Origin of the sequence: Mycolicibacterium sediminis, assembly GCF_010731735.1 — a bacterium.
GTDB classification, from domain to species: domain Bacteria; phylum Actinomycetota; class Actinomycetes; order Mycobacteriales; family Mycobacteriaceae; genus Mycobacterium; species Mycobacterium sediminis.
Genome location: NZ_AP022588.1, coordinates 795,300 through 851,079, shown reverse-complemented (window position 1 = coordinate 851,079; position 55,780 = coordinate 795,300). Strand labels below are relative to the sequence as shown.

Sequence of the window (55,780 nt, the reverse complement as noted above, 5' to 3'; positions counted from 1 at the left end):
GCTGGCGCAGATCGGTCTGTTCGTGCTGCTGGGACTGCTGGTGGATCCCAGCGAGCTGGCGGCCGACGTCGTCCCCGCGATCATCATCGGCACGGTGCTGCTCCTGGTCGCCCGACCACTGTCGGTGGTCGGCTCGCTGTTCTGGTTCCGCATACCGTGGCGAGAACAACTGTTCCTGTCCTGGGCCGGACTGCGCGGCGCGGTGCCCATCGTGCTGGCGACGTTCCCGATCGTCGCGGGCGTGCCCGACAGCCCACGGCTGCTCAACATCGTCTTCATCCTGGTGGTGGTATTCACGCTGGTACAGGGCCCGAGCCTGCGTCCCATCGCGCGGGCGCTGGGCCTCATCACCCGGGAGTCGACCCGCGAGATCCAGGTCGAGGCGGCCCCGCTCGACGTGCTCGATGCCGAGCTGCTGACCATGACCGTGCAACCGCACTCCCGGCTGCACAACGTCACGATCCTCGAACTCCGCCTGCCCGACCCGGCGGTGATCACGCTGATCATCCGCGACGGGCACACCTTCGTCCCGCTGCCCGACACGCGCATCGAGGCCGGTGACGAGCTGCTCATCGTCACGACCAGCAAGACCCGCGCCGCGGCGGAGTCCCGGCTGCGCGCGGTCAGCAGGCGCGGCAAGCTGGCGTACTGGTTCGACGAGTACGGACTGCCGGACTGAGTCCCCGACGAGCGAAATGGGTCGGGCGGGGGAAATGGGTGGGTAATGGGTACTAGAGCGGACATGCTGGGTCTCCCCGACGACGTCCGTGCGTGTCTCTTCGACCTCGATGGCGTGCTCACCGACACCGCGAGCGTGCACCGCAAGGCCTGGAAGGCGATGTTCGACGACTTCCTGAAGACCCGGACCGACCAGCCGTTCCGCGAGTTCGACGTCGACGCCGACTACGGGACGTACGTCGACGGCAAGCGACGCGAGGACGGCGTGCGCTCGTTCCTCGCGAGCCGCGGCATCACCCTGCCCGAGGGATCCCCCGACGACGGGCCCGACGCCGAGACGGTGAGCGGGCTGGGCAACCGCAAGAACGCCCTCTTCCAGGACGTCCTGAAGCGCGACGGCGTCACGGTGTTCGAGGGTTCGCGACGGTACGTCGAGGCTGCGCACGAGGCCGGGCTGCGGATCGCCGTCGTGTCGTCGAGCGCCAACACCGCGGAGGTCCTGCGGATCACCGGATTGGAGAAGTACGTGGCACAGCGCGTGGACGCGATCACGATGCGCGACGAGAGCATCCCGGGAAAACCCGCCCCGGACTCGTTCCTGCGCGGCGCGGAACTGCTCGAGGTGACGGCAGGCGAGTCGGCGGTGTTCGAGGACGCGATCGCCGGCGTGCAGGCGGGCCACGCCGGGCACTTCGCGATCGTCGTGGGCGTGAACCGGGTGAACCACGCCGACGCGCTGAAGAGCAACGGTGCCGACGTCGTGGTCGACGACCTCGCCGACCTGATGCCGGCCGCCACGTGATCCACGAGGGCGCCTACCCCGTCGAACCGTGGCACGTGCGCGAGATCGAGCTGGACCTCGACACCATCGCGCAGTCGGAGTCGGTGTTCGCGCTGTCCAACGGACACGTCGGGCTGCGCGGCAACCTCGACGAGGGCGAGCCGCACGGCCTGCCCGGCACCTACCTGAACTCGTTCTACGAGACCCGGCCGCTGCCGTACGCGGAGTCCGGCTTCGGCTACCCGGAGGACGGGCAGTCGCTGATCGACGTCACCAACGGCAAGATCCTGCGCCTGCTGGTCGACGACGAACCGTTCGACGTCCGCTACGGCGACCTCGTCGAGCACGAGCGGGTCCTCGACCTGCGGGCCGGCACGCTGACCCGGACCGCCCGGTGGCGCTCACCGGCGGGCAAGCAGATCCTGCTGACCTCCGTGCGGCTGGTGTCGCTGACCCAGCGCAGCGTCGTCGCGATCGAGTACACCGTCGAGGCCGTCGACGAGTTCACCCGGGTGACCGTGCAGTCCGAACTCGTCGCGAACGAGGACCAGCCCGAGCAGTCGGACGACCCCAGGGTGTCGGCCGTGCTGCGGAGCCCGCTGCAGTCCGTCGCGTCCGAGGTCGCCGACCAGGGTGCGCTGCTCATGCACCGCACCAAGTCCAGCGACCTGATGATGGCCGCGGCGATGGACCACCTCGTCGAGGTGCCGGGCCGCGTCGAGGTCGACACCGACGCAGGCGACGACTGGGCGCGCACGACCGTGATCTGCGGGCTGCGGCCCGGCCAGAAGCTGCGGATCGTGAAGTACGTGGCCTACGGCTGGTCGAGCCTGAGGTCGCGGCCGGCGTTGAAGGACCAGGTGTCGGCGGCGATCGCCGGTGCCCGGTACACCGGGTGGGACGGGCTGCTGGAGGCGCAACGCGACTACCTCGACGACTTCTGGGATGCCGCCGACGTCGAGATCGACGGTGACCCGGTCTCGCAGCAGGCCGTGCGCTTCGGCATCTTCCACGTGCTGCAGGCCAGCGCGCGGGCGGAGCGACGGGCCATCGCGGGCAAGGGGCTGACGGGCACCGGATACGACGGGCACGCCTTCTGGGACACCGAGGGTTACGTGCTGCCGCTGCTCACCTACACCATGCCCGAGGCGGCTGCTGACGCACTGCGTTGGCGCGCAACGACTCTCGACCTCGCCCGCGAGCGTGCCGCCGAGCTGGACCTCAAGGGTGCGAGCTTCCCCTGGCGGACCATCCGCGGGCAGGAGTGCTCGGCGTACTGGCCCGCGGGGACCGCCGCCTGGCACGTCAACGCCGACATCGCCATGGCCGTCGACCGTTACCGGCTGGTGACGGGCGACGACTCGCTGGAGGCGGACTGCGGGCTGGAGATGCTGATCGAGACCGCGCGACTCTGGATGTCGCTGGGCCACTACGACCGGCACGGCGTGTGGCACCTCGCCGGCGTGACCGGCCCCGACGAGTACACCGCCGTCGTCCGCGACAACGTCTTCACCAATCTGATGGCGGCCCACAACCTCCGGATCGCGGTCGACGCGTGCGCACGCCGCCCCGCCGAGGCCGGCGCGTTCGGTGCGTCGACCGAGGAGACGGCCGCGTGGCGAAATGCTGCTGCGGCGGTGCACATCCCGTACGACGACGAGCTGGGCGTGCACGAACAGTGCGACGGGTTCACGACGCTGCGGGAGTGGGACTTCGACGACAACACCGAGTACCCGCTGCTACTGAACGAGCCGTACGTACGGCTGTACCCGTCGCAGGTGATCAAGCAGGCCGACCTGGTGCTGGCGATGCACTGGCAGGGCCACGCGTTCACGCCGGAGCAGAAGGCGCGCAACGTCGACTACTACGAGCGCCGCACCACCAGGGACTCGTCGCTCTCGGCGTGCACCCAGGCGGTGATGTGCGCGGAGGTGGGTCACCTGGAACTCGCCCACGACTACGCCAGCGAGGCCGCCCTCATCGACCTGCGGGACCTGCACGGCAACAGCCGCGACGGACTGCACATGGCGTCGCTGGCCGGTGGCTGGATCGCCTGGGTGTCGGGCTTCGGCGGGCTGCGCGACGACGAGGGCGAACTGTCCTTCGCGCCGCAGCTGCCCAGCGGGATCACGCACCTGCGATTCCGGTTGCGGTGGCGCAACTTCCGGCTCATCGTCGACGTCGCCCACGAGCAGGCCACCTACACGCTGCGCGACGGTCCCGACGGCTCGCTGACGATCCAGCATTCGGGTGAACACGTCGAGCTGACCACCCAGGAACCCACGACCATGCCGGTGGTGGCGCGCGAGGCGCTCCTACCGCCGCCGCCGCAACCGCCCGGGCGGGAACCGCTTCGCCGGAACTGACGCGCTCAGATGCTGAGCCGCCGGTGGCGCTGCAGGCGCCGCACGCCCGCGGCGGGAGCGGGGCCGTCGACGGGCCGCAGCGCCGCGTCGAGCCGGGTGCGTGCGTCGTCGACGTCGAACCCGGTGCCGATCGCGACGAGGTGGTTGGCGTGCGCGGTCCGCGACGCGGTCGCCACGTGCACCGACGCGCCGACCACGTTCACGACGTAGCGGCGCACCTGGGCGCGGTAGCGCACGGCGACGGTGCCCTTCATCCGGTACACCCCGGCCGGTGGCCGTTCGAGCAGGTCGACGACCGCGCCGGGGTCGACGCACCCGTCGGAGAGCGCGGTGACCGAGGCGGCGTGCACGTGGTCGTGGTCGTCCTCGTGGTCGCCGGAGATGAGCAGTTCGCGGAACGACAGCTGGCCGGGTTCCTCGGAGACCTCCGCGACGTCGTAGAGCAGCCGCGGATCGACCCGTCCGGCGATCGCGCCGACGACGTGGGCCTCCGGATTGCGTTCCCGCACCCGCGATTGCACCCGTGCCAGAGCGGACTCGCGGCCGTCCTCGTCGATCTGGTCGAGCTTGTTCACCACGATGAGCGACGCCGCGGCGTAGCGCGCGGGTGCGGTGCCGGCACGGTCGACGGTGTCGAAGTGCGTGGCGGCGTCGACGACGTCGACCACGCCGCCGTGCCGGATGCGCTCGACCCCGCTGAACCGGATGATGCGCGAGATCGCGACGGGATCGGCCAACCCGCTGGCCTCGACGATGATGGCGTCGAGAGCCAGCTTGGGATCGGCGAGCTTCTCGAGCGCGTCGTCCAGGCCGCCGTCGTCGGGCAGGCAGCAGATGCACCCGCCGGTGATGGAGGCGGGCTCGTCGACCTGGCCGGTGACGAGTCCCGCATCGACGTTCAGCTCGCCGAAGTCGTTGATCACCACCCCGATCCGCGCGCCGGGTGCCCGCAGGACGTGGTTGAGCAGTGTGGTCTTGCCCGCGCCGAGGTAGCCGGTCAGCGCGATGACGGGGATGGCGTGCACCCGGTTCAGAGTCCCGCGGCGTCGTCGGGCACGTCGACCGCGTGCTCCCGCAGGACGTCGAGCGGGACGACGTCCAGCGTCCGCTCGTGGGTGCAGGCGAGGACCACCGGACAGGCCTTGCCGTCCTCCCGCGCGCGCAGCCAGTTCCTCGCCGTGACGCACCAGCGGTCGCCGGGGGACAGGCCGGGGAACCGGTACTGCGGCATCGGCGTCGACAGGTCGTTGCCGATCGAGCGCTGGTGGTCGAGGAACTCGGTGCTCATCACCCCGCAGATCGTGTGCAGGCCGGCATCCTCGTCGCCGGTGGAGCAGCACCCGTCGCGGTAGAAGCCCGTCATCGGTTCGGTGCCGCACGTCCCGAGTTCGCCACCGAGCACGTTGCGATCAGCCATGCGTTCAGTATGGATGGTCCGCGGCGTCAGTGGAGACGCGCCAGCTTGTCCGGGTTCATCACCCACAGCACCTGGTCGATCCCGTGCTCCGACGCCTCCACGGTGAGGAAGGCGATCGGGGTGCCGCCCCGGTCGATGAGCGCCGACGGCCTACCGTTCGCCTCCAGCCAGGTGACCGACGTGTCGACCCAGAAGTGGTGGGCGAAGGACCGTACGAAACGTGCGACCGTGGTGCGGCCGTGCACGGGGACGCGGGAGGCGTTCCGCACGCCGTTGCCGTCGGTGTAACTCGACACGTCGTCGGCGAGGACGGCCTCCAGCGCCGCCATCTGCCCCGAACGGGCGGCGCTGATGAACGCCGTCAGGAGGCGCTGCTGCGCGGCGGTGTCGACGGGTTCGCGACGATCCACCGCCAGGTGCTTGCGCGCCCGGCTGACCAGCTGGCGGGCGTTCGCCTCGCCGACGTCGATGGTCCGCGAGATCAGCTCGTAGGGGTAGTCGAACGCCTCCCGCAGGATGTAGGCGGCCCGCTCCGGCGGCGTGAGCTTCTCGAGCAGCATCAGCGTGACCATGTGCAGACCGGCGGCCCGCTCGGCGCCGAGGGCGGGATCGGCGCTGGTGTCGATGGGCTCGGGAAGCCAAGGGCCGACGTAGGACTCGCGCCGGACTCGTGCCGACTGCAGCTCGTTGATGCAGGTGCGGGTGGTCGTCGTGACGAGATAGGCGACGGGGTCCCGAACCGCGCTCCGGTCGGCGGACTGCCAGCGCAGCCACACGTCCTGCAGGATGTCCTCGGCGTCGGAGACGCTGCCGAGCATCCGGTAGGCGATGCCGAACAGCCTGGGGCGCACGCGGGTGTAGACCTCGGCTGCGGCCCGAAGGTCGTGCGGCTCGGATTCTGGGCCGACCATCGCGCCAGTGAAGCACACCGGCGGCGCCCGATCAGGACGCGCGCTGCCACACGATGGTGTTGCCGCGACCGACGTAGCTCAGCTCGAGTGTCGCATCGGTGACCGTCAGCGGGACGTAGACCAGGCTCGACGCGGGGTCGCTCCCGCGCAGCCACAGCACGCACTGCCCTGCGGCGCTCGCGGGAATCTCGTCCTTGGCCGGGGTGAACTCCCACGGCGTGTAACTCCACGAGCCCGACTCGGCGGCGTCCCCGCGGGAGGTCCAGGTGCCGTCCCCGGCGAGCGTCGTCACGACCGTGCTGCCGGACTCGGTCCAGTCGCCGACGAACTGCCGGGAGCTGAACGTCGCTCCGACGCAGGGATCGTTCTCGGACACCGGCGCCGAGGTGGTGGCGGAGGTGGCCGCCGACGTCACCGGCGGGCTCGGCGCGACGGTGGTCGACGCCGGCGAGGAGATCGCCTGGGGCGTACCCGAACTCGTCGAGTCGCACCCCACCAGGGCGACCGCGGCTACGGTGAGCAGGCCGGCGATCGCCGCGTGGCCCGACGTCCCCGACCTCATCGGCCGAGCACCCGGAGCGCCTGGTCGTAATAGCCGGTCCTGACGTCGAGGGCGTTGTGGCCGCCGTTGACCATTTCCGTGATCTTCACGATGTCTCCTCCGTCGGCGACGGCGTTGCCGTCGCGGCTCTCCCAGTACCAGAGTGCGGTCTTGAACGCGTACTTCGGATCGGCGGCGAGTTCGGGATGGTTGACGAAGTCCACGCCGAGATCCGTGCTCATCCTGGTGTAGTTGTCCCGGCCGGTCACCTGGATCGCGCCGCGGCCCTTGTACGTGGTGCCGTCGCCGGGTTGAGTGTTGCCGAGGTCCGTGCGGCCCTCGTAGTCGCTGCCGTCCGCGTACTCCTCGTAGGTGTTGAACCGGTCCGATTCGACGGCCACCTGGGAGATGAACGCCGCCTGCCGCTTCGGGGTGTTCATGCCACCCTGGCGCATCGCGTCGTTGAGCGGGCCGACGACCTCCTGGGCGCGCTGCGCCGTCATCTCCGGCACGATCTTCTGCAACTGTTCCGCCGTGACCGGGTGGTAGTCACCGCCGTCCGGGGGCGGCTCGCCCTCCTCGCCCGGTGCAGGCGCATCCGGACCGACACCCTCGATGCGATTCGCGGACTCGGCGTCACCGCGCTCGTAGGCGGCCGCCGCAGCGCCGAGTTGGTCGCCGTGCGCGGCGAACCGGTCGCCGAGTGCCGTCGCCCGACCGCCGAGGCGGTCTGCCACCTGCCGGCACGCCGACGCCGTCTCCAGCCCGGACATCGCACTGCTCGCGCCCACCAGGGCCGGCCCCGGCGCGGCACCGCGAAGTCCGTCGGCGATGCCGCCGAACCCGCCTGCCGCGTCGCGCAGCACCGACGGATCCACTGTGAGCGGCGTCGTCATCGATTCCCCCTGCGGTCGCGCAATGGCCCGAACCCACATCGTAAGTCGGCGTGGACGGCTGCCGCGGCACCTCTTCGGTACGGTGGGCGGACGCGGAGGAGGTGGCACCGATGCCCATGGGCGACATCACCGATCAGGCGATCCTCGAACCGGCGTGGCGGCACCTGGTCGCCGCGCTCGGCAAACCGGCACGCTTGAGGGTCCGCAGCGTCACCGAGGTGGGGCACGTCGCGTTCCTCTACTGCACCATCCTCGGCGACGACGGCAGGCTCATCGACTACACCGGTACGCCGTTCGAGGAGGCCGCGGCCCACCACGCCCGGTCCACCACCTATGCCGTGCTGCTGCGTCGCGAGGGCACCCGATGGTGGGTGGTCGACAGCGCGGTGGGCCCGACCGATCTGGCGTGGCAGGGCTGGGCACGCGAGCATGGGGTGCCGCCCTCGCTGTTCGACCTGAGCGATCAGGGCGGCGAGAGGTAGACGACCTCGCCGTAGGGATTGCCGTAGCTGATCTGTTGGCTGCCATCGGGATTGACGTTGTTGGAGCCGATCAGGGTGATCTTGCCGTCGACGTTGGTCGAGACCAGTTCGGTGTGCTGGTTGCCATTGATGACGGCCACGTCGCCGGGCTTGGCCTCACTCGCCGGCACCGCATGCCAGCCCTGCGCCTGCAACTGCTGCGACATCTCGTAGACCCGGTTGTCGTGCCAGTCGATGAGACCCGCCTTCTGCAGCGTCGCGGTGACGAAGTTGGCGCAGCACACGTCGTTGGGCACGCTCGGGTCCATCGGCAGGTCGCCGCTGCCCTTGAGATCCGACGCGTTGCGCCCCAGGTGCTCGGCGGCGATCTCCGCGGGATTCTTCGAGTCCTTCGGAGGTGGCGGCGGCGGCGGAGGCTGCGGTGTGGGTGGCTTCGCCTCGGGCTTGGGGGCGGGGTCGTCGCCCAGTCTCCGGATGGCCTCGGCGGTGGAGACGTCGGCGGACTGGAAGTCGGCGAGCTTGGTCTTGAGGTCCGTGGTCAGCTGCAGGGCCAGCAGCTTGATCTGAACGGCCGTCGTGGGCGAGGTGGCACCGAGGGTCTGAAGCAGCGGGCCGGGTCGCACCTGCCCGTCGTCGGCCACGATCCAACCCTTGCCGCGGGCGCCCTCCACGGTGGTCTGGACGTCGGTGCGGATGTCGCGGAGCCGGTTGGCCCCCGTCGTCATCGTCTTGCCCAGTGTGTCCAACGTCTCCCGGTACGTTTGCGCATCCGAGACGAGGGCGCTCCCGCGGGAACGCGAGGCGTCCGCTGCCGCACCGGTCCAGGCGTCCGACGTCCGGTCCACCCTGGCGCGGGCGTCGTCGACCTGGTGACCGACCGACACCGCCTGTCGTGCGACACTTCCCGCGGCGTCGAGTAGAGACTCCGGGCGGGACGCAAGTACCTGCGACACCGTCAACGACACGGGACCTCCTCCGCTCGCCGCCGTCCCCCCATCATTCTGCCGCGCCGGACCGACCCCGCCGATCACCTCTTTCGGCGGAATGGAAACGCCGGGTGGCGGGTTCCCCTCAGCAGAGGGCCAACACCGGCCGCCCGCGTCACGAACCAGGAGACACCATGCTCGAGAACGAGAAGCCGCGCCGAGCATTCGGGCTGGCAGCCACCGGAGTACTCGCCGGCTGTCTGGTCGGCGCCGCGGGACTCGTCGCCGTCGCGCCCGTCGCGTCGGCGGCCGCCTGCTCCGACGTCCAGGTCCTCTTCGCCCGCGGCACCGGCGAGCCCGTCGGCATCGGCCGGACCGGGCAGGCGTTCGTGGATTCGCTGCGGGGCGACCTGAAGGGCGAATCGATCGCCGTCAGCGCGGTGAACTACCCCGCGTCGGACGACTTCATGCAGGCGGTCGCCGGCGCCCGTGACGCCGCGGCCCAGGTCCAGTCGTTCGCCGCCAGCTGCCCGGCCACCAGCATCGTGCTCGGGGGTTACTCGCAGGGGGCGGCGGTGGTGGACCTGATCACCGCCGACCCGGCGCAGACGTTCGGCTTCGGCGTCCCCATGCCGCCCGAGGTGGCCGACCACGTCGCCGCGGTCGCCGTGTTCGGCAACCCGTCGCAGAAGATCGGCAGGCCGCTGACGGCCAACAGCCCGCTCTACGGCGCGAAGACGATCGAACTGTGCAACGGCGCGGACCCGGTCTGCTCGCCGGGCGACGATCGGGCCGCACACAGCCTCTACCCCCAGGCGGGGCTCACCGACCAGGCGGCGTCGTTCGTGGCCGACCGGGTCAAGGGTCACTCGTCCGGCGCTCCCGTCGACGAGATGTCCGCGGCCGTCACACCGAGGTAGCCACACCGGCCGTCGTCCCGGCCTCAGTACCCTCGAACGCGTGACGGACTCGAGGTCGCCGTTCGACGCCCTGCTGGCCCGGGCCGGCGGGTACAGCGGACTCGTCTACACGTCGCTGCCGGTGACGGTGTTCGCCCTGGCGCTGTCCTTCGCGGACCTCACCGCGGCCATCGTCGCGTCGCTCGGCACCGCAGCGGTGGTGCTGGCCTGGCAGCTGATCCGTCGCGAATCGCTGCGGCCGTCGCTGTTCGGGTTCATCGCCGTGGCGGGGTCGGCCGCCTACGCGCTGATCACCGGTCGTGCCAAGGACTTCTATCTACCCGGCATCTGGTCCTACCTGGCGGCCGCGATCGTATTCACCGGTTCGGTGCTGATCCGGTGGCCGCTGGTGGGCGTCGGCTGGGCGTGGATCACCGGGCGGGACGGCACGTGGCGGCGGGTCCGACGCGTCCGCGTGGCATTCGACCTCGCCACACTGGTCCTGGCCGTCGCGGGGTGGTCGCGGTTCGGAGTGCAGTACTACCTCTACGAAACCGATCAGACCGGCCTGCTCGGAGTCGCCCGCATCGCGATGGGCTGGCCTGTGTTCCTCGTCACGTCGACGTCAATTTACTTCGCCATCCGGACGGCGGTGCGGGCACTCCCGCGCACGTCGGCGTCGAAGGATGATCCGCTCGACGAGGTGACGTCCGCCTGACCCGCCCTTCCGACGGGTTTGGATCGCGCGATGCGAGGAATCTCTCCCGGCAGGTAACCATGCCGAAAGGAGAACCGGATGACCAACGAAGACACCGCAGATCAGGCACGCAAGGGATTGGTCGACTCGGTCAAGGGCAAGGCCAAGGAGATCGCGGGCGCAGTCACGGGCAACGACTCGCTCACCGCTGAGGGACAACTCGAGCAGGCTCAGGCCAAGGAGCGCAAGGAGGCCAACGCCGTCGAGGCGATCGCCGAGGCCGAGAGTGCCGAAGCACGCGAGGAGGCCCGCGACGCCCAACTCGAGGGCGCTCAGCGCCGAGCCGAGACCGCAGCGCGTACCGCAGGCGTCGAGGCGACCGCCGAGAGCGAAAAGCAGGCGCAGAAGGCCGCCGCGGAGAAGGCCGGAGCGGCGGACCTGGCGCGTGAGCGCGTGGCGGCCGAGTCGGCTGCGCAGCGCGAGTCGCAGATCGCCGACGCCCAGCACCGCGCCGAGGTCGCCAACGCGGCCGAGGAGTACGGCGAGGCCGTCGAGGACTTCCGCGACGATCTCGACGAGGCGGCCTCACTGGAGGACCGCGCCAAGTTGATGCGCGAGCGCGCAGCCGAATCCGCCGCAGACGCCGACAAGTCCTGACCAGATAGGAGCCGACGATGAACCTCATTGAACTTCCCGTCGCCGTGTTGCGACTGCAGTACCGAATCGCCCGACTGCCGCTGCAGTTCATCGAGCAGCGCGTCGTGGCGCAGATGGACGCCGAGGCGCCCGGCCGACTGCTCTACGAGCGCTCGTTCGGCGCAATCGACGCGACCGTCGGCCATTGGTTGCGGGACCCGAGGCTTGAGAGCAGTGGTGCCTCACGCGCCGAGGCAGGCGCCGCACTGGCCCGTGCGACGCAACTCGAGAACGCCGCGGAGCAGAAGCGGCAGCAGGCCAAGAGCGACCTCCAGAGCGAGCGCGAGGCGATCGCCGAGGAGCAGGACGAGGCACGCAAGGCGAAGGCCGAGCGGCAGGAGAAGGCGCGCGACGACGCCGAGGCCCGCAAGCAACGCGCCACCGAGACGGTCGCCAAGCGCACCGCCACGGCCAAGGAGCGCGCCGACCAGGCGGCCGCCGAGCGCAAGAAGCAGGCGGAGCAGGCCAAGCGCGTCGAGAACGCTCGGATCGACTCGGCGGAGAAGGCCGTGACCGACGTCGCCGACGCGCAACTCGACGACGCGGCCGAGAAGCGCACCGAGGCGGCCGCCAAGCGGAGCCGCGCCGACCAGGTCGAGGAGCTGGCCGACGTCGAGAAGGAGAACCGTCGTGCCGCCCGCGCCGGGGAACCGTCGTGACGTCATGACCGCACTTCCGCCCGATCCGGAACCGGATCGCGAAGACATCCCCGCCCTCGACGAGGGCGGGGGTGTCCAGCCCGGTGACACGCCGCCGGACGCCTCGTCGATGTCGGCGACGGCGAACAAGGACCCCGTGGTGCCGCACGGGGCCGGGACCTCGGGACCCAAGGTGTGGCTGATCGTCACGCTGGTGTTCACGGCGATCTTCCTGGTGGCGGCGGTGTACCTCGTGTTCCGGATGTTCGACGTCTACGGATAGCCGTCAATCACGTCCCTGCTGCTGAGCGAGCGCTTAGCATCGGGGGCGTGTCTCCGACCACCACGACGCAGCCCGGCATCTGCCGCATCTGCTCGGCGCACTGCGGCGTCCTCGCCACCGTCACCGACGGCAGGCTCACCAAGGTCACGGGTGACCCCGAGAACCCGATGTTCAAGGGCTACACGTGCGCCAAGGGTCGGGCGCTGCCGGACATCCACAACAACCCGCGGCGGCTGCTCGTCAGCCAGAAGCGCGGGACCGACGGCACGTACGAGGCCATCGGCGCCGAACGCGCGATGGACGAGATCGCCGTCGAGCTGCAGCAGCTGATCGACGAGCACGGCCCGCGGTCGGTCGCCATGTACCTCGGCACCAACGGCCTGCCGTACCCGGCATCGGCACTGATGGCCAACGCGTTCATCCGAGCCATCGAATCGCCGATGTTCTTCACCGCCAACACCATCGACCAGCCCGGCAAGCAGATCGCCCTGGCAGCGCACGGGCACTGGCTCGGCGGCGACGTCGACTTCCACACCGCGGACTCCTGGATGCTCATCGGGACTAACCCACTCGTGTCGAAGGCGATCGGCATCCCCGGTCAGAATCCCGGCCAGGGACTGCGGACCGCCATCACGCGCGGCATGCAGTTGATCGTCGTCGACCCGCGCCGCTCACAGACCGCCGCGCGTGCGGCGATCCACATCCAGCCGCGCCCCGGCGAGGACGTCTCGATCGTCGCGGGCATGATCAAGATCATCCTCGACGAGATGCTCTACGACGCCGACTTCGTGGCCGAGAATGCCAGCGGCCTCACCGAACTCGCAGCAGCGGTCGCCGGCTTCACGTCCGGGTACGTCGCCCGGCGCGCCGACATCCCAGAACGGCAGCTGATCGACGCGGCCCGGCTCTTCGCGACCCACGGCGAGCGGCGCGGGATGGTCAACGCCGGGACCGGCGCGAACTTCGCGGCGCACGGCAGCCTGCTCGAGTACCTGTGCCTGTGCCTGACCACGATCTGCGGACGGTGGCAGCGCGCCGGGGAACCGGTGCTGCGGCCCAACACGCTCATGCCCGCGTTCGTCGCGAAGGCGCAGCCGCACCCGCCCTACGAGGGTTGGGGGTACGGCGAGAAGCTGCGGGTGCGCGACCTCACCGACACGGTGGCCGGAATGCCGACCGCGGCGCTGGCCGACGAGATCCTGCTGCCTGGAGACGGACAGGTCAAGGCGCTGATCTGCATCGGCGGCAACCCCATGGCCGCGTGGCCCGACCAGCGGAAGACGTTGCGCGCGTTGGAGAGTCTGGACCTGCTGGTCACCCTCGACACCGAGATGTCGCTGACCTCGCGGCTGGCCGACTACGTCATCGCCCCGATGATGCAGATGGAGACACCGGCGATGACGATGGGCAGCGAACTCATCAAGTACTACACCAGCGGGACGGGGATCCCGGCGCCCTACGGGCAGTACGTGCCGCGCATAGTCGATCCGCCCCCGGGCTCCGACCTGACCGAGGAGTGGCAGTTCTTCCTCGGGCTGACCAAGCGGATGAACCTCGACCTGTGGTTCGTGAACTTCTTCGGCGGTGGTGGGGGCCGGTTCATGGAGTCGCCGCCGGCGATCATCAACATGAACGGTGAGACGACGCTGACCACCGAGGAGGTGTTCGAGCAGATGTGCGCAGGGTCGCGCATCCCGTTCGACGAGGTCCGCCGCCACCCGCACGGCAAGATCTACGACGTCGACGACGTGGTCGCGGAACGCGACGCGGACTGCACGGCACGCCTCGACCTCGCCAACGCCTTCATGATCGACGACCTCGGTGCGGTCCTGGCGGAGGACTTCGCCACGGCGCGAGCCGATTCCGAGTATCCGTTCCGGCTGATCCCGCGCAGGCACGGCAGCTTCATGAACTCGTCGGGCACCAACCTGCCGACCCTCAACCGGGGCAAGGCCTACAACCCCGCCTACATGCACCCCGACTCGATCGCCGCGCTGGGGCTGGCATCCGGCGACCTCGTCACCGTGACGTCGCCGCACGACGGCATCCCCAGCGTGGTGGAGGCCGACGACACCCTGCGCCGCGACGTCATCGCGATGCACCACGCATTCGGCGGTCTTCCCGCCGAGGACGCGGAGGTCCTCGACCGCGGGAGCAACGTCGGGCGGCTGGTGCCCACCGACGTCGAGTTCGATCCGATCACGGGACTGCCCAGACAGGGGAACATCCCGGTGCGGGTCACCGCCGGGGCCTGACGCCGGGGGATACTGGCGTCGTGTTCACCTCCGACTGCGCCACACCCCGCTCGTGAAGGCCGTCAGCTGCGTCCAGGGCGACCTGACCGTCGTCGACCTGCCGGACCCGCGGCCGGGCCCCGGTCAGCTGGTGCTCGACGTCCGGCGCTGCGGCATCTGCGGCTCGGACCTGCACGCCAAGGACCACGCCGACGAACTCACCGACGTGATGGCGGCCGTCGACTACGGCGACTTCATGCGCGGCGACACCCCCGTGGTGCTGGGCCACGAGTTCTGCGGCGAGGTCGTCGAGCGGGGCCGCGGCGCCGCCAAGGAGTTCGCGACGGGGACCACCGTGGTGTCGTTCCCGCTGGTCCGCGCCGACGGCGCCGTCCACCTCACCGGGCTGTCGCCCAAGGCGCCGGGCGCGTACGCCGAACGGGTCGTGGTCGAGGGAGCCATGACGTTCGTCGTACCCAACGGACTCTCGCTGGACATCGCGGCGCTCACCGAGCCGATGGCGGTGGCGCTGCACGCCGTCCGGCGCAGCGACGTCGGCAAGCGGGACGTCGCGGTCGTGGTCGGCTGCGGGCCCGTCGGCCTCGCGGTGATCTGCCTGCTGAGCGCCATCGGGGTGTCGACGATCATCGCCAGCGACTTCTCGCCGGGACGGCGGGCCCTGGCGTCGCGGTGCGGTGCCCACGTGGTGGTCGACCCGGCCGTCGACTCGCCGTTCGACCACCTGGCACGCCAGAAGGGCGTGCTGACGTCGGCGCCCGCACTCTACGAACTCGGCATGGGATCGATGGAGAAGCTGCGACGGGTGCCGGGCTGGCAGCACCTGTACCGCGCCGCCGACAAGTTCGGCGCCGCGGGACCCAAGCGGCCGGTGATCTTCGAGTGCGTCGGAGTCCCGGGCATGCTCGACGGCGTCGTGGCGGCCGCCCCGCTGAGCGCGCTGGTGGTCGTGGTCGGCGTCTGCATGGGCGAGGACCGGCTGCGGCCGGCGATGGCCATCAGCAAGGAGGTCGACATGCGCTTCGCGTTCGGCTACACGCCGCTGGAGTTCCGCGACACCCTGCACATGCTGGCCGAGGGCAAGGTGGACGCGGCGCCGCTGGTGACCGGAACCGTGGGCCTCGACGGCGTGGTGGACGCGTTCGCCGCCCTCGGCGATCCCGAGACCCACGCCAAGATCCTGATCGACCCGCGCGAGACGTCGTCCGAGGTCCGGCTGACCGCCGCCGAGGCGCGGTAGATGCGGCGCGCACCGTCGGCGCTCGCCGTCGCGGTGCTGGCGGTGAGCCTGGGCGCGGCCGGCTGCGGCGACGGTCGAACCGATGACACTGCAACGACTTTCGGGTCCGTGACGCCCACGGGTGGCGGCCCGCCGGACCCGGACGTGGGCGTCGACAAGTATGCGCTCGGCGCCGGCAGGCACACCATCGACAGCGATCCCGGCTGGGTGTACTTCCGGACCCCCGCGGGACGGGGCTGCGCCATCGGCCCGATCGGCCAGGTCGTGGCATGTGACTTCGCCCCCGCCGACGCACCGCCGGGTAGCAATCAGACGATCGTCGAGGGCGGCGGGCCCGCGATCTACCGGCGCGTGGCCGCGCCCCAGTTCACCCGGAACGTCGACGTCCTGCCGGTGCGGCACCGCCTGACCAACGGCGCCACCCGCTGCGCGGTCGACCCCCGCGGTGCCGTCCGGTGCGAAACTCTAAGCGGGGCACACGGATTCGTGATCGACGCTTCGACCGGGACCCTCTGGTAGACATCTGGCCGAACGCGCGATGGCTAGACTGGCCGGCGTGGCGGACGAGCGATCGGGTGACGGCAGGACGCGGATGTTCGCGGGCATGCCCTGGGGAACCATCGCCGCGGTCGCGGTGCTCGCGGTGATCGGCGTGGTGGCGTGGCTGGTCCTCGGCTCGCGAGGTGAGGACGCGCGCCCACCCGCGAGCGCGGAGACCGACCCGTCCCTGAGCATCCCGGGGATCGTCCACGAGGACTACCCGGCGGGCGACCACGTGGACGGCGACAAGCGCGTCGCCTACGACCACGCGCCGCCGTTCGGTGGCGCGCACGACCAGGTGTGGGCGACGTGCACCGGCGTCGTCTACCCTACGGCGATCCGGTCCGAGAACGCGGTGCACTCCCTCGAGCACGGCGCGGTGTGGATCACCTACGACCCCGATGCGCTGACGCCGGAGCAGGTCGACGGCCTCGCCGCGATGATCGAGGGGCAGCCCTACAGCCTGATGTCGCCCTATCCCGGCCTTGACAGCCCGCTGTCCGTCCAGTCGTGGGGCCACCAGCTCAAGCTCACCGATCCGGGCGATCCGCGTCTGGTCGAGTTCATCGAGAAGCTGCGGCTGAACGAGAACACCTATCCCGAGCCCGGTGCAAGCTGCGCCTCACCGTATTTCGACGTCGACGACCCGCCGGCGTTCGACCCGAGCCCGCCGGGACCCGACGCCGCCCCCGTGCGTGCGAAGTAGCCGATGACGCGCGGTCACCGGTGGCTCGTGTTCGGCGCCGTCCTGCTGCTCGCCCTCGGGGTCGGAGCGGGACTACTGATCGGCCGCGACGACCGCACGGCCGACGCGGCGGCGGGTCCGGTGGACGTCGGCTTCTCCCAGGACATGTCCGTGCACCACGCGCAGGCCGTCGACATGGCGATCACCGAGATCACCGGCGGCGCCGATCCAGCGGTGCGCAACCTGGCCTTCGACATCCTGACCAGCCAGCAGAACCAGATCGGCCGGATGCAGGGCTGGCTGACCGCGTGGGGGGAGCCGCTGCTGCCCACGGGCGGCTACATGGGGTGGATGAGCCACGACGGCCACGAGGGCATGGCGGGGATGGGTGCCGCCACGACCATGCCGGGCATGGCCGACGGTGCCGATCTCGCAGCCCTGCGGCAGGCCACGGGAGCCGCGCGCGACGTGCTCTTCCTGCAGTTGATGCTGCGCCATCACGAGGGCGGGACCGACATGCTCGTCGCGGGCGCCGAGCACGCCGAGACGGGCTACGTGCGCGACCTGGCCCGGCAGATGCTCGCCACGCAGAAGTCCGAGGGCGAGTTGATGACGCGGATGTTGCGGGAACGCAACGCTTCACCACTTCCGTTGCGCTGAGAGCATTCTCAGGGTCCGCCGGTTCTCTAGTATGGCGGTACACGACTGCCACACAGTGGGGAGGACACCGTTGACCGCGCGACGCCGACACCGATTGCTGGTGCTGACCGCCGTGGCCGTGATCACCGCGCTGGTGACCATGTCCCAGGGCGGATCGTCGGCAGGCGCGGTCCAAACGACCGCGAGCGTCGGGAAGGCGGCCGCCGTGCTGCCGCCGCCCATGCCCGCCGCGGTCGAGGTCACGCCGCGATCCGGCGCACGGCAGGTGCCACCGGCCGACGCGGTGACGGTCCGGGCGACGTCGGGCACGCTCCTCGACGTCCGGCTGACCAACGAGCAGGGCCGCACGGTCGCGGGCCAGATGGGCGCCGACCGTCGGACGTGGCGGCCAGCGGAGCCGCTCGGGTACGGACGCGACTACACCCTCGCCGTCACGGGGCGCGGCACGAACGCCGCCGTCCGCTCCCAGACGTCGACCTTCTCCACCGTCGTCCCCGACGAGCAGACCCGCGTGACCCTGAACACCACCGCCGGGATCCCCATCTCCGACGGCGGCACCTACGGCGTCGGCACCGTGGTCGTCGCCCAGTTCGACCGGACCGTACCCGATCGGGCGGCCGCACAGTCCCGACTCCAGGTCACGACGACGCCGCGCGTCGAGGGTGCGTGGACGTGGATCAACGACCGCAAGGCGCACTGGCGGCCACGGCACTACTTCCCGTCGGGGACCGAGGTGCGCGTCGAGGCGAAGGTCTACGGCGCGGATCTCGGTGACGGCGTCTTCGGCGAACGGGACACCAGCGTCGGATTCCGGATCGGCCGGTCGCACGTCACGATCGCCGACGACGTCACCAAGCAGGTGAGCGTCTTCGTCGACGGCGAACTGGTCCGCACGATGCCGGTGTCGATGGGGCGCGGCGGCACCACGTCCGCCGGGAACCAGCCCATCCACTTCTGGACGCAGCGCGGCACCTACACGGTGATGGACAAGGCGAATCCGGTGATGATGGACTCGTCGACCTACGGTCTCCCGGTCGACTCCGCAGCCGGTTACCGGATCAGCGTTCCGTACGCGACCCGGATCAGCCCCGACGGCATCTACCTGCACGAGCGCGAGGCGACGGTGTGGGCGCAGGGCAACACCAACGTGTCGGCGGGCTGCCTGAACCTCAGCGCCGCCAACGCGAAGTGGTTCTACGACCTGTCCCAGCCGGGTGACGTCGTCGAAGTGCGCAACACCGGCGGCAAGCCACTCGAGCAGTGGCAGAACGGCGACTGGAGCGTGCCGTGGGAGGCGTGGCTGCAGGGCAGCGCGGCGCGGGCTTGACCGGTCAGGTACCGCAGAACGTCCGGTAGGCCCCGAAGTCCACCGGCGCGGGCTCCGCGTAGCGCTCCAGCCCGGGTCGCTCGTCGAACGGTGCGCCGACGGCCTCGAGCAGGCGGGTGAACGGTGCGAGGTCACCGTCGGTGGCCGCGGCGAGCGCCTCCTCCACCAGGTGATTGCGGGGGATGTAGACGGGGTTGACCCGGCTCATCGCGTCCGCATCCGGACCGGCGTCCCGCCAGCGCGCCAACCAGGCGTCGACACCGGCCAAATCGGCGAACAGCCCGCGTGCCGGTTCGGCGTCGTCCCGGGCCGCAGCGGTGAGCGCGTGGAAGAACGAGGTGTAGTCGACGTGGTTGTCGGCCAGCAGCTCCAGCAGGCCGGAGGCGAGTCCGTCGGCGGCCTCGTCGTTCGCGAGTCCGAGCTTGGCGCGCATGCCCTCGGTGTAGGCCGCCTCGTACCGGCGGCCGAACCCGCCGAGCGACTCGGTCGCGAGGCCGATCGCCGTGTCGGCGTCCTCGTCGATCAGGGGGAGCAGGGTCTCGGCGAACCGGGCCAGATTCCACGCGGCGATCGCGGGCTGGTTGCCGTACGCGTACCGGCCCGCGTGGTCGATGGAACTGAATACCGTTGCGGGATCGAAGGTCTCCATGAACGCGCACGGACCGTAGTCGATGGTCTCGCCGGAGATCGTCATGTTGTCGGTGTTCATCACGCCGTGCACGAACCCGAGCAGCATCCACCGGGCGATCAGCGACGCCTGCACGTCGAGCACCGACTCGAACAGCGCCAGATACGGCCGTTCCGCGTCGGCTGCGGCGGGGTGGTGGCGTGCGATCGCATGGTCGGCGAGGCGCCGGAGCAGGTCGTCGTTGCGGGTCAGCGCGGCGTAGACGAAGCTGCCCACCCGCAGGTGGCTGCTCGCGACGCGGGTCAGCACCGCTCCCGGCAGCATCGTCTCGCGGACGACGTCGCTGCCCGTCGCGGTGACGGCCAGCGACCGGGTGGTCGGCACGCCCAGCGCATGCATCGCCTCGCTGATCACGTACTCGCGCAGCATCGGCCCGACCGCGGCCAGGCCGTCCCCGCCGCGTGCGAACGGCGTTCTGCCAGAACCCTTCAGGTGCAGGTCGCGCCGGCCACCGTCCGGGGTGACGATCTCGCCGAGCAGCAGGGCCCGGCCGTCACCGAGGCGAGGCACGAGGCCGCCGAACTGGTGCCCGGCGTAGGCCTGCGCGACCGGTGTGGCGCCCTCGGGCAGCGAGCGGCCGATCAGGAACCCGACGCCGTCGGGGCTGCGGAGCCATCCCGCGTCCAGACCGAGGTCGGCGGCGAGTGGTTCGTTGAGGACGAGCAGGCGGGGATTCGGCGCGTCCGCGGCCTGCCACGCGAGCGCCATCTCGGGCAGTTCGCGGGCGAAGCCGTCGTCCAGGACGAGGGCCGTGGCGGATGAACTCATCCCATCAAGGGTACTGACGCGAGCGTTTGGCGGCGGGTGAGCCGGGTAGCTCACCCGCCATGTCCGAAGCGAGGCTGGCCGTGGTGACGGGTGCGTCGAGTGGCATCGGTCTCGAACTGGCCAGGCTGTTCGCCGCCGACGGCCACGACCTGGTGATCGCCGCCGACGACGACCGCATCGAGACCGCCGCCCGGGACCTGGCCACCTACGGGACGTCGGTGCGCCCGGTCCGCGTCGACCTCGCCGATCCGAGCGCGGTGGAGCGCCTGTACGAGACCGCCACCGAGAGCGGCCGGGCGATCGACGCCGCGGCCCTCAACGCAGGCACCGGCCGGGCAGGGCGGTTCGTCGACGGCGACCTGGACGCCGACCTGCGGATCATCGACGTCAACGTCCGGTCGACGGTGCACCTCGCCAAGCTCGTGCTGCGCGACATGACGTCCCGCGGGGCCGGCCGGCTGCTGTTCACGTCGTCTCTGGTGGCGATGATGCCCGGTTCGTACCAGTCGATGTACAACGCGTCGAAGGCGTTCGTGCAGTCGTTCGCCCAGGCGCTGCACGACGAGTTCCGCGACGGCGACGTGACGGTGACCGCGCTGATGCCCGGCGCCACCGACACCGACTTCTTCCGCCGCGTCCGGATGCTCGACACCCCGCTCGCGCGGATGCCCCTCAAGGACGATCCCGCCAAGACTGCGCGGCAGGGCTACGACGCCATGCTGCGGGGCGACCGCAAGGTCGTCGCCTCGTCGCCGATCAGCAAGGCGACCGGCCTGATCGCGCGCGCCCTACCCGACTCCGTCAAGGCGACGGCAAACCGGCTGATCGCCACACCGTTCGGTGACCGATGACCCAGGAAAGGTCGAGATCCCGTGTCTGGCAGTGAAGACAGCTCGCTGACCGTCAAGCGCGACACCACCGCCACGCGCCGGCAGGTCTGGGACGTGATGGCCGACGGCTGGACCTACACGCAGTGGGTGGTCGGCAACAGCCGGATGCGCGCCGTCGACCCGGACTGGCCCGCCGTGGGCAGCACCATCCACCACTCCGTAGGCGTCTGGCCGCTGCTGCTGAACGACGAGACGGTGGTCGACGAGTGCGTTCCGCAGCGACGGCTGGTCCTGATCGCCAAGGGCAGACCGTTCGGCAAGGCGCGGATCACGTTGCAGCTGTTCGACGTTCCGACCGGATGCCGCATAGAGATGGCCGAGGTGCCCGTCGGTGCCCCGATGGGATGGGTTCCCGAGCGCGCGGCACTGCTCGCCGCGATGCCCCGCAACCGGGAGTGCACCTGGCGGCTCGCGGCGATCGCCGAGCGCAAGCAACCCCACGATGTCGATTAGCGGCGTCACCGACACCGCGGATGCCGTGGTGATCGGAGCGGGACACAACGGGCTGGTGGCCGCAGCGCACCTCGCCGACGCCGGCTGGGACGTCGTCGTCCTCGAGGCGCAGGCCCATCCCGGCGGCGCGGTGAAGAGCGCCGAGCTGACCCCCGGGTATGTCAGTGACCTGTACAGCGCGTTCTACCCGCTGTCGGTGGCATCCCCTGCGCTTCAGGAGATGAACCTGGAGGACCACGGCCTGCGGTGGTCGCACGCGCCCGCCGTGGTGGGCCACGCCCGCAACGCCGCCGACGACGACGCTCCCGTCATCTACCGCGACATCGACCGCACCGCAGCAGGATTGGACCACGACCATCCCGGAGACGGCGCACGCTGGTGCGACCTCTTCGAGCAGTACCAGGGCATCAAGGACCACCTGCTCCGGACGCTGTTCGCGCCGTTCCCGCCCGTGCGCGGTGCGGCGGGACTGCTGCGCACCCTCGGGACGGCCGACGCGCTGCGACTCGCCCACCTGCTGCTGCTGCCTGCCGGACTGATGAGCCAGCACCTGTTCGCGGGCGACGCCGCGCGACTCCTGCTGCTGGGCAACGCGATGCACGCGGACGTGCCGATCGACGCCCCGGGTAGCGGCGTCATGGGCTACCTGCTGATCATGCTCGCCCAGGACGGCGGATTCCCGGTGCCCGTCGGCGGGGCGGGGGAACTGGCTGGCGCCCTGGTGCGGCGCGCCGAGTCGGCAGGCGCCCGCGTCGAGTGCGGACGTCCCGTCGAGGCGATCGAGATGGCCGGTGGCCGCGCAGTCGTGGTGCGCACCGCCGACGGCCGACGGGTGCGGGTGCGCCGGGCCGTCATCGCCGACACCTCCGCGCCGCAGCTGTTCGAGCGCCTGCTGCCCAGCGACACGCTGCCGACCAACCTGCGACACGGGCTGGACCGCTTCGTCTGGGACACACCGGTGCTCAAGATGAACTACGCACTGGACGCCCCGATCCCGTGGCGCTCGAAGAGCCTCACCGGTGCCGGCACGGTGCACCTCGGCGCCGACCACCACGGGCTGGTCCGGTGGATGGCCGACCTCAACACCGACACGCTGCCCGAGCACCCGTTCCTGCTCTTCGGCCAGATGACGACCTCGGACGCGACCCGATCGCCGGAGGGCACCGAGAGTGCCTGGGCCTACACGCATCTGCCCCGCGGGCTGGCCGACGACGCGTCGGCCGCACGGCTTTCCGAGTCGGTGGACCGGGTGCTCGAGGAGCACGCCCCCGGGTTCGCCTCCCACGTCGTCGGCAAGACCATCCAGCGGCCGTCCGACCTCGAGGCCAGCGACGCGAACCTGCACACCGGCGCCGTCAACGGTGGAACATCACAGTTGTTCCAGCAGTTGATCTTCCGGCCCGCACCCGGCTTCGGTCGCGCGGAGACGCACGTCGAGAACGTCTTCCTCGGCAGTGCGGGCGCCAGTCCCGGCGGTGGGGTGCACGGCGTGTGCGGCCGCAACGCGGCTCGTGCGGCGCTCGCCTCCGACGGCCGACGCGGCTGGCCGCGACGCCGGATCAACCGTGCGGTGTCCCGGCTCCTGACCTGAACTGCTCGGAACGAGAACGGCGCCCGCGATCACTCGCGGGCGCCGTCTCATTCGGTGTCGGTCAGAACTTCTCGAGATCGAACCGGTCGTTGTTCGTCACCTTGACCCACGCGGCGACGAAGTCCTCGACGAACTTCGTCTGGTCGTCCTGGGCGTAGACCTCGGCGATGGCGCGCAGCACCGAGTTCGAGCCGAACACCAGGTCGTTGACCGTGGCGGTCCACTTGAGCTCGCCCGTCGTGCGGTCGTTGCCCTCGTAGACGTTCTCGCCCGTCGACGCCGACTTCCACTTCGTGTTCATGTCGAGCAGGTTCACGAAGAAGTCGTTGGTCAGCGTGCCCGGTCGATCGGTGAAGACGCCGTGCTTGGTGCCACCGTGGTTGGCGCCCAGGGCACGGAGCCCGCCGATGAGCACCGTGAGTTCCGGCGCCGTCAGATCGAGCATGTACGCCTTCTCGATCAGCAGCTTCTCCAGTGCCGTCTTCTCACCCGGACGGACGTAGTTGCGGAACCCGTCGGCGCGCGGCTCGAGCACCTCGAACGACTCGGCGTCCGTCTGCTCCTGCGTCGCGTCGGTGCGACCCGGCGCGAAGTGCACGTTGATCTCGAAACCCGCGTCCTTGGCGGCCTTCTCGATCGCGGCGTCACCGGCGAGGATGATCAGGTCGGCCAGCGAGACCTTCTTGCCGCCGGATGCGGAGGCGTTGAAGTCCGACTGGATCCGCTCCAGCACCGGCAGCACCTTCGCCAACTCGGACGGCTCGTTGGCCTCCCAGTTGCGCTGCGGCTCGAGGCGCAGCCGCGCCCCGTTGGCGCCACCGCGCTTGTCGGTGCCGCGGAAGCTCGACGCCGACGCCCAGGCGGTCTTCACCAGCTGCGGCACGCTCAGCCCGGAGTCGAGCACCGTGGCCTTGAGCGACGCGATGTCGGCGTCGTCGACGAGCGCGTGGTCGACGGCCGGCACCGGGTCCTGCCAGATCTGCGGCTCGGGGATCCACGGGCCGAGGTAACGGCTCACGGGGCCCATGTCGCGGTGCAGGAGCTTGTACCAGGCCTTCGCGAAGGCGGCGTTCATCTCCTCGGGATGGTCGAGCCAGCGGCGGGTGATCTTGCCGTAGATGGGGTCGACCCGCATCGAGACGTCGGTGACCAGCATCGTGGGCTTGCGCGGCGGACCACCGAACGGATCGGGGATGATCGCCTCGGAGTCCTTGGCCTCGAACTGCCAGGCGCCCGCGGGGCTCTTGGTCAGCTCCCACTCGTTGCCGTACAGCAGCTCAAGGTAGGCGTTGCTCCACTTGGTCGGCGTCGGGGTCCACACGACCTCGAGACCACTGGTGATCGTGTCGCCGGCCTTGCCGGAGGCGAACGCGCACTTCCAGCCCAGGCCCTGCTGTTCGATCGGGGCGCCCTCGGGCTCGGGTCCGACCAGGTCGCCGTCGCCGGCGCCGTGGGTCTTGCCGAGGGTGTGGCCACCGACGATCAGCGCGGCGGTCTCCTCGTCGTTCATCGCCATCCGGCCGAACGTCTCGCGGATGTCGTGCGCGGCGGCCAGCGGATCCGGCTTGCCCTCCGGGCCCTCCGGGTTGACGTAGATCAGGCCCATCGTGGTGGCGCCGAACGGCTCTGCCAGCTCGCGCTCACCGGTGTAGCGCTTGTCGGTGCCCAGCCAGGTGTCCTCCTGGCCGAAGAGGATCTCCTCGGGCTCCCAGATGTCCTCGCGGCCGAATGCGAAGCCGAAGGTCTCGAAGTCGGCCGACTCGAGCGCGACGTTGCCGGCGAACACCAGCAGGTCGGCCCAGGAGATCTTGCTGCCGTACTTCTGCTTGACCGGCCACAGCAGGCGGCGGGCCTTGTCGAGGTTGGCGTTGTCGGGCCAGCTGTTGAGCGGTGCGAAGCGCTGCGCGCCCTGACCGCCGCCGCCGCGTCCGTCGTAGATGCGGTAGGTGCCTGCGGCGTGCCAGCTCATCCGGATGAACAGGCCGGCGTAGCTGCCGTAGTCGGCGGGCCACCAGTCCTGCGAGGTGGTGATGACGCTCATGACGTCGGCCTTGAGGGCGTCGACGTCGAGCTTCTTGAACTCTTCGCCGTAGTTGAAGTCCTCGCCGAGGGGGTTGCCCTTCGCCGGCTGGCGGTGCAGCACGGACACGTCGACCTGCTCGGGCCACCAGTCCTGGTTGGTCAGCGGCGCGTGGCCCGTGGGCTTCGGCGAATCGATGACCGGATTCTCGGACTCACTGTGGCTGGCGGTGTTGGCGTCGGAGTGCGGTGGGCGAGCATCTGAGGTATCAGACGACACTATTTCTTCCCTTTCATCGTGGTGGCTGCGATCACGGGCTGTGATCTCTGAAAATACGGGGGTCTACGGAATCCGGGCTTCCGCGCAGTCGGGGCAGAGTCCCCAGTAGATGACCTCGGCCTCGTCGATGACGAAGCCCTGGTCGTCCGATGCGGTGAGGCAGGGCGCCTCACCGACCGCGCAGTCGACGTCGGCGATGGTCCCGCAGGACCGGCACACGACGTGGTGGTGGTTGTCGCCGACGCGCGCCTCGTAGCGGGCCAGCGACCCGTTGGGCTGGATGCGGCGGACGAGGCCGGCGGCCGTGAGCGCGTTCAGCGCGTCGTAGACCGTCTGGTGGGAGACGTCCGGAGCGTGCTCGCGGGTGGCACGGATGACGGCGTCGGTCTCGGCGTGCGGGTGGTCGTGGACCGCCTGCATCACCGCGAGACGAGGACGCGTGATGCGGAGGTTCGCACTCCGCAGCAGTGTCCGGAACTCGGGGGCTTCAGGCATTGACACGATCTTCGCCCTTTTTCTGGAACATTTCAAGAAAACGCCGGAAAAAGTCTGGCTGAACTTCCGCCGACGGCTGTCGACGGGTTGATTCCTGCCACCCGCCGGTCAATCACTGCCAACGGAAATGGACGGGCGGGTGCGCCGGTTGGACGTGTCAGACCGGCTGGAAACACAGCCGAGAGGCCAAGAGAGACAACGAGAAAGAAGAAGATCATGAAGAAGTTCGGAATCTCGACCACCATCGCCGCAGGATTCGCCGCCGCCATGTTCGCCCTGGCCGCCCCGGCCTCCGCCGACATCGACCACCACGGCTGGGTTCACGACATCCAGCAGCACGCTCAGGTCGGCTCGGCGCAGTCGATCGTGGGCAACGGCCGCTAGGTCTCGACCCCGGAGGGGCATCCGCTGCGGCGGGTGCCCCTTCTTCGTGTGTGCGCCGAACTGGAGAGTCACGTCGTTGCACGGGCGCGATCGCGACACTGGCTTCCGTCTCGGCGAGGGACGCGGCGGGGTTTCGCCGAGACAGCGCCCATGGCTGCCAAGCGGCGCCCGTCACGACAGTCAGCGCTGACTCGGCGCCGGGGTTGCCCGCGCCGCCGCCACGAGAGTTGCTTTTTGTAGACGTCCACTCGCACTTCTTCGCCATTACGCGACTCTCGCGGTGACGCCGCCGAGGCGCGGCGTGGTTTCAGCGAGACAGGGCCCATGGCTGCTACGAGGCATGCGTCACGACAGTCAGCGCTGTCTCGCTGGGTGACGGGGCCGCGGCGCCGCGAGAGTTGCTTTTTGTAGACGCCCACTCGCACTTCCTCGCCATTACGCGACTCCCGCGGGGGTGACGCCGAGAGCCTCGCGATGAGTCCACCCCGCCCGCCAGGTCGACATCGGAGGCGGCAGTTCGCGCTGCCGAACACACCGGATTGACCGACAATGGCAGACGGAGGCCACCCATGGACACACCCGCGATCGTCTCGGCCCGGGAATGGGAAGACGCACGCCAGCAGCTCCTCGTCACGGAGAAGCAGGTGACGCGCGGCCAGGACGCGCTGGCCGCCGTCACGGCCGGGCCGACATGAGCGTCGCGGTGACCGGCCGGCGCGCCTGCGCGGTTCTCGCGGTAGGTTCGGCCGCGTTGCACGGACTTTCGCTCGGGCACGCTGGCACCCCGGCAGCCACGGCGCTGATGCTCGTCATGATCGCGACGTGCGTGTCGTGCGCCTACGACCTGTGGTCGCGCGGCACCTCACGCGCCTGGGTCCTCGTCGCGACGATGAACGTCGCGATGGTCGCGCTCCACATGCCGTCGGCGTCGCATCACCACCTGAGCGGCGTGACCGTCACCGCGACCCCGATGGGCACCGCGATGGCGGCCGCGACGGCGATCGCCGTGCTCGAGGTGTCGATCGCCGTCGGGGTGCTCTACCGCCGCAGCCGGGTCACGGCCCGCCAGTTCGGGGCTATGGCGCCGGGATGACGTCGACGGCGTCCACGTCGGTCTTGATGGGTAGGCGGCGGCCGCTGTCCTCGAGGATCAGCGTTCCGGACGTCGCGGCGGACGCGCCGCCCTGCGGGATGATCAGCGCCCGCTGACCGGGTGCGACGTCGGCCGCCTGCAGCGCCACGGTCCTGGGCTTGGCCTCGACCAGGTTGCCGTCGGCGAACTCCCACACCAGCGGCGAGTAGTAGCTGATCGGGTCGCAGCGCCACGTCGCGAGGCTCAACTCCATCGGCCGGTCCCGGGGCCACCACATGTGCGTCACCCGGGAGCCGGTCGCCGGGTCGGGCGTCGACACGTCGAAGGTCTGCTGCGAGCCGTCCGCGGCCGTGACCACCACCGCGGCATTCCCGCAGTCCGTGCCCGCGGGACGGAACAGGCCGTAGGCCAGCCGGCTGCCGTCGGCGCTCAGCGCGGCCGTGGCGACGGGAGTGTCGGCCTCGGCGGTCCCGAGCGACGCCGGGGGCGCGGTACCACGGACGGCGTAGAGGGTCTCCGGTCCGCCGTCGCCGACACCGGACTCCTCGCGGGCGAGGACGGCGGTGCCACCGCGAGCCGCGAGCAGACGCGGCGGGGTGGCCCCGTCGACGGGGGGAAGGTCGACCTGTCGACGCATCGCGGGTCCGGCGGCGGGGTCGGCCAGGTCGATCTGCATGAGTCGGCCCGGCTGCTCGAGCCACACCAGGACGCTGCCCTCCGCGGTACCGACGCGCACGCCGGGCGGCATCGCGACCGTGCTGGTCTTCCTGGTCGCCACCTCGATCGCCACGACGTCGCCGTCCCCGGTGTGGCCGAAGACGAACCGGCCGTCCTCGGTGATCACGGGATCGCTCGACGGTGCGAAGGTCCCCGGTGCGGATGCGACGACCTCGGTGCCGTCGACCAGGCCGATCTCACCGGCCGCGCGGTAGGCGAGCTGTGGTCCGGCGGGCTCGGGTGAGGCGCTGGTGGTCGGTGCCGTCGGCAGCGTCGGAAGCGTGGGCGGCGGGGTCCCCGGCGGGGTGTCGCAGCCCGCCGCCAGCACCACGGAGAGTGCCAGGACGACGGACACGACCCACGGACTGCGAGTTCTCGAATGTCGGCGAAGCATCGTGCCCATCCAAGCCGAAATCGCCGGTCCGGGTGTAGCCGCCCCCGTGCGCTGCGGCGATGCCGACCGGGGCATGCCATCGTGGATCGGTGACGACTTCCGCACCCGAACCGGTGGGGCGCCTCGGCGCCACGTCCATCGACTGCCCGGACCCCGCCGTCCTCGCGGACTTCTACGGCGCACTGCTCGGGATGCAGCGTCTGGTCGAGTCCCCCGACGGCGGCGTGATCGCCATCTCCGACGGCACGCACGTCCTGGCGATGATGCGAGTCGACCACTACGTCGCCCCGACCTGGCCGGAACCGGGGCAGCTGCAGCAGATGCACCTCGACGTGTCGGTCCGCGACCTCGACGCCGCGGTCGCGGCGGCCGTCGCACTGGGCGCCCGCGAGGCAGACCACCAGACCGCCCCGGGGCGGTGGCGGGTGCTGGTCGATCCGGCGGGCCACCCGTTCTGCCTGACCACCGTCGGCCCGGACTGACGTCAACCCCGAGGGCACTATCCTCGAACCAGTGTCCGAATCGTCCGCGAGCGTTCGCGAGCTGCGCAGCCGCCTCGACGGGCTGACCCTCCGCGACGCCGCCCGGCTGGGCCGCAGACTGCGCGGTGCCACGCCCGAGCAGGCCCGGAGACTCGGCGAGCAGATCACCGCGGCGGAGGCCGTGATCGCCAAGCGCACGGCCGCGATCCCGACGATCACCTACCCCGACCTGCCGGTCAGCGAGCGCCGCGACGACATCGCCGCCGCGATCCGCGACAACCAGGTGGTCGTGGTCGCCGGTGAGACCGGTTCCGGCAAGACCACCCAGCTGCCCAAGATCTGTCTCGAACTGGGCCGTGGGGTGCGGGGCACGATCGGGCACACCCAGCCGCGGCGGCTCGCGGCGAGGACCGTGGCCCAGCGCATCGCCGACGAACTCGGCACCGACCTCGGCGACGTCATCGGCTACACCGTGCGGTTCACCGATCAGGCGAGCGACCGGACGCTGGTCAAGCTGATGACCGACGGCATCCTGCTCGCCGAGATGCAGCGCGACCGACGGTTGCTCGCCTACGACACGCTGATCCTCGACGAGGCGCACGAGCGCAGCCTGAACATCGACTTCCTGCTCGGCTACCTCCGCGAGCTGCTGCCGCGCCGGCCCGACCTCAAGGTGATCGTCACCTCGGCGACGATCGAGCCGGGCCGCTTCGCCGCGCACTTCGGCGGTGCGCCGATCGTCGAGGTCTCGGGGCGCACCTACCCGGTCGAGATCCGTTACCGCCCACTGGAGGTGGAGACGTCGGCGGACGTCGACGAGGACGACCCCGACGGTGACGACGTCCGCACCGAGGTGCGGGATCAGACCGAGGCGGTGGTCGACGCGGTGCGGGAGCTGGAGGCGGAGCTGCCCGGCGACGTACTGGTGTTCCTGTCCGGCGAACGCGAGATCCGCGACACCGCCGAGGCGCTTCGCGACGCCTTCAAGGGGGACCGCCGCTCGACCGAGATCCTCCCGCTCTACGCCCGGCTGCCGACCGCGGATCAGCAGAAGGTGTTCTCGCCGAGCCACTCCGGGCGGCGCGTCGTCCTGGCCACCAACGTCGCGGAGACGTCGCTGACCGTGCCGGGCATCCGCTACGTCGTCGACCCGGGGACCGCTCGCATCTCGCGCTACAGCCGCCGCACCAAGGTGCAGCGGCTGCCGATCGAGCCGATCTCGCAGGCCTCGGCCGCGCAGCGTGCGGGCCGGTCGGGCCGCACCGCGCCCGGCGTGTGCATCCGGCTGTACTCGGAGGACGACTTCGACTCCCGGCCCCGGTTCACCGATCCGGAGATCCTGCGCACCAACCTCGCGGCCGTCATCCTGCAGATGGCGGCGCTGGGGCTCGGCGACGTCGAGGCGTTCCCGTTCCTCGACCCGCCGGAGGCGCGCAGCATCCGCGACGGCGTGACGCTGCTGCAGGAACTCGGCGCCTTCGACCGGCAGGGCGCAATCACCGACGTCGGCCGTCGGCTGGCGCGACTGCCGCTCGATCCACGCATCGGGCGGATGATCCTGCAGGCCGACGACGAGGGCTGCGTCCGCGAGGTCCTGGTGCTCGCGGCGGCGCTGTCGATCCCGGATCCGCGGGAACGGCCCATCGATCGCGAGGAGGCCGCCAAGCAGAAGCACGCACGGTTCGCCGACGAGCACTCCGACTTCGTGTCGTTCCTCAACCTGTGGAACTACCTGTCCGAGCAGCGGCGAGAACGGTCCGGCAGCTCGTTCCGCCGGATGTGCCGCGAGGAGTTCCTGCACTACCTGCGCATCCGCGAGTGGCAGGATCTCACCGGCCAGTTGCGCAGCATTGCAAGGGATCTCGGCATCCGCGAGCAGGACGAGCCCGCCGACCCGGCGCGGGTGCACGCGGCCCTGGTCGCCGGCCTGCTGTCCCACGTCGGCCTACGGGAGGGCGACGGCCGCGAGTACGCGGGCGCACGGAACTCCCGCTTCGTCCTGGCGCCGGGATCGGTGCTCACCCGAAGGCCGCCGCGCTGGATCATGGTGGCCGACCTCGTCGAGACCAGCCGGCTGTTCGGCCGGGTCGCCGCACGCGTCGAACCCGAGGCGGTCGAGCGCGTCGCGGGTGACCTGGTGCAGCGCACGTTCAGCGAGCCGCACTGGGACGCGAAGCGCGGCGCGGTGATGGCATTCGAGCGCGTGACCCTCTACGGGCTGCCGCTGGTACCCCGGCGGAAGGTCGGGTACGCCCAGGTCGACCCGGTCGCGTCGCGCGAGCTGTTCATCCGGCACGCCCTGGTCGAGGGGGACTGGCAGACCCGCCACCACTTCTTCCGCGACAACGCGACGCTGCTCGCCGATCTCGCGGAGGTCGAGGAGCGGTCGCGCCGGCGCGACCTGCTGGTGGGCGACGACGAGGTGTACGCGCTGTACGACGCTCGCGTGCCCGCGGACGTGGTGTCGGCCAGACACTTCGACGCCTGGTGGAAGAAGCAGCGCCACCGCACCCCGGACCTTCTGACGTTCACGCGCGACGATCTACTGCGCAAGGACGAGGCCGTCGACCAGCCCGACGCGTGGCAGACCGGCGACCTGGAGCTGCCCATCACCTACCGGTTCGAACCGGGCGCCGAGGACGACGGCATCACCGTGCACGTGCCGGTCGAGGTGCTGGCCCGGCTCGGCGGTGACGAGTTCGCCTGGCACGTCCCGGCACTGCGGGAGGAACTGATCACCGCGCTGATCAAGTCGCTGCCCAAGGAGTTCCGGCGCAGCTTCGTCCCCGCACCGGATACCGCCCGGGCGATCCTGCCGACGCTGAACCCGGGCGCCGAGCCGCTCCTCGATGCCCTGCAGCGCGAACTCCGCAGGCGCAGCGGCATTCTGGTGCCGATCGACGCGTTCGACCTGACGAAGGTGCCACCGCACCTGCGCGTCACGTTCGCGGTCCAGGCGCCCGACGGCTCGGAGGTGGGCCGCGGCAAGGACCTGGAGGGTCTGAAGGAACGGCTCGCGACGCCGATTCAGAAGGCCGTCGCCGACGCGGTGTCGGGGAGCCTGGCGCGACGCGGGATGCGTTCGTGGCCCGACGATCTCGACGAGATCCCGCGCGTCATCGAGAACACCGCCGCCGGCCATGCCGTGCGGGGCTATCCCGCTCTCGTCGACGTCGGGTCGGCCGTCGACCTCGACGTCTTCGCCTCGCCGGCCGAACAGCAGGCGCGGATGGGGCCGGGCCTCCGCCGGCTGCTCCGCCTCGAGATCACCTCGCCGGTCAAGGCGGTCGAGCGCGCACTCGACCCGCGCACCCGTCTGCTCGTCGGCGCGAACCCGGACGGCTCGCTGGCCGCGCTGATCGAGGACTGCGCCGACGCCGTCGTCGACACGATGGTCACCGCGCCGGTGTGGACGCGTGGTGAGTTCACCGCACTGCGCACGCAGGTCGCCGCCCGTCTGGTGCCGACCACGCTCGACCTCGTCGGCCGCGTCCAGAAGGTGCTGGCCGCAGCACAGGAGGCCCGGCTCGCGCTGCCCGACTCGCCGCCGGCCGCGCAGGCCGAGTCGATCGCCGACGTCCGCGCGCAGCTGGCCCGGCTCATGCCGTCGGGGTTCGTGACCGCCACCGGCGCAACGCGTCTCGCCGATCTCCAGCGCTACCTCACCGCCATCGCCCGCAGGCTCGAACTGCTACCCCGGGCCGTGGGTGCCGACGCCGAGAAGATGGACCGCGTGCACGCCGTGGAGGACGCGCTCGATGCGCTGGTGCGGTCGCTGACCCCGTCGCGTGCGGCGTCGGCCGACGTCCGCGAGATCGGCAGGCAGATCGAGGAGCTGCGGGTGAGCCTGTGGGCGCAGCAGCTCGGCACGCCGCGCCCGGTCAGCGAGCAGCGCATCTACCGGGCCATCGACGCCGTGGTGCAGTAGCTACACCTCCAGGCGCGAGCCGATGATGATGGTGCGCGACACCGGCAGATTGAAGTGCGCGGCCGCGTCGGCGGCGATGTAGGACGTCGTGACGAACAATCGAGTCCGCCAGGGCGACATGGTGGGATGCCCGCAGACCACCAACTCCAGCTTCGACAGGAAGTACGACGCGTGGTCGAGGTCGATCTGCCCCTCGGTCTGCGCCGGGTCGAGCAGCCTCAGTGCCGCAGGCACGTCGGGCCGCTCCATGTAGCCGTAGTGCGCGCTGACGAAGATGACGCCGTCGGCGGCGAGGTCGAGATCGTCGACGGACACCCGCTCCGAATCCGGTATGCGGGGAACGGGGTCTACCTCGAGGGACAAGATCACGACGTGTTCGTGCAGCACGTTGTTGTGTTCGACGTTGGCCCGCATGGCCAGCGGCGCGGTCTCGCTGCCACGGTTGAGGAAGATTGCCGTGCCGGGGATGCGGACCAGCGGCGGGTCGCGGTGCAGCAATCCTGCGACGAACGGACGCAGCGGCCCCTCCACCTCGTTGCGCTTGCGCGTCACGATGGAGCGTCCGCGCTGCCACGTCGTCATCACCGTGAACGCCACCACCGCGATGAGCAGCGGCAGCCACGCGCCGTGCACCAGCTTGGTCAGGTTGGCGGCGAAGAAGAGCAGGTCCACGGTGAGCAGCGCACCGCCGCCGCCCAGCACCAGCCACAGGGGCCAGTGCCACCGCGTCCTGGCGTAGTAGAAGAAGAGCGTCGTCGTGATCGTGATGGTGCCCGTGACGGCCATGCCGAACGCGTAGGCCAGCGCCTCGGACGACCGGAACGCGAAGACCAGGATCAGGACGGCGACCATCAGGACGCCGTTGATCCACGGCACGTAGATCTGGCCGAACGCCGACGCCGACGTGTGCGTGACCCGCAGCCGCGGCAGGTACCCGAGCTGTGCGGCCTGCGAGGCCACCGAGAACGCGCCGGTGATGACGGCCTGCGACGCGATGACCGTCGCCGCGGTCGCGAGGATCACCATCGGCACCAGCGCCCAGTCCGGGGTCAGCAGGAAGAACGGCGCGGTCACCTTCTCCTCGTCGCCCAGGAGCAGTGCGCCCTGCCCGAAGTAGTTCAGCGTGCACGCGGGCAGGACGAGACCGAGCCAGCCGAAGGTGATCGCCTTGCGTCCGAAGTGGCCCATGTCCGCATACAGTGCTTCGGCGCCCGTCACCGCGAGGACGACCGCGGCCAACGCGAAGAAGCCGATGTGGAAGTGACTCAGCATGAAGCCGAGCGCGTACGTGGGCGAGAGCGCCTTGAGGATCTCCGGTTCGCGCGTGATGCCGACGACGCCGCAGGCGCCGATCGACAGGAACCACAGGATCATCACGGGTCCGAAGAACTTGCCGACCGTTGCGGTGCCGCGCCTCTGCACGGAGAACAGCCCGATGATGATGACCGCCGTGATCGGTACGATCCACGGCTCGAGTTCCGGCTCGACGATCTTGAGACCCTCGACGGCCGACAGCACCGAGATGGCCGGGGTGATCATGCTGTCGCCGAAGAACAGTGCCGCGCCGAAGATCCCCAGCGCCGACAGCATCACCGCGTTCCGGCGTCCGTGCGCACCCGATCGTTGACGGAGCAGCGTGATGAGGGCCATGATGCCGCCCTCGCCATGGTTGTCGGCGCGCATCACGACCGTGACGTACGTGAGGGTGACGATCAGCATCACCGACCAGAAGATCAGCGAGACGATGCCGTAGATGTGGTCGCGGGCGATGGGCACCGGGTGGGGATCGCTCGGATCGAAGACGGTCTGAAGGGTGTAGATCGGGCTGGTGCCGATGTCGCCGAACACCACGCCGAGGGCCCCGACGACGATGCCCGTCGACAACTTGGGTTTGGCAGACACCGGTGGATCGTAAGCGCGGCACCCCGTCGCGAGGAGGCGCCTTGCCCGAAGACGTCACACACGAAGAAGGGGCACCCGCGTGGCGGGTGCCCCTTCGTACGTGCTGAGGTCAGCGGCTCTGATGCACCGTCGTGTCGACGTGCGGAGCGCTGGCCGAGTTCGTGATCTGGTCGAGCCAGGTGTGGTGGTCGATCCCAGCAGAGGCGGGCGCAGCGAGTCCGAGGACTGCTGCAGCAAGGCCGCCGGCGATGACCGTGGTGAATCCGAGCTTCTTCATTTTCGTGTCACTTCTTTCGTATCGATCTATTGAGTTGTACGAGCCGTGGCGCCTGTGTCGCGGTCCGAAACGTTGTCGCCGTTCCGACTTCTCTCGAGTCGTCCCGGTCTGCTGGGTGTAACTGGCGTGTTACGAGTTTGATTCCGCACGAGTGCAACGTTTCTCGCGGACGTGAGAGACGACACAGCCCCGCGGAAAGGAGTCCTGCGACACACGGCCGACGGGCCCGGAGTAGCGTCTGGCAGGTGAAGGGGTCCGCGACGCTCGAGATGGCCGCCTCGCCGAGGACGGTCTGGGACGTGGTGGCCGACGTCCGCAACACCGGCCGCTTCTCACCCGAGGTGTTCGACGCCGAATGGCTCGACGGCGCGACCGGCCCCGCCATGGGCGCTCGGTTCCGCGGTCACGTCAAGCGCAACGAGATCGGACCCGTGTACTGGACGACCTGCCGGGTCACCGCTTGCGAGCCCGGTCGCGAGTTCGGCTTCGCGGTGATGATCGGCGACCGCGCCGTCAACAACTGGCATTACCGCTTCACGCCGAAGGGCGACGGCACGGAGGTCACCGAGTCGTTCTGGTTGCCGCTCCCGCGGCTGGTGAGCGTCTTCGAACCGCTGTACTTCCTGCGCCGCCGCCGCAACGTCCGCGACATGGGCAAGACGCTCGCCAGGATCAAGGACTACGTCGAGCAGACCTAGGACGCCGCGCGCTTGCGGGCCTTGCGCTTCAGCGCCTCGGGCAGGGCGTCGGCGACCAGCAGGCTGGGCATCAGGTCGGGTTCGAGCATCATGGCCCGGTACACGGTGCCGATCGTGACGTCGTGGTCCGGGCGGTGCACGATCTCGACGGCGTCACCGGCCCGGACGTGTCCGGGTTCGATGATCCGCAGGTAGGCGCCGGGGCTGCCGCCGTGGGTGAAGGTCTTGATCCAGCCGCGGATCCCGAGCCGGACCTCGAACGTGCGACACGGCGTCCGCGGGCGGGTGACCTCCAGGACCAGCCCGTCGGACCCGATGCGCCAGCGCTCGCCGATCAGCGCACCGGTCACGTCGACGCCCGACGTGGTGACGTTCTCACCGAACGTGCCGTTCGGGAGTTCGCGTTCCAGACGCTCCTGCCAGACGTCGAGGTCCTCCCGGGCGTAGGCGTACACGGCCTGATCGTCGCCGCCGTGGTACTTCCTGTTGCCGATCGAGTCGCCGACGATGCCGCTGCCGAGGCCGTCGCGCATCGACCCGGGTGGTCGGACCTCCACGGGGCCGTCGACGGGCCGCTTGTCGATACCCGTCGTCGCAGCGCGGACGCCCGGGCTCACGTGGGCGCTGTTCACCGTCAGAACCGATGCCATGGCCCGAGATTACGGGGCGCCGCGGGTTGCCGCCGCGTCCTCCAGGAGCTGACGCAGCTGGTCGAGCGGGTCCCCGGGTAGCAGGATGCGCTCCTGGTCGTCGGTGTCGCGGTTCGAGCCGGCGGTCGGCGGGGGTGCGCCACCCGGTGGCGGCGGTGGCGGCGCGGCCGGTGGGGGCGGCGGCGGAAGGGGGCGCTCGAGCAGCGCGATCTTGCCGTTCAGCCGCTGCGCGGACCCGGTCAGTACGTCGCGGCGTTCGGCGTCGGGTTCGTCCGGCTCGGCGAAGCACCGAGCCGGGCCCCCGGTGACCGTCGCGAGTGCGCTGCGGTAGCGCCCGAGGGCGCCCGGCCCGTCACCGACGCCGACGAACTGGTCGCCGCGCGTCTCCGCGACCAACGCGAGGTTGGTCAGGGCCGGGCACGTCGCATCGTGGGCGACGGCGGTCGCGAAGTGTTCCTCCGCGTCCTCGAGCCGGCCCTCGAGCACCGCCAGCGACCCCGCGGCGAAGGCCGTCGAATAGGGGTCGACGACGTCGAGCACCTGCATCGTCGACACGTCGTCACGCAGAGCCTCGACGTCGCGGCGCTGGTAGTCCTCGACCGCCGATCCGCCGGCCAGGGCCATCGACGTCAGCTTGGCGACGATCAGCAGGACCAGGACGACCACCGGGGCCGACCAGAGCAGCAGTCGCGTGCGTCCGACGTTCCTCACGGCAGGACCCCCCGCGCCCGCGAGCGACGGAGGTCGCGCAGCGCCAGCGTCAGCTCGACCAGCAGCAGCACGGCCGCCAGCAGCGCGGGCGCCCAGTAGACCTCGATCGGCCGGGACGACCCGGTGATCTGGTCGTCGCCGCCGACGTCGATGACACCGGCGCTGAACGGGTCCTCGGACCGGCCGCGGTCGACGAACGGCACGCCCAGCTGATCGGCGACCCCGCGCAGCGCGTCGACGTCGATGCTCGAGCGCACCGTCGGGTCCTGCGGGATGGGCCTGCCCGCGCTGCCGCCGTAGCCGAGGACCGCGCCGCCGTCGACGGTGCCCTCGGCGGGGTCGAAGCGCCGCTGCGGTGCCTCCGACCCGCCTGCGCCCGCACCGAGGTAGTACACCAGGTTCTCGGCGCGCGGAAACTGCTGCTTGGCCGCGATGAGCTGATAGCGCAACACGTTTCCCGCGGCGGCGACGTTGGCCAGCCGCGGATCCTCACCGGGGTAGGGCTGGGTGGCCGCCAGTACGGGCCGAAGGCTGAAGGTGTCCGGCGACAGCGGCCATTCGAGCGACGGCCCCGAGGCGAACGCGACGACGGCGAAGCGCGCGTCGGGGTACCGATCGATCAACGCGGCCATGTCGGCGCGCGCGGCGGCCATCCGGCTGCGACCGCCGCCGGCGTCGGTGACGGCCATCGCCGGCGACCGGTCGACGACGAGGAAGACGTTGGGCTGCCCGTCGGCCGCCCCCGCCGGGGTGGTCTGCTCGTCGGCGCCGAACACCGGCCGCACGGCCGCCACCAGCAGCAGGATGATCGCTCCCGTCACGGCGGCCCAGCGCCACCGCGTCGTCGAGGAGCGTCGCAGCGCGACGATGCGGGCCGCCACCACCACCGCCGCGACCAGGAACAGCAGGACGGGAGGCAGCACGGGATGCACGGTCATCGGCGCACCACCAGGGGGACCAGCGAGAGCGCGGTCAGCGCGGCCAGGGCGACGAGCAGGGGGACGTCCGGCGATTCGGGTGCCGCCGCGCGGATCCGCGTCTCCACCTCGGGCGTGGGGACGGGAGGGTTGGCGCGGATCTCCTCGAGCTGCTGCGCGACGTTCGACTCGGCCGCGACGTACCGGCCGCCGGTGGCGCGGGCCAGGTCGCTCAGGACGTCGTCCGGCGTGGTGGTGATGACGTTGACCTGAACGCCCGCCGTCGTCGCCAGCTCCGTCAGCCGGGAGGCCCCGACGATCGCCGGACCGGAGTCGCGCGTGCGGCCCGGGCCGACGTAGACGATGGAACGTCGTTGCGGCGCAGGCTCGTCGAAGCCCGGGAAGCCGGTCAGGCAGAGGGCCAGCAGGTCGTCGACGCCCTCGGCATAGTTGACGTACCGCACGTCGGGCGCGAAGTCACCGCGCCGGTCATCGACGTCGGCGTCCGTCACGGGCGCGGCGTAGTCGGCGAACCTCCCTGCGGCGTACTGGTGGTCCCGCGTCAGGGGGATCACCCGGCGGTTGGGTGACGTCAGTCCGATGCGCTGGGTGTCGAACGTCGGCACACGGGCCGCGAAGAATCGCAGCGTCGCCTCGAGTCGGCGGTCGCCGAGAGGTGCTCCGGCGCAGACCATCACGTCCTCGGGTTGGCCGGCGGCGGCGTCGTGGGCGGCGGTCGGCAACCCCGTCGGGCGTGCCGCCACCACCACCGCGGCGGCCGCGGCGACGGCGAGCAGCACCAGCGTGGCGATCGTCGTGACCGTGCGGCGTCGGACCGCGCGCACGTAGGCGGGCAGCCGGGTCAGCCTGTCGACGTTCGCCAACGGCCGCAACCGGCGGCGGTCGTCGATGGGCAGCAACAGCGCGACGACGATGCCCACCGCGAGCGCGAGGCACGCGACGATGACGACGAGCCACCAGGTCAGCTCCACGACGAGATCAGCTCCTCGGTGGCGCCGGGGAGTGCGGCGGCGTCCTCGGTCGACCGCGCGTTGAACTGAACGTCGTTGAGTCGCAGCAACAGTGGTGCCGCCGGTGCCAGCTCGCCCGCGGCGACCTGGTCGACCTGCATGTAGTGCGCGCGCGTGCCGGTGTGCCGGTGCAGGAACTCGCGCAGGATGCGGCTCAGTTCGGCGGCCGCTGCCGGACCCGTGAGGTCCCCGCCGTTCAGGCGTTCCCCGACGCGTCGGGCGTCACGGGCGAAGCGGCGACGGGTCAGGGCCGCGTTCGCACGCGCCACCACGCCCGGCTTCGCGTCGCGCTCGGACGTCGCGGTCGTGGTGAGGACGGCGACGTACCAGCCGACCACCAGCAGCGTCAGTATTCCGGCCACCCACAGCCACGCCGACGACGGCGACGCGGGACCGACGACGAAGCGCAGCAGGTCATCCGGCACGGGCCAGCACCCCGGTCATCCCGATCAGGCCCCTGCGGATGCCACGGCTGCCCGCGATCAGTGCGTAGGGCACGGCGTGGGCGGTCATGGACTCGTAGAGCGCCTCGCGCCGTGCGCGCTCGGCCTCCTCGTAGGCGGCGATGACGTCGCGCCCCAGGTCGGTCCTGCCGAGGACCGTCGCGCCGTCGGCGACGTCGTACCCCACCACGTCGGCGTCCATGGGATCGTCGGGGCCGGCGATCGCCGGGTGGTCGACCGTCATCGCCCACATCACGTCGTGCCGGGCCGCCAGCCGGGTCAGCAGCTCGTCGAGCCGGTCGTCGACCTCGGGTTCGTCGGACACGACCACGACCAGGTGGCGATGACGGTAATGTTCTGCCACCCAACGCAACTGGGTCACCACGTCGCTCCGCCCGGGGTGGTCGCACGCGTGGTCGAGGTAGCGCTGCAGCATGTACTCCAGGTGCGTCTCACCCCGTCGCAATCGGATGTCCACGCACCCCCTCCCGTCACCGAACACCATGCCGATCTCGTCGGACCGCGGGAGCGTGATCAGGCCGAGGGCGCCGATGACGTTGGCGGCCACCTCGCGCTTGACCTCACCCGACGGGCTGAGTCCGGCGGTGTTGCGGCCCGCGTCGGCCACCACCAGGATCTTGTGGTGCTTCTCGGAGACGAAGCGCTTGATCAGGACGTTGCCCGAACGCGCCGTCGCCTTCCAGTCGATGTCGCGGACGTCGTCGCCCGGGACGTAGGGCCGCAGGTCGTCGAACTCCAGGCTGCGGGTGTGGACCAGCGAGTAGCGGCCGCCCTCCAGCAGACCGCTGACGTCGCGACCGACGTAGGCCTTGGCGCGGTCGAGATGCCGTCCCATGCCTCAGGGCACCCGCACGGCGCCCACCACGGCGTCCACCACGACGTCCGGCGTGATGCGCTGGCTCGCGGCCTCGAAGCCGAGGATCAGGCGGTGCCGCAGCACCCGGTGGGCCAGGTCGGCGACGTCCTCGGGCATGACGTGGGCGCGGCCGCGCAGCAGTGCCAGGGCCCGGGCGGTCCGGCAGAACGCGATGGTGGCCCGCGGGCTCGCGCCGTACTCGACCAGTCGCGCCATGCCGGACGGCAGGTGCTCCTCCGGGACGCGGGTGACCTCGACCAGCCTGCTGGCGTACTGGATCAGCGCACGGTCCATGTGCACGGCGGCCGCGACATGCTGCACTTGCAGTACGTCGTCCAGATCCACCGCCGGCGGCATGCGGTGCCGACGCTCGTACAGGCCTGCGTCCATCCGGGAGATCACCTCGACCTCCTCGTCGGCGGTCGGATATCCGACGATCTCCTTGAGCATGAACCGGTCGGTCTGCGCCTCGGACAGGGGATAGGTGCCCTCCTGGTCCACCGGGTTCTGCGTCGCGATCACCAGGAACGGATCGGGCAGCGGGTACTCGGTGCCGGCGATCGTGGTCTGGCGCTCCTCCATGGCCTCGAGCATCGCGCTCTGGGTCTTGGCGCTGGACCGGTTGATCTCGTCGAGGAGGACGACGTTGGCGTGCACCGGGCCGAGCTGCGTCACGAACCGGTTGGTGGCCGACTCGTAGATCTGGGTGCCGACGATGTCGCTGGGCAGCAGGTCCGGCGTGCACTGGATGCGCCGGAACTCGCCGCGGATCGACTCGGCGACGACGCGCGCGGCGGTGGTCTTCGCCAGCCCCGGGAGACTCTCGATCAGCAGGTGACCGCCGGCCAGCAGGGAGACCAGCATCGACTCCCGCAGGTGCAGCTGGCCCACCACCTTCGCCGAGAACGCACCCGCGACAGCGTCCACCGTCCGCAGGGCGCCGTCCACGTCGGAGCGGTCGAGTTGAGGTCGCGCTGCTGTCATGAATCCTTCCGGTCCCGGCCGTCGGGGCTGATCATGATTACCCGAGCGAGCGGTTTTCAAGCCCCGGCGTCGATGGGCACCCGCCGCTCCCGGTCCGACGGGGGCCAGACGTAGGGCAGGTCGTCCGGCACGTCGCCGAACAGCGGCCGATAGTAGGCGGGGTCCTTCTTGACCAGTGCCGACCGGTGGCTGAGGTGGAAGTCGTGGTCGCCGAGCCACGGGGGTAGCTCGTGTTCGGCCGCGAGAACCGCCTGGTCACGGGCACCGATGAGACCCGTCGTGCGCTCGAGGTCGACCAGCAGGGTGGCGGCGGTCGTGTCGGCGTGCCCGCGGGCGGCCCAGGCCTCGCAGATGGTCAGCCCGTAGCGGACGAGGGCCTCCTCGTACCCCGCCCACATGGCGGCGGCGGGATGCCTGCGCCAGCCGTACCCGGGCACGACCAGCGCACGAAGCACCTGGATGTTCTCCGCGCGCTGTTTGCCGAGCCTGCGCGAATCGAGCCGCGCGGCCGATTCGGCGAAGTCCGGGTAGGGCAGGAACGTCTGCATGGGGTCCGGATACCCGCATCGAGCGGTGCCAATGTGCACCCGAGGCGGGCGAACCGTAGGTTCATGGGCGTCATGCTGGCTCTCCTCCTACCCCTCATCGGGTTCGCGTTCCTGGACTCGCTGAACGTCCTCAACCTCGGGGTGACCACGGCAGTCGTGTACGACAGCCGGCTGAGCCGCAGGTCCCCGCTGCCCGCGGGGGTCAGCTTCATCGCGGGCGTGTTCGCCGCGACCGCCACGTTCGGCGTGCTGACGGTCTTCGGGTTGAGCTTCCTCACCGACCGCGCCGACGTCGACGTGACGCCCACCGTCAGGTACTGGGCGCAGCTCGTGCTCGGACTGGTGCTGATCGCCGTCGCGGCGTTCTCCGGCCGGGCCTCCGGCGTGGCCCCACCGGAGCGCGTCGTTCGGGCGGCCCGGCGCAACCCCTGGCTGTTCGTGATCGTGGGACTGGCGGTGGGGTTCGGCCAGTCCGCGACCTCGGTGCCGTACCTGAGCGCGCTGGCGCTGATCTCGGCGCACCAACCCATCCCGTTCGCATGGCCGGTGCTGGTGCTCGGCTACTGCGCCGTCGCGCTGTCGTTCTCGGTGTTCGTGCTGGCGCTGTCGACGGTGCGGACCATCCGGGCGCGTCGCGTGCAGCGCCACCTCGTCCGGGCGATCACGCGGTTCGGCCCGCCGGTGGTGCGCGTCCTGTTCGGCATCATCGGCGTGGTGCTCGTCGTCGGCGCGCTGCTGAACCATGGGGCGCTGTTCTAGGGCCCCGGTCCTTCACACCAGGGCGACGGCCCGGCTCGGCTGGTCGCGGAGGCGCTCGGCATCGCGGCCAGGCGGGACGCCGAACAGCCGGCGGTACTCGCGGTTGAACTGCGACGGGCTGTCGTAACCGACGGTGTGGCCGATGCCCGCGACGTCGCCTGGGCGCGCGAGCAGCAGCGACCGGGCGTGTTGAAGCCGGATGCACTTCTGGAACTGCAGCGGAGTCATGGCCGTCACGCCACGGAAGTGGCGGTGGTACGCCGACGAGCTCATGCCTGCCATGCTCGCCAGGTCGTCGATGCGGACCGGCTGGGCGTAGTTGTTGCGCAGCCAGCTGATGGTCCGGCTGACGTGCGCGAGATTGCCGTCCGCTGAACCGATCTGACGCAGTGTCGGACCCAGGGGGCCGGTCAGCACCCGCCACAGGATCTCCCGTTCGATCAACGGTGCCAGGACTGCGGCATCATCGGGCCGGTCGAGGAGGCGGAGCATGCGGGCGACGGCGTCGAGCAGGTCGACGTCGGCGTCACCGGTAGTGATGGCGGACTCGGGATGCTCTGTGCGCCTGCGTCGTTCGCCTGGCGCGCGCAGCATCAGCGCGGCGATCTCGGCGGGCCGGAGTGCCAGGCCGAAGCCGAGCGAGGGCGATGCCGCGCTGGTGTCGACGTAGTGGCCCGTGACGGGCACCGTGGCCGCGACGAGTAGGCAATGGCCGGCCCGGTACTCGTACGTCCGGTCGCCCAGCAACAGGCGCTTGCCGCCCTGGGCCATGACGACCAGCAGGGGCTCGGTGAGCGTGTAGTCGGGAGTGGATCCATCGGTCGCCACCTTCGACAGCAGCACGCCGTCGATGGAGGTGGTCATGTCCGGGCGGGCGTGGCGTGCGATGCGGTCACCGATCTCGGCGAGCAGTGCGGCGCGGGTGTGCACTGCTCGATCATCCCGAAGTCGACAGAATCGTGCAAGAGAGTGCAGTGATCGATCTACCGCGTCCGCTCGGTCGCGCATTGAATGTAGACATCCAAACGCACTGCTAGGAGATGAATTCATGTCACTCGCTCACTACGTCACCCTCGGCCGGTCCGGACTCCGGGTCAGCCCGTTCGCGCTCGGCGCGATGACATTCGGCAATGACCCAGGCGGCGCGGGAACCTCCGTCGAGGAGTCCGAGCGCATCCTCGAGACGTATCTCGACCTCGGCGGGAACTTCGTCGACACCGCGAACTTCTACACCAACGGCCACTCCGAGAAGATCCTCGGCGACTGGTTCGCAGCCCGGCCCGGCAGGCGCGAGCACGTGGTGCTGGCGTCGAAGTTCTTCACCAACATGCACCCCGGCGACCCGAACGGCGGCGGTGCGGGACGGTCGTCGATCCGCGCCCAACTTCGCGAGACGCTACGCCGGCTGAACACCGACTACCTCGACGTGTACTGGATGCACAACTTGGACAGGCACACTCCGATCGAGGAGACGATGTCGACCCTCGACGACCTCGTCCGCGCGGGCACCATCCGCTACGTCGGGTTCTCCAACACCCCGGCCTGGGTGACCGCACGGGCTCAGACCACCGCGCTGCTGAGGGGGTGGGCACCGCTGATCGCCCTGCAGGTCGAGTACTCGCTGCTCGCCCGAACCGTCGAGGGCGAACTGGCACCGCTGGCGCAGGACACCGGCATGGCACTGGTCCCGTGGAGTCCGCTGAAGAACGGCTTTCTCTCGGGCAAGTACCGGCGCGGGTCGGCGGTCACCGACTCGGCCCGCGCCGAATTCGTTGGCGGGCCGTCCGACGACGAGTTCCGCGTCATCGAGGCGGTCGCCGACGTGGCCGCCGAGGCCGGCGTCTCCTCGGCCGCCGTCTCGCTGGCGTGGTTGCGCTCACGACCGGGCACCGTGGTGCCGATCATCGGGGCGCGGCGCCTCGAACACCTCACCGCCAACCTCGCCGCGCTGGACGTGACGCTCACCGACGCGCAGATTGCACGCCTGGACGACGCGTCGGCCCCCGCGCTGAGCTACCCCGCCGCGCTCAACGGAGACATGGCCACGATGCTGCAGTTCGCGGGCACCACGGTCGACGGACGCCAGTCGACGGTCTACCCGCCTCTGCTGGCCAGTGACGTCAGGTACTAGCCGTCGTAATAGTCCGCGCCGCGGGAGAACTCGACGAACGTGCACGCCTCGTCACCCACGGACCATGCGTCGTGACCGGGCGGCAGCAGCATGACGTCGCCCGCGGCGAACACCTCCTCCGACCCGTCGGCCATCCGCACGCCGAGCGCGCCGCGGGTGACCAGCGCGACGTGCGGCAGCTCGCAGAGATCGGTGCCCGCGTAGTCCTTGAGGTCGTTGGACCAGCGGGCACCCTTGCCGAACGTCACCTCCGTCACCGAGACGCCGGCGAGTTCGGCCGTGCGCTTGGAGATGAGGCCGTGTACGTCACTCTCGACGTCCGCGAGACGGGCCTTCTGCATGGCGGGGTGGTAGGTGCTCATCGGCGCATTCCACCACGCGCAGGCGTCCTTGCCCAGTGTTGGGGGCGCCGAGACTGCAGTGGCATCGCAGTTTTCCGACTGGGAGCGATCTCACCGCAGTCTCGGCGGAGGATGTGGCGCGCTAGGCGGACCTGCCGTCGGCGACCCGCGGCGGACGATCGGCAGTCGCGACGTCGAGCACCAGCTCGGCCACCCGGTTGCGGTGCTGCTCGGCGTTGCCCAGCAGTGCCGCGTCGGTGGTCGCTCGCTTGTAGTAGAGGTGCGCCTGGTGCTCCCAGGTGAACCCGATGCCGCCGTGCACCTGGATCGTGTCGGTCGCGACCCGGGTGAACGCCGCCGAGCACACCGCCTGCGCGATGCTCGCCGCCAGCGCCGGATCGTCGGTGCCGTCGGACAGCGCCCACACCGCGTGGTACGCCGCGGACTGCGCGTGCTCGACCTCGACGAGGAGGTCGGCGAGCTTGTGCTTGACGGCCTGGAACGAGCCGATCGGCCTGCCGAACTGCAGCCGGGTCTTCGCGTACTCGACCGACAGATCGAGCAGATGCCGTGCGGCGCCCACCTGTTCGACGGCCAGCAGCGCGGACCCCACCTGGAGGGCGTGCTCGATGACCCGCACCGCCTCGTCGGGTGCGGCCACCAGCGTGGCCGGGGCGTCGGTGAACTCGACGTCGGCCTGCGGCCGGGTCAGGTCCAGCGTGTTCAGCGAAGTGCGTTGCACTCGAGCTGAAGTCGTGTCGACGGCGAACAGTGCGACGCCGTCCGGTCCGGTGGCCGCGACCAGTAGATCGTCGGCGACGGTGCCGTCCACGACGCGCGTCGCCGTCCCGGTCAGCGTCCAGTCGTCACCCGATGCCGTCGCGGTGACGGCGACGTCGGCCGGGTCGAAGCCGCCCGCACGGTCGGCGACGGCGACCGCGGCGGTCCGCCTGCCCTCGATCAACTCGGCGAGCAGGGCGTCGCGCGCCGGCCCGGCCGACGCCGCCACCAACGCCGGGATGGCGAGGTACACCGTGCCGAACAGCGGTCCGCAGGCCAGCGAAGCGGCGAGCCGCTCGACGGCCACGGCCTGATCGACGAGTGAACCACCCACGCCCCCATCGGCTTCCGGCACCGACAGGCCGAGTACGCCGAGTTCGGCGCCGAGCCTGCCCCACACCGCGCGGTCGAACGGCGGGTCGGATTCCATGAGCCTGCGCACCGTCGCCTCGTCGAAGTGGTCGCCGCAGAAGCCGCTGACCGCTGCGCGCAGTTGAGCCTGCTCGTCGGTGAAGATGAATGGCTCAGCCACGAGGGATCTCCTTCCAGGGCATGCCGGCATCGGCACGCAGATCGCCTGGCAGGCCAAGAATGCGCTCACCGAGGATGTTTCGCATGACTTCCGAGGTGCCACCCTCGATGGTGTTGGCCCGGCTGCGCAGGAACCGCTGCTGAATCGGTCCACGCCAATCGGATTCGTTCTCCGGATCACGACCCGAGCTGTAGCCGTGGTAGAGCGTGCCCTCGGTTCCGAGCAGGTCCATGCAGAACTGGTAGATCAGCTGGTTCAGCTCGGCGCCGACCATCTTGCCGATCGAGCCCTCCGGACCGGGGCCGCCCATCGTGGCCGCGGCGCGCGACCGCTCCGACGTCAGGCGCTGCGCCTCGGACCGCAACCACAACTGCGTCAACCGATCACGCAGCACCGGGGTGTGCAGGTCCGGCCGCGCGGCCCACAGGGAGACGGCCTCGGAGATGGTGCCCGCTCCGCGGCGACTGCCGCTGCCGCCGAGCGCGCTGCGCTCGTTCATCAGCGTCGTCATCGCGACGTTCCAGCCGTTGCCGACGGCACCCAGGCGGTGCGCGTCGGGGATGCGGGCGTCGGAGAAGTACACCTCGTTGAACTCGGCCTGGCCGGTCATCTGGCGCAGCGGCCGCGTCTCGACGCCGGGTCCGTGCATGTCGACGACGAAGTAGGTGAGGCCCTTGTGCTTCGCGACGTCCGGGTCGGTACGGGCGAGCAGCAGGCCCCAGCGGGCGCGGTGGGCGAGGCTCGTCCACACCTTCTGCCCGTTGATCACCCAGTCTTCGCCGTCCGGCACCGCCGACGTCGCCAGGCCGGCGAGGTCGGACCCGGCGCCGGGCTCGGAGAACAGCTGGCACCAGATGTGCTCGGTGCTGGCGAGCGGTCGCAGCCACGACTTCTTGAGGTCGTCGTCCTGGGCGTGCTCGCGGATGGTCGGCGCGGCCATGCCGTAGCCCATCGGGTTCAGGCCCAGCGGGACCGGACCGCCTGCGCCCTGCAGCACGCCGTCGGCGACCGCCTGCAGTCGCCGCGACAGGCCGAGACCGCCGAAGCCCTCGGGGAAGTGCACCCAGGACAGGCCCGCGTCGTAGCAGGCGGCGAGGTACTCGGGAATGGGGACGGACTTCGGATCGTGTTCGGCGACCACCCGCTGTGCGAGGTCGGCGACGCGATCGACATCAGCATCGTTGCTCATCTGGCCACGATAGAAGTCGACACCCGTCAAGTGACGGCGGGGGGTGCTTGCGGCGCGAGCGTGCGTCAAGTCGGGTTCTGGCGCGGCGTGTCCCCCGCAGACACGCACGCTCGCCGGAGGAGGTGGGGCCCGCTCAGCGCACCCGGGGGAGTTCGGCGGCGATCGCGTCGAGCAGGGCGGGGTAGCGCCTGGCCTCGCGGTGGCCGCCGGGCTTGCCGCTGCTGATGATGCCCGCGGACAGCCGGCGTGCCGGGTCGGCCCACACCGCGATGTTCACCAGCCCGGTGTGGCCGAACGCGTCGGGCGCGTTCCGGCCGAACGGCCCGAAGCGGTCGGAGCCCAGCATGAACCCGGTGCCCCAGCGCAGCGGTATCAGGCCGGTCGCGACGTCGGGCCGCAACCGGCGCACCTGCCGCGTCGCCCCGCGCAGCGTCTCCGGCGACATGACCCGGACGCCGTCGAGTTCCCCACCCCTGCGCCAGATCTCGGCGAACCGGGACAGCTCGTCCGCCGTCGAGACGGTGTTGGACGACGGCAGCACGCCGGTCAGGTAGCGCTCGGTGTTGGTGAACGGGATGAGCTGCTGGGTGGTGCCGCCGATCGCGATCTTGAACGCCTTGGCCATCGGCGCAGGGAGCGGCTTGCCGGTCGCATGGCTCGGCGCGACCAGCGGAACGTCGGCCGAGGCGACGCCGTAGTTGGTCCAGCGGAAGCCCAGCGGCTCGAGGATGTCGGTGGCCAGGATCTCGCGGATGTTGCGGCCGGTGGCCGCCGAGACGATCTCGCGCATCAGCGGGCCCCACGTCAGCGCGTGGTAGACGTGCACCAGTCCCGGCCTGTAGATCGGCTTGAGCTTGCCGAGCATCTCGCGGGCGTACTCGCTGTCGTCCATCCGCTTGACGTCCGGGCGCGGCCCGGTCGCGAAGGGCACACCCGCGCTGTGGGTCATCACGTGCCGGATCGTGGTGCGGTCCTTGCCGTGGCTCGTGTAGGTGGGCAGGTAGTCGCACACCCGGTCGTCGAGCGAGAACGCGCCGCGCTCGACGAGCATGTGCACCACGGTGGTCGTGATGCCCTTGGCCGACGAGTACGCGCAGAACGGCGTCTCGGTCGTGACCGGCACGAGGTCGGCGTCCGGCGGATCGTCCGGTCCGTTGCCCCACCCGTGACCGATCGCGCGGTTGAGCACCACCCGGCCGTCGACGCGCAGGCAGACCTGGATAGCCGGGTGCATGCCGGCCCGGTACCAGTGCCGGGCCTTCTCCCAGATGCGATCGACCGCTCCCGCGGGAAGCAGGGCATGGTCCTCGGTGCCGACCGCGGTGATCGCCTCGAGGGCCTCGTCGGAGCGGGCGGGGACGCGAATTCGACCGTCTTCAGACACGTCCGACAGGTTACGGCCAGCTCGCCGAACGCCCCTCGCCGTCGAACTAGAACGTGTTACAGTTCGCCGACTTCCGAGCCGGAGGAGACCGTTGACCGAGACCCCCGTGACGAGATCCAAGGCGGCGTCGCTCGCCATCGTCACCCTCGCCTACGTGATCGTCGTCGCGGTGGCGGGGGCATGGCTGCTGTGGGGCCCCACGACCGGACGGCTCTGGCTCGACACCCTGATCGCCGACGTCCTGGGCACCGTGGTGGTGTTCGCGTTCAGCCGCGCCTACCGCAACTCCAGCTTCTACGACGCCTACTGGAGCGTCATCCCACCGCTGCTGCTCCTCTACTGGTGGAGCCAGGCGGGCCCGGACGTGGACCGGCTGCGGTGCTGGCTGGTCGCGATCGTGGTGGTGCTGTGGGCGATTCGCCTCACCGGCAACTGGGTGTACACGTTCCCCGGCCTGCACCACGAGGACTGGCGCTACCCCATGTTCCGCGACCGCGCGGGACGGCTCGAGTTCGTCGCGGACCTCGTCGCCATCCACCTCATCCCCACCCTGCAGGTCTTCGGTGGCATGGTGCCGGTCTACGTGGCGGTGACCCGCCCCGGCGACGGCATCGCCTGGCTGATGATCGTGGCGTTCGTGATCGGCATCGCGGCGGTGACGCTCGAGTTCGTCGCCGACGGGCAGATGCACCGGTTCGCGCGGGTACGCCAACCCGGCGAGGCGATGGATCGCGGACTGTGGTCGTGGTCGCGGCACCCGAACTACTTCGGCGAGTTCGCCTTCTGGCTGTCGCTCGGCCTGTTCGGCGTCGCCGCGGCGCCCGCGGACTGGTGGTGGGTGATGGCGGGTGCGGTCGTCATGCTCGCGCTGTTCCTCGGCGCCAGCATCCCGATGATGGAGGAGCGCAGCCTCGCGCGCCGCCCCGAGTACTCCGACGTCGTCGACCGGGTCTCGAAGTTCGTGCCGTGGCCGCCGAAGCGGTCGGGGGCCCGACGGTGAAGCGCGTCGTCGTCGCCGGGCTCGGCGACAGCGGTGTGCTGACGGCGATCCGGCTGGCCAAGACACCGGGCGTCGACGTCGTCGGCATCTCGGCGAAGCCCGCACTGGTCAGTGGTCAAGAACTGGGCTGGCGGATCAGCAGGCCCGACCACTGGGCCGAGCACAACTGGATCTCGTTCGACAGGTTCCACGGTCTGGACCGGGTGCGCACCGTGCACGGCACGCTGACGGGCCTCGATCCGGTGGGCCGCAGCGTCTCGGTACGGACCGCGGCGGGCACCGAGGTGGCCGAGGGCTACGACGCGCTGATCATCTCGACCGGCGTCACCAACGGCTTCTGGCGGCAACCGACGCTCCAGTCCGCCGACGAGATCGGCGCCGACCTGCGCGCCGCCCACGATCGGCTCGCGGCCGCGTCGTCGGTGATCGTGGTCGGCGGCGGCGCCGCGGCCGTCAGCAGTGCGGCGAACGTCGCCCGCACGTGGCCCGGCACCCGCGTCGGGCTGTACTTCCCGGGCGATCGCGCGCTGACCCAGTACCACCCGCGGACGTGGGCACGCGTCGAACGCCGGCTGCGCGAGGCCGGGGTGACGCTGCACCCGGGCCACCGCGCGGTGATGCCCGACGGCTTCACCGGAGACGCCATCACCGACGACCCGATCGAGTGGAGCACCGGCCAGCCGGCTGCCTCCGCGGACGCCGTGCTGTGGACGGTCGGCCGGGTGCGGCCCAACACCGAGTGGCTGCCGTCGAGCCTGCTCGACGACGACGGGTTCGTCCGCGTGACGCCCGACCTGCGCGTCGCGGGTCAGTCCGGGGTCTTCTCGGTCGGGGACGTCGCGGCCACCGACCCGCAGCGCAGTTCCGCGCGCAACCGGGCCGACGGGCTGCTGGCCTACAACGTCCTCGCCGACTTCGAGGGCCGGCCGCTGCGCACGTACCGCCCGCCGACGACGCGGTGGGGCTCGATACTCGGCATCCAGCGCGACGGCCTGGAGGTGTTTGCGCCCAATGGTCGGGCGTTCCGATTCCCGGCCTGGTCGTTCGAACGCGTCCTGATGCCGTGGATCGTCCGGCGCGGCATCTACCGCGGCATCCGGGACACACCGGCCGTCTGACAACCGCTCAATGGCGCGGAACCACTTGAGTATCCTCGACGCATCGTCAATATCTTCGAACCCACCTGCGTCGGTGCGCGTGCTCACTCCTGACATCGCTCCCGTGGCACCCGGCCAACAGCTGCACCTGCTGCTGGTCGAGGACGACCGCGAGGACGCGATCCTCGTCGAGGAGCTGATCGCCGACGCCAACGCCGACATCCGCGTCGTGGTGGCCGAGACCGTGGCGGACGCCGAGCGTGAACTCGCGCGGGCGCGCCCCGACTGCGTGCTGCTGGACCTCAACCTCCCCGACGCCAACGGGATCAGCGCGCTGGACCGAATCGCCAAGCGCGGTGACCACATTCCGGTGGTCGTCCTCACCGGACTGGCCGACGAGCACTTCGGCGTCTCGGCGCTCGCGTCCGGTGCGCAGGACTATCTCGTCAAGGGGCGCGTCGAGCCCGAGATGCTGCGCCGCGCCCTGCTCTACGCCATCGAGCGCAAGCGAGCCGAGCTGACGTCCGCGGCACTGCGGTCGAGTCAGGTGACCGCGCTGGAGAACGCCCGCCTCGCCCGCGGTCTGCTGCCCACGCCGCTGCTGATGGACCACACCGGCGTCGAGATCGAGGCGCAGTACCAGCCCAGCCACGAGAACGCGCTCCTCGGCGGAGACTTCTACGACGTCGTCGAGACCCCGGACGGCACCGTGCACGTGATGGTGGGCGACGTCGCGGGACACGGCCCGGACGCCGCCGCCCTCGGTGTCGCGCTGCGCATCGGCTGGCGGGCGCTCACCTTCGTCGGCCTGCGGGGCAGTGAACGCATGATGCAGCTGGAACGCATCCTGCGCGCCGAGCGTCCGGTGAGCAGCGGCATCTTCGCGACGGTGCTCAGCGTGGCGCTCGCCCCCGACGGGCTCGGCTTCACCGCGGTGCGTGCCGGTCACCCCGGCATGCTGCTGCACGGCCCCGACTCCGTCGAGTGGCTGGAACCACCGGCCGGCCCGGCGCTGGGCCTCCACGGCACGAAGTGGCCGGTCAGCGAGCTGGAACTGCCCGCGGGCCGTGGGCTGGTGCTGCTGACCGACGGCATCTTCGAGGGGCACGCGGGAGACGGCAACCAGCGCCTCGGCGAGGAGGGCCTGCTCGAACTCGCCCGACCGCTGGCACCGCTGCCGGGTAGGGAGTTCGTCCGTGCGCTCATCAGGGCGGCCGACGACGCCGCCCGCTCGCACGGCGGCATCAGCGACGACGTCGCGGTGGTGCGGGTGGAGAGGACCCGACGATGACGGGGCAGCCGATGAAGCGCACCGAGGCCGGCGGGCGCGGCCGACGGCTCACCGTGCAGGGCTGGCAGAACCTCGCGCTGTCCCTCATGGCGATCGTGGTGCTCGCGGGTGCGGTCACCGGTGCCGTGCTGATCAACCGGACCGACCACGTGTCCCGGACGCTGATCGACGACGTCCAGCCCGCACGGGTGGCGTCCTACCGGCTGCAGACGGCGTTGCGCGACCAGGAGACCGCGACCCGGGGCTACGCCATCACCGCCGACCGGCAGTTCCTGCAGCCCTACTTCGACGGTCAGCAGGCCGAGCGTGCGGCGTCCGCGGCGATGCGCGAGCGGCTGGTCGACCGGCCGGACCTGATCGCCGACCTCGACGCGGTCGAGGCGGCCGCGGACAACTGGCGCCAGAGCTACGCGGAACCGCTGATAGCGAGCATCGAACCGCAGGCGGCGGGCCGGGTGGATCCCGCGGTGATCGACCGGGGCAAGGTCGAGTTCGACGGCATCCGGCAACTCTTCGACGTGCAGTCCGAGAACCTGCTGGAGGCGCGCGACAACGGGGTGGCCGAACTCGACGAGGTGCGCGGCTGGCGGGACCGGGACCTGATCGTCATGATCGTCGCGTTCTTCCTCGCGGCGGTCGCACTCGCCGTACTGATCCACAACGCGGTCACGCGGCCGCTGGGCCGGCTGGCCGCCTCCTGCCGCCGTATCACCGAGGGTGACCTCGACGAGAAGATCGTTCCGCGCGGACCCAAGGACATCAGGTCGATCGCCGTCGACGTCGAGAACATGCGACAGCACATCGTCGACGAACTGCAGGCGTCACAGGCGGCACGTGTCCGGCTCGACGAGCAGACCGTCGAGTTGCGCCGGTCCAACGCAGAACTCGAGCAGTTCGCCTACGTGGCCTCCCACGACCTGCAGGAGCCACTCCGGAAGGTCACGTCCTTCTGTCAGCTGATCGAGAAGCGGTACGCGGACAAGCTCGACGAGCGCGGCGTCGAGTACATCGGGTTCGCCGTCGACGGCGCGAAGCGCATGCAGGTCCTGATCAACGACCTGTTGACCTTCTCCCGGGTCGGCCGTCTGAACGCCACCCACGCCGAGGTGGATCTGAACGTCGCACTCGGCGCGGCGCTGGCCAACATCGTGACCGCCATCGAGGAGTCGGGCGCCGAGATCGCCCGCCCCGAGTCGGGACTGCCCGTCGTGGTGGGTGATCCGACGCTGATGGCGATGCTGTGGCAGAACCTGATCGGCAACGCGGTGAAGTTCCGCCGCGACGGCGTCCCACCGCGCATCGTGGTCGAGTGCCGGCCGGGGGAGGACCGGATGTGGGAATTCACGCTGTCCGACAACGGAATCGGCATCGCTCCGGAGTTCGTCGAGAAGGTGTTCGTCATCTTCCAACGGCTGCACGGACGTGACGCCTACACCGGAACCGGCATAGGGTTGGCCCTCTGCAAGAAGATCGTGGAGTACCACGGCGGCACCATCGCCATCGACACCAGCTACGACGAGGGCACCCGGTTCCGCTTCACCCTGCCGATGGTGCCCACCACGACCGACGACGTGATCGACGCCGCGGGCTCCGTGCCCGAGGCGGCCCTGGAAGGACATCGCACATGACACCCGCAGGCCGACCCATCGACGTGCTGCTCGTCGAGGACGATCCAGGCGACGAGCTGATCACCCGAGAAGCGTTCGAGCACAACAAGATCAAGAACAACCTGCACGTCGCCCACGACGGCGAGGAGGGGCTCGACTTCCTCTACAGGCGCGGCGCGTTCGCCGATGCGCCGCGTCCCGACCTGATCCTGCTCGACCTGAACCTGCCCAAGTACGACGGTCGGCAGTTGCTCGAGCAGATCAAGTCCGACGCCGACCTGTGCACCATCCCCGTCGTCGTACTGACCACCTCGTCGGCGGAGGAGGACATCCTGCGCAGCTACAAGCTGCACGCCAACGCCTACGTGACGAAGCCGGTGGATCTCGACCAGTTCATGAGTGCGGTCCGGCAGATCGACGAGTTCTTCGTGCAGGTCGTGCGGCTGCCGCAGTTCTGAGGCGTTTGACCCGCCGACGGTCGGGAACCCGTGCGCACATGAGCATCTGTGCGACGTGCGGCAACGACTACGACAAGGCGTTCACCGTGACCTGGCCCGACGGCCGATCCGAGACGTTCGACAGCGTCGAATGCGCGGCCTCCCAGTTGGCACCGGAGTGCGGGCACTGCGGGTGCCGCATCCTCGGGCACGGCATCGAGACCGACGAGGGGATGTTCTGCTGCGCGCACTGCGCCCGCAAGGACAGCAATGCCGACGTCAACGACCGCTATCCGGTGCCTGCGGGCGGGTAGCCGTAGCGTCGCCGGAACTTCTCCACCTGGCCCGCGGCGTCCAGGACCTGACTGCGGCCGGTCCAGAACGGGTGACTGTCCGCGCTGACCTCGACGACGACGAGTGGGTATGTCGTCGTCCCGTCGGGCGTCTCCCAGTCGATGGTGCGAGCGCTGGTGGCGGTCGACCTGGTGAGGAAGGCCGCTCCGGTGTTCGCATCCTTGAAAACGACGGGGTGGTAGTCGGGGTGGACGTCGGGCTTCATCGGAGGTCTCCTTCATTCGTGCCATGACTGGCGTCCGCCTCGGTTCCGGCGGTGTGGCCGCAGGGATCGGCGTGCCACTCGCCGAACGGGTCGTCGTAGCCCGGCCACGTCGAGGGCCGCGACATCTCGTCGTCGGTGAGCAGCGCCCCGGCGAGCGCGGCATGGATCTCGGCGGGCTCGGCGCCGCAGACCAGGATCGCCATGGACGTGTGCCGGTCCCCGAACGCCGGGTGCCACATCAGGTCGGCCATCGCCCGTCGCTCGCCGCCGACGTAGGCCCGTTCACCGTCGGTCATGGCCGCCAACCACTTTCCGGCCGAGCTGACGCGCAGTCCGCCGCCCGCGGACTCCAGCCACATCGCGTGGTCGGCACGGCCCGCCAACCACAGCCGCCCCCGAGTCCGCACCACGCCGTCGAGCAGCAGGTCGATGGCATCGTGCAGGCGCTGCGGGTGGAACGGTCGCCGCGAGGTGAATTCGACCAGGGCGGTGCCCGATTCGGCGGACAGCGGTGGTTGGCCGGCGAGCAGCGGGCCGT

The 55,780-nt window shown here is 70.5% G+C and carries 59 protein-coding genes (2 of these 59 only partly in view); 32 read left to right on the top strand and 27 right to left on the bottom strand.

Going from position 1 to position 55,780, the window contains the following annotated elements; translation table 11 throughout:
* From G6N64_RS04200 to G6N64_RS04190, 3 genes are all read left to right on the top strand, one after another.
* A protein-coding gene (locus tag G6N64_RS04200) for a potassium/proton antiporter (RefSeq protein ID WP_163795743.1) crosses the window boundary here: on the top strand, positions 1–679 show its end. 818 nt of this gene lie to the left of the window's left edge; 679 of the gene's 1,497 nt are visible here — the last part of the coding sequence; its start codon lies beyond the left edge, outside the window; it ends in the stop codon at positions 677–679.
* A 63-nt stretch (positions 680–742) separates the two neighbouring features.
* Complete coding sequence (locus tag G6N64_RS04195; protein WP_163801426.1) at positions 743–1,480, top strand: beta-phosphoglucomutase family hydrolase; 738 nt, start codon at positions 743–745, stop codon at positions 1,478–1,480.
* On the top strand, positions 1,477–3,825 hold the full coding sequence (locus tag G6N64_RS04190) for a glycoside hydrolase family 65 protein (RefSeq protein WP_163795742.1): 2,349 nt from the start codon (positions 1,477–1,479) through the stop codon (positions 3,823–3,825). The genes G6N64_RS04195 and G6N64_RS04190 overlap by 4 nt, the downstream gene beginning before the upstream one ends.
* A 5-nt stretch (positions 3,826–3,830) precedes the next feature.
* Here G6N64_RS04190 and G6N64_RS04185 read toward each other — a convergent pair whose 3' ends face one another.
* The 5 genes from G6N64_RS04185 to G6N64_RS04165 are packed head-to-tail and all read right to left on the bottom strand — an operon-like array spanning position 3,831 to position 7,590.
* Positions 3,831–4,850 carry a CobW family GTP-binding protein gene (locus G6N64_RS04185; protein ID WP_163795741.1) on the bottom strand — a complete coding sequence of 340 codons (1,020 nt, stop codon included), beginning with the start codon at positions 4,848–4,850 and terminating at the stop codon, positions 3,831–3,833.
* Positions 4,851–4,855: 5 nt separating this feature from the next.
* A complete protein-coding gene (locus G6N64_RS04180) occupies positions 4,856–5,242 on the bottom strand; it encodes a DUF2237 family protein (RefSeq protein ID WP_163795740.1) in 387 nt (128 codons plus the stop codon).
* A gap of 26 nt (positions 5,243–5,268) precedes the next feature.
* Entirely contained in the window at positions 5,269–6,153 is an 885-nt protein-coding gene (locus G6N64_RS04175; protein ID WP_163795739.1) for an RNA polymerase sigma-70 factor, read from the bottom strand.
* Positions 6,154–6,184: 31 nt separating this feature from the next.
* Positions 6,185–6,715 (bottom strand): hypothetical protein, encoded by a 531-nt coding sequence (locus tag G6N64_RS04170; RefSeq protein WP_163795738.1) that lies wholly within the window; start codon positions 6,713–6,715, stop codon positions 6,185–6,187.
* A complete protein-coding gene (locus G6N64_RS04165) occupies positions 6,712–7,590 on the bottom strand; it encodes a glycoside hydrolase family 19 protein (protein ID WP_163795737.1) in 879 nt (292 codons plus the stop codon). The genes G6N64_RS04170 and G6N64_RS04165 overlap by 4 nt, the downstream gene beginning before the upstream one ends.
* Positions 7,591–7,700: 110 nt before the next feature.
* On the opposite strand from G6N64_RS04165, the gene G6N64_RS04160 reads away from it, so the two are divergent.
* A complete protein-coding gene (locus tag G6N64_RS04160; protein ID WP_163795736.1) occupies positions 7,701–8,072 on the top strand; it encodes a hypothetical protein in 372 nt (123 codons plus the stop codon).
* On the opposite strand, the gene G6N64_RS04155 is transcribed toward G6N64_RS04160, so the two are convergent.
* Positions 8,054–9,037, bottom strand: a complete 984-nt coding sequence (locus tag G6N64_RS04155) for a WXG100 family type VII secretion target (protein ID WP_163795735.1) — start codon at positions 9,035–9,037, stop codon at positions 8,054–8,056. The two genes, G6N64_RS04160 and G6N64_RS04155, sit on opposite strands and share 19 nt — an antisense overlap.
* 155 nt (positions 9,038–9,192) lie before the next feature.
* Here G6N64_RS04155 and G6N64_RS04150 point away from each other — a divergent pair, with 155 nt between their 5' ends.
* The 11 genes from G6N64_RS04150 to G6N64_RS04100 all read left to right on the top strand — a co-directional run bounded on the left by G6N64_RS04150 (position 9,193) and on the right by G6N64_RS04100 (position 18,915).
* Complete coding sequence (locus tag G6N64_RS04150; RefSeq protein WP_174266756.1) at positions 9,193–9,918, top strand: cutinase family protein; 726 nt, start codon at positions 9,193–9,195, stop codon at positions 9,916–9,918.
* Between the two features lie 40 nt (positions 9,919–9,958).
* Positions 9,959–10,615 (top strand): DUF3159 domain-containing protein, encoded by a 657-nt coding sequence (locus G6N64_RS04145; RefSeq protein ID WP_163795734.1) that lies wholly within the window; start codon positions 9,959–9,961, stop codon positions 10,613–10,615.
* A gap of 78 nt (positions 10,616–10,693) precedes the next feature.
* Positions 10,694–11,251 (top strand): CsbD family protein, encoded by a 558-nt coding sequence (locus tag G6N64_RS04140; RefSeq protein WP_163795733.1) that lies wholly within the window; start codon positions 10,694–10,696, stop codon positions 11,249–11,251.
* A 17-nt stretch (positions 11,252–11,268) separates the two neighbouring features.
* Entirely contained in the window at positions 11,269–11,949 is a 681-nt protein-coding gene (locus tag G6N64_RS04135; protein WP_163795732.1) for an IF2 family translation initiation factor, read from the top strand.
* 4 nt (positions 11,950–11,953) lie between these two features.
* A complete protein-coding gene (locus tag G6N64_RS04130; protein WP_163795731.1) occupies positions 11,954–12,211 on the top strand; it encodes a DUF6480 family protein in 258 nt (85 codons plus the stop codon).
* A 47-nt stretch (positions 12,212–12,258) separates the two neighbouring features.
* On the top strand, positions 12,259–14,466 hold the full coding sequence (locus tag G6N64_RS04125) for a molybdopterin-containing oxidoreductase family protein (RefSeq protein WP_163795730.1): 2,208 nt from the start codon (positions 12,259–12,261) through the stop codon (positions 14,464–14,466).
* Positions 14,467–14,518: 52 nt separating this feature from the next.
* On the top strand, positions 14,519–15,703 hold the full coding sequence (locus G6N64_RS04120; RefSeq protein WP_163795729.1) for a zinc-binding dehydrogenase: 1,185 nt from the start codon (positions 14,519–14,521) through the stop codon (positions 15,701–15,703).
* Positions 15,704–16,222, top strand: coding sequence for a hypothetical protein (locus G6N64_RS04115; RefSeq protein ID WP_163795728.1), 519 nt, complete (start codon positions 15,704–15,706; stop codon positions 16,220–16,222). It begins immediately after the preceding gene.
* 37 nt (positions 16,223–16,259) lie between these two features.
* Positions 16,260–16,949: a thioredoxin-like domain-containing protein gene (locus G6N64_RS04110; RefSeq protein ID WP_308206647.1), complete on the top strand. Its 690-nt coding sequence runs from the start codon at positions 16,260–16,262 to the stop codon at positions 16,947–16,949.
* Positions 16,950–16,952: 3 nt separating this feature from the next.
* Entirely contained in the window at positions 16,953–17,588 is a 636-nt protein-coding gene (locus tag G6N64_RS04105) for a DUF305 domain-containing protein (RefSeq protein WP_163795727.1), read from the top strand.
* A 31-nt stretch (positions 17,589–17,619) separates the two neighbouring features.
* On the top strand, positions 17,620–18,915 hold the full coding sequence (locus G6N64_RS04100; RefSeq protein WP_163795726.1) for a L,D-transpeptidase: 1,296 nt from the start codon (positions 17,620–17,622) through the stop codon (positions 18,913–18,915).
* A gap of 4 nt (positions 18,916–18,919) precedes the next feature.
* On the opposite strand, the gene G6N64_RS04095 is transcribed toward G6N64_RS04100, so the two are convergent.
* Positions 18,920–20,371 (bottom strand): protein adenylyltransferase SelO, encoded by a 1,452-nt coding sequence (locus G6N64_RS04095; RefSeq protein WP_163795725.1) that lies wholly within the window; start codon positions 20,369–20,371, stop codon positions 18,920–18,922.
* 59 nt (positions 20,372–20,430) lie between these two features.
* Between G6N64_RS04095 and G6N64_RS04090 the strand changes: the two genes are divergently transcribed.
* From G6N64_RS04090 to G6N64_RS04080, 3 genes are all read left to right on the top strand, one after another.
* The gene (locus G6N64_RS04090; protein WP_163795724.1) at positions 20,431–21,222 is read left to right on the top strand and encodes an SDR family NAD(P)-dependent oxidoreductase; all 792 of its coding nucleotides are present in this window, start codon (positions 20,431–20,433) and stop codon (positions 21,220–21,222) included.
* A 96-nt stretch (positions 21,223–21,318) separates the two neighbouring features.
* The gene (locus G6N64_RS04085; RefSeq protein WP_246231188.1) at positions 21,319–21,714 is read left to right on the top strand and encodes an SRPBCC family protein; all 396 of its coding nucleotides are present in this window, start codon (positions 21,319–21,321) and stop codon (positions 21,712–21,714) included.
* Positions 21,704–23,305, top strand: coding sequence for a phytoene desaturase family protein (locus G6N64_RS04080; protein WP_163795722.1), 1,602 nt, complete (start codon positions 21,704–21,706; stop codon positions 23,303–23,305). Before G6N64_RS04085 ends, G6N64_RS04080 begins: the two co-directional genes overlap by 11 nt.
* A 61-nt stretch (positions 23,306–23,366) precedes the next feature.
* On the opposite strand, the gene katG is transcribed toward G6N64_RS04080, so the two are convergent.
* Both katG and G6N64_RS04070 read right to left on the bottom strand, forming a co-directional pair.
* Complete coding sequence (katG, locus tag G6N64_RS04075; protein WP_163795721.1) at positions 23,367–25,604, bottom strand: catalase/peroxidase HPI; 2,238 nt, start codon at positions 25,602–25,604, stop codon at positions 23,367–23,369.
* 63 nt (positions 25,605–25,667) lie between these two features.
* The gene (locus tag G6N64_RS04070; protein ID WP_163795720.1) at positions 25,668–26,099 is read right to left on the bottom strand and encodes a Fur family transcriptional regulator; all 432 of its coding nucleotides are present in this window, start codon (positions 26,097–26,099) and stop codon (positions 25,668–25,670) included.
* Between the two features lie 216 nt (positions 26,100–26,315).
* Here G6N64_RS04070 and G6N64_RS29880 point away from each other — a divergent pair, with 216 nt between their 5' ends.
* The 3 genes from G6N64_RS29880 (at position 26,316) to G6N64_RS04060 (ending at position 27,576) form a co-directional block, all read left to right on the top strand.
* Complete coding sequence (locus G6N64_RS29880; RefSeq protein WP_174266755.1) at positions 26,316–26,483, top strand: hypothetical protein; 168 nt, start codon at positions 26,316–26,318, stop codon at positions 26,481–26,483.
* 569 nt (positions 26,484–27,052) lie between these two features.
* Positions 27,053–27,178, top strand: coding sequence for a DUF899 family protein (locus G6N64_RS04065; protein ID WP_163795719.1), 126 nt, complete (start codon positions 27,053–27,055; stop codon positions 27,176–27,178).
* Positions 27,175–27,576 (top strand): hypothetical protein, encoded by a 402-nt coding sequence (locus G6N64_RS04060; protein WP_163795718.1) that lies wholly within the window; start codon positions 27,175–27,177, stop codon positions 27,574–27,576. The genes G6N64_RS04065 and G6N64_RS04060 overlap by 4 nt, the downstream gene beginning before the upstream one ends.
* Here the strand turns inward: G6N64_RS04060 and G6N64_RS04055 are convergent.
* Positions 27,560–28,648: a hypothetical protein gene (locus G6N64_RS04055; RefSeq protein ID WP_246230936.1), complete on the bottom strand. Its 1,089-nt coding sequence runs from the start codon at positions 28,646–28,648 to the stop codon at positions 27,560–27,562. The genes G6N64_RS04060 and G6N64_RS04055 overlap by 17 nt on opposite strands.
* 128 nt (positions 28,649–28,776) lie before the next feature.
* On the opposite strand from G6N64_RS04055, the gene G6N64_RS04050 reads away from it, so the two are divergent.
* Together G6N64_RS04050 and hrpA are read left to right on the top strand one after the other, a co-directional pair.
* Positions 28,777–29,169, top strand: a complete 393-nt coding sequence (locus tag G6N64_RS04050; RefSeq protein WP_246230935.1) for a VOC family protein — start codon at positions 28,777–28,779, stop codon at positions 29,167–29,169.
* Positions 29,170–29,200: 31 nt separating this feature from the next.
* A complete protein-coding gene (gene hrpA, locus G6N64_RS04045; RefSeq protein WP_163795715.1) occupies positions 29,201–33,097 on the top strand; it encodes an ATP-dependent RNA helicase HrpA in 3,897 nt (1,298 codons plus the stop codon).
* On the opposite strand, the gene G6N64_RS04040 is transcribed toward hrpA, so the two are convergent.
* On the bottom strand, positions 33,098–34,999 hold the full coding sequence (locus G6N64_RS04040; protein WP_163795714.1) for a potassium transporter Kup: 1,902 nt from the start codon (positions 34,997–34,999) through the stop codon (positions 33,098–33,100). It lies immediately after the preceding gene.
* Between the two features lie 109 nt (positions 35,000–35,108).
* Positions 35,109–35,276 carry a hypothetical protein gene (locus G6N64_RS29875; protein ID WP_174266754.1) on the bottom strand — a complete coding sequence of 56 codons (168 nt, stop codon included), beginning with the start codon at positions 35,274–35,276 and terminating at the stop codon, positions 35,109–35,111.
* Positions 35,277–35,521: 245 nt separating this feature from the next.
* On the opposite strand from G6N64_RS29875, the gene G6N64_RS04035 reads away from it, so the two are divergent.
* Positions 35,522–35,974 (top strand): SRPBCC family protein, encoded by a 453-nt coding sequence (locus G6N64_RS04035; protein ID WP_163795713.1) that lies wholly within the window; start codon positions 35,522–35,524, stop codon positions 35,972–35,974.
* On the opposite strand, the gene G6N64_RS04030 is transcribed toward G6N64_RS04035, so the two are convergent.
* The 8 genes from G6N64_RS04030 to G6N64_RS03995 are packed head-to-tail and all read right to left on the bottom strand — an operon-like array spanning position 35,971 to position 42,135.
* Complete coding sequence (locus tag G6N64_RS04030) at positions 35,971–36,624, bottom strand: MOSC domain-containing protein (RefSeq protein ID WP_163795712.1); 654 nt, start codon at positions 36,622–36,624, stop codon at positions 35,971–35,973. The two genes, G6N64_RS04035 and G6N64_RS04030, sit on opposite strands and share 4 nt — an antisense overlap.
* Before the next feature lie 9 nt (positions 36,625–36,633).
* Entirely contained in the window at positions 36,634–37,335 is a 702-nt protein-coding gene (locus tag G6N64_RS04025; protein ID WP_163795711.1) for a hypothetical protein, read from the bottom strand.
* Positions 37,332–38,273, bottom strand: a complete 942-nt coding sequence (locus tag G6N64_RS04020) for a vWA domain-containing protein (protein ID WP_163795710.1) — start codon at positions 38,271–38,273, stop codon at positions 37,332–37,334. Before G6N64_RS04020 ends, G6N64_RS04025 begins: the two co-directional genes overlap by 4 nt.
* The gene (locus G6N64_RS04015; protein ID WP_163795709.1) at positions 38,270–39,244 is read right to left on the bottom strand and encodes a hypothetical protein; all 975 of its coding nucleotides are present in this window, start codon (positions 39,242–39,244) and stop codon (positions 38,270–38,272) included. The genes G6N64_RS04020 and G6N64_RS04015 overlap by 4 nt, the downstream gene beginning before the upstream one ends.
* Positions 39,235–39,708, bottom strand: coding sequence for a hypothetical protein (locus G6N64_RS04010; protein WP_163795708.1), 474 nt, complete (start codon positions 39,706–39,708; stop codon positions 39,235–39,237). The genes G6N64_RS04015 and G6N64_RS04010 overlap by 10 nt, the downstream gene beginning before the upstream one ends.
* Positions 39,698–40,582 (bottom strand): DUF58 domain-containing protein, encoded by an 885-nt coding sequence (locus G6N64_RS04005; protein WP_163795707.1) that lies wholly within the window; start codon positions 40,580–40,582, stop codon positions 39,698–39,700. Before G6N64_RS04005 ends, G6N64_RS04010 begins: the two co-directional genes overlap by 11 nt.
* A 3-nt stretch (positions 40,583–40,585) precedes the next feature.
* Positions 40,586–41,587 carry an AAA family ATPase gene (locus G6N64_RS04000; RefSeq protein WP_163795706.1) on the bottom strand — a complete coding sequence of 334 codons (1,002 nt, stop codon included), beginning with the start codon at positions 41,585–41,587 and terminating at the stop codon, positions 40,586–40,588.
* Between the two features lie 56 nt (positions 41,588–41,643).
* Positions 41,644–42,135 carry an MSMEG_6728 family protein gene (locus G6N64_RS03995; protein WP_163795705.1) on the bottom strand — a complete coding sequence of 164 codons (492 nt, stop codon included), beginning with the start codon at positions 42,133–42,135 and terminating at the stop codon, positions 41,644–41,646.
* A gap of 72 nt (positions 42,136–42,207) precedes the next feature.
* Between G6N64_RS03995 and G6N64_RS03990 the strand changes: the two genes are divergently transcribed.
* Positions 42,208–42,894 (top strand): GAP family protein, encoded by a 687-nt coding sequence (locus G6N64_RS03990; protein WP_163801423.1) that lies wholly within the window; start codon positions 42,208–42,210, stop codon positions 42,892–42,894.
* A gap of 12 nt (positions 42,895–42,906) precedes the next feature.
* Here G6N64_RS03990 and G6N64_RS03985 read toward each other — a convergent pair whose 3' ends face one another.
* Positions 42,907–43,824: an AraC family transcriptional regulator gene (locus tag G6N64_RS03985; RefSeq protein WP_246230934.1), complete on the bottom strand. Its 918-nt coding sequence runs from the start codon at positions 43,822–43,824 to the stop codon at positions 42,907–42,909.
* A gap of 118 nt (positions 43,825–43,942) precedes the next feature.
* Between G6N64_RS03985 and G6N64_RS03980 the strand changes: the two genes are divergently transcribed.
* Positions 43,943–45,025, top strand: a complete 1,083-nt coding sequence (locus G6N64_RS03980) for an aldo/keto reductase (RefSeq protein ID WP_163795703.1) — start codon at positions 43,943–43,945, stop codon at positions 45,023–45,025.
* Here G6N64_RS03980 and G6N64_RS03975 read toward each other — a convergent pair.
* The 4 genes from G6N64_RS03975 to lipE form a co-directional block, all read right to left on the bottom strand.
* Entirely contained in the window at positions 45,022–45,387 is a 366-nt protein-coding gene (locus tag G6N64_RS03975) for a cupin domain-containing protein (RefSeq protein ID WP_163795702.1), read from the bottom strand. The genes G6N64_RS03980 and G6N64_RS03975 overlap by 4 nt on opposite strands.
* A 121-nt stretch (positions 45,388–45,508) precedes the next feature.
* A complete protein-coding gene (locus G6N64_RS03970) occupies positions 45,509–46,708 on the bottom strand; it encodes an acyl-CoA dehydrogenase family protein (protein WP_174266922.1) in 1,200 nt (399 codons plus the stop codon).
* Positions 46,671–47,867, bottom strand: a complete 1,197-nt coding sequence (locus G6N64_RS03965; RefSeq protein ID WP_163795700.1) for an acyl-CoA dehydrogenase family protein — start codon at positions 47,865–47,867, stop codon at positions 46,671–46,673. The genes G6N64_RS03970 and G6N64_RS03965 overlap by 38 nt, the downstream gene beginning before the upstream one ends.
* Before the next feature lie 133 nt (positions 47,868–48,000).
* Positions 48,001–49,251, bottom strand: coding sequence for a lipase LipE (lipE, locus tag G6N64_RS03960; protein WP_197748401.1), 1,251 nt, complete (start codon positions 49,249–49,251; stop codon positions 48,001–48,003).
* A 91-nt stretch (positions 49,252–49,342) separates the two neighbouring features.
* On the opposite strand from lipE, the gene G6N64_RS30020 reads away from it, so the two are divergent.
* The 6 genes from G6N64_RS30020 (at position 49,343) to G6N64_RS03935 (ending at position 54,997) form a co-directional block, all read left to right on the top strand.
* Entirely contained in the window at positions 49,343–50,251 is a 909-nt protein-coding gene (locus G6N64_RS30020) for a DUF1295 domain-containing protein (protein ID WP_246230932.1), read from the top strand.
* Positions 50,218–51,369, top strand: a complete 1,152-nt coding sequence (locus tag G6N64_RS30015; protein WP_246230930.1) for an FAD-dependent oxidoreductase — start codon at positions 50,218–50,220, stop codon at positions 51,367–51,369. The genes G6N64_RS30020 and G6N64_RS30015 overlap by 34 nt, the downstream gene beginning before the upstream one ends.
* A 103-nt stretch (positions 51,370–51,472) precedes the next feature.
* Positions 51,473–52,639 (top strand): PP2C family protein-serine/threonine phosphatase, encoded by a 1,167-nt coding sequence (locus G6N64_RS03950; protein WP_425487206.1) that lies wholly within the window; start codon positions 51,473–51,475, stop codon positions 52,637–52,639.
* Positions 52,636–54,267 (top strand): sensor histidine kinase, encoded by a 1,632-nt coding sequence (locus G6N64_RS03945; RefSeq protein WP_246230928.1) that lies wholly within the window; start codon positions 52,636–52,638, stop codon positions 54,265–54,267. The genes G6N64_RS03950 and G6N64_RS03945 overlap by 4 nt, the downstream gene beginning before the upstream one ends.
* A complete protein-coding gene (locus G6N64_RS03940) occupies positions 54,264–54,704 on the top strand; it encodes a response regulator (RefSeq protein WP_163795696.1) in 441 nt (146 codons plus the stop codon). Before G6N64_RS03945 ends, G6N64_RS03940 begins: the two co-directional genes overlap by 4 nt.
* 38 nt (positions 54,705–54,742) lie before the next feature.
* Entirely contained in the window at positions 54,743–54,997 is a 255-nt protein-coding gene (locus G6N64_RS03935) for a metallothionein (protein ID WP_163795695.1), read from the top strand.
* On the opposite strand, the gene G6N64_RS03930 is transcribed toward G6N64_RS03935, so the two are convergent.
* Positions 54,973–55,242, bottom strand: a complete 270-nt coding sequence (locus G6N64_RS03930; RefSeq protein WP_163795694.1) for a type B 50S ribosomal protein L31 — start codon at positions 55,240–55,242, stop codon at positions 54,973–54,975. The genes G6N64_RS03935 and G6N64_RS03930 overlap by 25 nt on opposite strands.
* Positions 55,239–55,780: the 3' end of a ribosome hibernation factor-recruiting GTPase MRF gene (gene mrf / locus G6N64_RS03925; protein WP_163795693.1), read on the bottom strand. The gene runs 655 nt beyond the window's last position; only the last 542 of its 1,197 coding nucleotides appear in the window; its start codon lies beyond the right edge, outside the window; its stop codon occupies positions 55,239–55,241. The genes G6N64_RS03930 and mrf overlap by 4 nt, the downstream gene beginning before the upstream one ends.

Bases quoted from the DNA above. Each gene is read 5' to 3' on its own strand.
- G6N64_RS04195 (WP_163801426.1), top strand. From the start codon at position 743: ATGCTGGGTCTCCCCGACGACGTCCGTGCGTGTCTCTTCGACCTCGAT.
- G6N64_RS04180 (WP_163795740.1), bottom strand. From the start codon at position 5,242: ATGGCTGATCGCAACGTGCTCGGTGGCGAACTCGGGACGTGCGGCACC.
- G6N64_RS04175 (WP_163795739.1), bottom strand. From the start codon at position 6,153: ATGGTCGGCCCAGAATCCGAGCCGCACGACCTTCGGGCCGCAGCCGAG.
- G6N64_RS04170 (WP_163795738.1), bottom strand. From the start codon at position 6,715: ATGAGGTCGGGGACGTCGGGCCACGCGGCGATCGCCGGCCTGCTCACC.
- G6N64_RS04165 (WP_163795737.1), bottom strand. From the start codon at position 7,590: ATGACGACGCCGCTCACAGTGGATCCGTCGGTGCTGCGCGACGCGGCA.
- G6N64_RS04160 (WP_163795736.1), top strand. From the start codon at position 7,701: ATGCCCATGGGCGACATCACCGATCAGGCGATCCTCGAACCGGCGTGG.
- G6N64_RS04150 (WP_174266756.1), top strand. From the start codon at position 9,193: ATGCTCGAGAACGAGAAGCCGCGCCGAGCATTCGGGCTGGCAGCCACC.
- G6N64_RS04140 (WP_163795733.1), top strand. From the start codon at position 10,694: ATGACCAACGAAGACACCGCAGATCAGGCACGCAAGGGATTGGTCGAC.
- G6N64_RS04135 (WP_163795732.1), top strand. From the start codon at position 11,269: ATGAACCTCATTGAACTTCCCGTCGCCGTGTTGCGACTGCAGTACCGA.
- G6N64_RS04130 (WP_163795731.1), top strand. From the start codon at position 11,954: ATGACCGCACTTCCGCCCGATCCGGAACCGGATCGCGAAGACATCCCC.
- G6N64_RS04115 (WP_163795728.1), top strand. From the start codon at position 15,704: ATGCGGCGCGCACCGTCGGCGCTCGCCGTCGCGGTGCTGGCGGTGAGC.
- G6N64_RS04105 (WP_163795727.1), top strand. From the start codon at position 16,953: ATGACGCGCGGTCACCGGTGGCTCGTGTTCGGCGCCGTCCTGCTGCTC.
- G6N64_RS04100 (WP_163795726.1), top strand. From the start codon at position 17,620: ATGGCGGTACACGACTGCCACACAGTGGGGAGGACACCGTTGACCGCG.
- G6N64_RS04095 (WP_163795725.1), bottom strand. From the start codon at position 20,371: ATGAGTTCATCCGCCACGGCCCTCGTCCTGGACGACGGCTTCGCCCGC.
- G6N64_RS04090 (WP_163795724.1), top strand. From the start codon at position 20,431: ATGTCCGAAGCGAGGCTGGCCGTGGTGACGGGTGCGTCGAGTGGCATC.
- G6N64_RS04085 (WP_246231188.1), top strand. From the start codon at position 21,319: ATGGCCGACGGCTGGACCTACACGCAGTGGGTGGTCGGCAACAGCCGG.
- G6N64_RS04080 (WP_163795722.1), top strand. From the start codon at position 21,704: ATGTCGATTAGCGGCGTCACCGACACCGCGGATGCCGTGGTGATCGGA.
- G6N64_RS04070 (WP_163795720.1), bottom strand. From the start codon at position 26,099: ATGCCTGAAGCCCCCGAGTTCCGGACACTGCTGCGGAGTGCGAACCTC.
- G6N64_RS29880 (WP_174266755.1), top strand. From the start codon at position 26,316: ATGAAGAAGTTCGGAATCTCGACCACCATCGCCGCAGGATTCGCCGCC.
- G6N64_RS04065 (WP_163795719.1), top strand. From the start codon at position 27,053: ATGGACACACCCGCGATCGTCTCGGCCCGGGAATGGGAAGACGCACGC.
- G6N64_RS04060 (WP_163795718.1), top strand. From the start codon at position 27,175: ATGAGCGTCGCGGTGACCGGCCGGCGCGCCTGCGCGGTTCTCGCGGTA.
- G6N64_RS29875 (WP_174266754.1), bottom strand. From the start codon at position 35,276: ATGAAGAAGCTCGGATTCACCACGGTCATCGCCGGCGGCCTTGCTGCA.
- G6N64_RS04030 (WP_163795712.1), bottom strand. From the start codon at position 36,624: ATGGCATCGGTTCTGACGGTGAACAGCGCCCACGTGAGCCCGGGCGTC.
- G6N64_RS04020 (WP_163795710.1), bottom strand. From the start codon at position 38,273: ATGACCGTGCATCCCGTGCTGCCTCCCGTCCTGCTGTTCCTGGTCGCG.
- G6N64_RS04005 (WP_163795707.1), bottom strand. From the start codon at position 40,582: ATGGGACGGCATCTCGACCGCGCCAAGGCCTACGTCGGTCGCGACGTC.
- G6N64_RS04000 (WP_163795706.1), bottom strand. From the start codon at position 41,587: ATGACAGCAGCGCGACCTCAACTCGACCGCTCCGACGTGGACGGCGCC.
- G6N64_RS03995 (WP_163795705.1), bottom strand. From the start codon at position 42,135: ATGCAGACGTTCCTGCCCTACCCGGACTTCGCCGAATCGGCCGCGCGG.
- G6N64_RS03990 (WP_163801423.1), top strand. From the start codon at position 42,208: ATGCTGGCTCTCCTCCTACCCCTCATCGGGTTCGCGTTCCTGGACTCG.
- G6N64_RS03980 (WP_163795703.1), top strand. From the start codon at position 43,943: ATGTCACTCGCTCACTACGTCACCCTCGGCCGGTCCGGACTCCGGGTC.
- G6N64_RS03975 (WP_163795702.1), bottom strand. From the start codon at position 45,387: ATGAGCACCTACCACCCCGCCATGCAGAAGGCCCGTCTCGCGGACGTC.
- G6N64_RS03970 (WP_174266922.1), bottom strand. From the start codon at position 46,708: ATGCCGGCATGCCCTGGAAGGAGATCCCTCGTGGCTGAGCCATTCATC.
- G6N64_RS03965 (WP_163795700.1), bottom strand. From the start codon at position 47,867: ATGAGCAACGATGCTGATGTCGATCGCGTCGCCGACCTCGCACAGCGG.
- G6N64_RS03945 (WP_246230928.1), top strand. From the start codon at position 52,636: ATGACGGGGCAGCCGATGAAGCGCACCGAGGCCGGCGGGCGCGGCCGA.
- G6N64_RS03940 (WP_163795696.1), top strand. From the start codon at position 54,264: ATGACACCCGCAGGCCGACCCATCGACGTGCTGCTCGTCGAGGACGAT.
- G6N64_RS03935 (WP_163795695.1), top strand. From the start codon at position 54,743: ATGAGCATCTGTGCGACGTGCGGCAACGACTACGACAAGGCGTTCACC.
- G6N64_RS03930 (WP_163795694.1), bottom strand. From the start codon at position 55,242: ATGAAGCCCGACGTCCACCCCGACTACCACCCCGTCGTTTTCAAGGAT.